At 39.8% G+C, this 57671-nt stretch carries 64 protein-coding genes, 1 rRNA gene and 2 riboswitches (1 of these 67 running past the window's edge); of the genes, 15 read left to right on the top strand and 50 right to left on the bottom strand.

What is annotated here, in order from left to right; translation table 11 throughout:
- The 3 genes from JI665_RS06070 to JI665_RS06080 form a co-directional block, all read right to left on the bottom strand.
- Positions 1–79, bottom strand: a 16S ribosomal RNA gene (locus JI665_RS06070); the annotation flags it as partial.
- A gap of 318 nt (positions 80–397) precedes the next feature.
- Entirely contained in the window at positions 398–1225 is an 828-nt protein-coding gene (locus JI665_RS06075) for a hypothetical protein (protein WP_206837734.1), read from the bottom strand.
- A 307-nt stretch (positions 1226–1532) separates the two neighbouring features.
- Positions 1533–1742 (bottom strand): cold-shock protein, encoded by a 210-nt coding sequence (locus JI665_RS06080; RefSeq protein ID WP_206837737.1) that lies wholly within the window; start codon positions 1740–1742, stop codon positions 1533–1535.
- Between the two features lie 239 nt (positions 1743–1981).
- Here JI665_RS06080 and JI665_RS06085 point away from each other — a divergent pair, with 239 nt between their 5' ends.
- Entirely contained in the window at positions 1982–2311 is a 330-nt protein-coding gene (locus tag JI665_RS06085; protein ID WP_244671116.1) for a DUF6509 family protein, read from the top strand.
- 28 nt (positions 2312–2339) lie between these two features.
- On the opposite strand, the gene JI665_RS06090 is transcribed toward JI665_RS06085, so the two are convergent.
- Positions 2340–2738 carry a cytosolic protein gene (locus JI665_RS06090; RefSeq protein ID WP_206837741.1) on the bottom strand — a complete coding sequence of 133 codons (399 nt, stop codon included), beginning with the start codon at positions 2736–2738 and terminating at the stop codon, positions 2340–2342.
- Positions 2739–2895: 157 nt separating this feature from the next.
- Here JI665_RS06090 and JI665_RS06095 point away from each other — a divergent pair, with 157 nt between their 5' ends.
- Entirely contained in the window at positions 2896–3741 is an 846-nt protein-coding gene (locus JI665_RS06095) for a GNAT family N-acetyltransferase (protein WP_206837745.1), read from the top strand.
- A gap of 7 nt (positions 3742–3748) precedes the next feature.
- Here the strand turns inward: JI665_RS06095 and JI665_RS06100 are convergent, their stop codons facing one another.
- From JI665_RS06100 to JI665_RS06160, 13 genes are all read right to left on the bottom strand, one after another.
- On the bottom strand, positions 3749–4255 hold the full coding sequence (locus JI665_RS06100; RefSeq protein WP_206837749.1) for a metallophosphoesterase family protein: 507 nt from the start codon (positions 4253–4255) through the stop codon (positions 3749–3751).
- A gap of 78 nt (positions 4256–4333) precedes the next feature.
- Positions 4334–4534, bottom strand: coding sequence for a cold-shock protein (locus tag JI665_RS06105; RefSeq protein ID WP_009332506.1), 201 nt, complete (start codon positions 4532–4534; stop codon positions 4334–4336).
- A 151-nt stretch (positions 4535–4685) separates the two neighbouring features.
- Complete coding sequence (locus JI665_RS06110; protein WP_206837752.1) at positions 4686–6137, bottom strand: DEAD/DEAH box helicase; 1452 nt, start codon at positions 6135–6137, stop codon at positions 4686–4688.
- A gap of 298 nt (positions 6138–6435) precedes the next feature.
- Positions 6436–6636: a cold-shock protein gene (locus JI665_RS06115; RefSeq protein ID WP_009332508.1), complete on the bottom strand. Its 201-nt coding sequence runs from the start codon at positions 6634–6636 to the stop codon at positions 6436–6438.
- 213 nt (positions 6637–6849) lie between these two features.
- The gene (locus JI665_RS06120; protein WP_206837755.1) at positions 6850–7728 is read right to left on the bottom strand and encodes a bifunctional 5,10-methylenetetrahydrofolate dehydrogenase/5,10-methenyltetrahydrofolate cyclohydrolase; all 879 of its coding nucleotides are present in this window, start codon (positions 7726–7728) and stop codon (positions 6850–6852) included.
- An 83-nt stretch (positions 7729–7811) separates the two neighbouring features.
- Positions 7812–7894: riboswitch (ZMP/ZTP riboswitch) on the bottom strand.
- 572 nt (positions 7895–8466) lie between these two features.
- Positions 8467–8955 carry a hypothetical protein gene (locus tag JI665_RS06125; protein WP_206837758.1) on the bottom strand — a complete coding sequence of 163 codons (489 nt, stop codon included), beginning with the start codon at positions 8953–8955 and terminating at the stop codon, positions 8467–8469.
- A gap of 176 nt (positions 8956–9131) precedes the next feature.
- Positions 9132–10091, bottom strand: a complete 960-nt coding sequence (locus tag JI665_RS06130; protein ID WP_206837761.1) for a nucleoside hydrolase — start codon at positions 10089–10091, stop codon at positions 9132–9134.
- A 102-nt stretch (positions 10092–10193) separates the two neighbouring features.
- A complete protein-coding gene (locus tag JI665_RS06135) occupies positions 10194–11858 on the bottom strand; it encodes a glycerol-3-phosphate dehydrogenase/oxidase (RefSeq protein WP_206837764.1) in 1665 nt (554 codons plus the stop codon).
- 193 nt (positions 11859–12051) lie between these two features.
- Positions 12052–13542: a glycerol kinase GlpK gene (gene glpK / locus JI665_RS06140; RefSeq protein ID WP_206837767.1), complete on the bottom strand. Its 1491-nt coding sequence runs from the start codon at positions 13540–13542 to the stop codon at positions 12052–12054.
- Positions 13543–13577: 35 nt separating this feature from the next.
- On the bottom strand, positions 13578–14402 hold the full coding sequence (locus JI665_RS06145; RefSeq protein ID WP_206837770.1) for an MIP/aquaporin family protein: 825 nt from the start codon (positions 14400–14402) through the stop codon (positions 13578–13580).
- 173 nt (positions 14403–14575) lie between these two features.
- The gene (locus JI665_RS06150; protein ID WP_211202475.1) at positions 14576–15121 is read right to left on the bottom strand and encodes a glycerol-3-phosphate responsive antiterminator; all 546 of its coding nucleotides are present in this window, start codon (positions 15119–15121) and stop codon (positions 14576–14578) included.
- Positions 15122–15186: 65 nt separating this feature from the next.
- Positions 15187–15846, bottom strand: coding sequence for a phosphatase PAP2 family protein (locus JI665_RS06155; protein ID WP_206837775.1), 660 nt, complete (start codon positions 15844–15846; stop codon positions 15187–15189).
- Positions 15847–15989: 143 nt separating this feature from the next.
- Positions 15990–16844: a Ku protein gene (locus JI665_RS06160; RefSeq protein WP_206837778.1), complete on the bottom strand. Its 855-nt coding sequence runs from the start codon at positions 16842–16844 to the stop codon at positions 15990–15992.
- Between the two features lie 146 nt (positions 16845–16990).
- Between JI665_RS06160 and JI665_RS06165 the strand changes: the two genes are divergently transcribed.
- Positions 16991–18829 (top strand): DNA ligase D, encoded by a 1839-nt coding sequence (locus tag JI665_RS06165; RefSeq protein ID WP_206837781.1) that lies wholly within the window; start codon positions 16991–16993, stop codon positions 18827–18829.
- Positions 18830–18844: 15 nt separating this feature from the next.
- Here the strand turns inward: JI665_RS06165 and dapF are convergent, their stop codons facing one another.
- Complete coding sequence (dapF, locus tag JI665_RS06170; RefSeq protein ID WP_206837783.1) at positions 18845–19828, bottom strand: diaminopimelate epimerase; 984 nt, start codon at positions 19826–19828, stop codon at positions 18845–18847.
- Positions 19829–19961: 133 nt separating this feature from the next.
- Between dapF and JI665_RS06175 the strand changes: the two genes are divergently transcribed.
- Positions 19962–20213, top strand: a complete 252-nt coding sequence (locus tag JI665_RS06175) for a hypothetical protein (protein WP_244671117.1) — start codon at positions 19962–19964, stop codon at positions 20211–20213.
- 41 nt (positions 20214–20254) lie between these two features.
- Here the strand turns inward: JI665_RS06175 and JI665_RS06180 are convergent, their stop codons facing one another.
- The 6 genes from JI665_RS06180 to ribD form a co-directional block, all read right to left on the bottom strand.
- Entirely contained in the window at positions 20255–21511 is a 1257-nt protein-coding gene (locus JI665_RS06180) for an EAL and HDOD domain-containing protein (protein WP_206837786.1), read from the bottom strand.
- A gap of 178 nt (positions 21512–21689) precedes the next feature.
- Entirely contained in the window at positions 21690–22988 is a 1299-nt protein-coding gene (locus JI665_RS06185) for an NCS2 family permease (protein ID WP_206837789.1), read from the bottom strand.
- A 281-nt stretch (positions 22989–23269) separates the two neighbouring features.
- Entirely contained in the window at positions 23270–23746 is a 477-nt protein-coding gene (gene ribE / locus JI665_RS06190) for a 6,7-dimethyl-8-ribityllumazine synthase (protein ID WP_206837792.1), read from the bottom strand.
- A gap of 14 nt (positions 23747–23760) precedes the next feature.
- On the bottom strand, positions 23761–24954 hold the full coding sequence (locus JI665_RS06195) for a bifunctional 3,4-dihydroxy-2-butanone-4-phosphate synthase/GTP cyclohydrolase II (protein ID WP_206837794.1): 1194 nt from the start codon (positions 24952–24954) through the stop codon (positions 23761–23763).
- A gap of 25 nt (positions 24955–24979) precedes the next feature.
- Complete coding sequence (gene ribE, locus JI665_RS06200; protein WP_206837797.1) at positions 24980–25633, bottom strand: riboflavin synthase; 654 nt, start codon at positions 25631–25633, stop codon at positions 24980–24982.
- Positions 25633–26730 (bottom strand): bifunctional diaminohydroxyphosphoribosylaminopyrimidine deaminase/5-amino-6-(5-phosphoribosylamino)uracil reductase RibD, encoded by a 1098-nt coding sequence (ribD, locus tag JI665_RS06205; protein ID WP_206837799.1) that lies wholly within the window; start codon positions 26728–26730, stop codon positions 25633–25635. Before ribD ends, ribE (JI665_RS06200) begins: the two co-directional genes overlap by 1 nt.
- 143 nt (positions 26731–26873) lie before the next feature.
- Positions 26874–27116, bottom strand: a riboswitch (FMN riboswitch).
- Between the two features lie 127 nt (positions 27117–27243).
- On the opposite strand from ribD, the gene JI665_RS06210 reads away from it, so the two are divergent.
- Complete coding sequence (locus JI665_RS06210) at positions 27244–28065, top strand: EcsC family protein (RefSeq protein ID WP_206837802.1); 822 nt, start codon at positions 27244–27246, stop codon at positions 28063–28065.
- A 20-nt stretch (positions 28066–28085) separates the two neighbouring features.
- On the opposite strand, the gene JI665_RS06215 is transcribed toward JI665_RS06210, so the two are convergent.
- The 9 genes from JI665_RS06215 to JI665_RS06255 form a co-directional block, all read right to left on the bottom strand.
- Positions 28086–28661 (bottom strand): TlpA disulfide reductase family protein, encoded by a 576-nt coding sequence (locus tag JI665_RS06215; protein ID WP_206837805.1) that lies wholly within the window; start codon positions 28659–28661, stop codon positions 28086–28088.
- A gap of 89 nt (positions 28662–28750) precedes the next feature.
- Positions 28751–29539, bottom strand: coding sequence for a hypothetical protein (locus tag JI665_RS06220; protein WP_206837808.1), 789 nt, complete (start codon positions 29537–29539; stop codon positions 28751–28753).
- A gap of 204 nt (positions 29540–29743) precedes the next feature.
- Positions 29744–31084, bottom strand: coding sequence for a S8 family peptidase (locus tag JI665_RS06225; RefSeq protein WP_206837812.1), 1341 nt, complete (start codon positions 31082–31084; stop codon positions 29744–29746).
- 261 nt (positions 31085–31345) lie between these two features.
- A complete protein-coding gene (locus JI665_RS06230; RefSeq protein WP_206837814.1) occupies positions 31346–32191 on the bottom strand; it encodes a patatin-like phospholipase family protein in 846 nt (281 codons plus the stop codon).
- 94 nt (positions 32192–32285) lie between these two features.
- On the bottom strand, positions 32286–33062 hold the full coding sequence (locus JI665_RS06235) for an ABC transporter permease (protein ID WP_206837818.1): 777 nt from the start codon (positions 33060–33062) through the stop codon (positions 32286–32288).
- Positions 33059–33964: an ABC transporter ATP-binding protein gene (locus JI665_RS06240; RefSeq protein WP_206837821.1), complete on the bottom strand. Its 906-nt coding sequence runs from the start codon at positions 33962–33964 to the stop codon at positions 33059–33061. The genes JI665_RS06235 and JI665_RS06240 overlap by 4 nt, the downstream gene beginning before the upstream one ends.
- A 2-nt stretch (positions 33965–33966) precedes the next feature.
- Positions 33967–34164 carry a PLD nuclease N-terminal domain-containing protein gene (locus JI665_RS06245; protein ID WP_206837822.1) on the bottom strand — a complete coding sequence of 66 codons (198 nt, stop codon included), beginning with the start codon at positions 34162–34164 and terminating at the stop codon, positions 33967–33969.
- Positions 34165–34303: 139 nt separating this feature from the next.
- The gene (locus tag JI665_RS06250) at positions 34304–35305 is read right to left on the bottom strand and encodes a helix-turn-helix transcriptional regulator (protein ID WP_206837826.1); all 1002 of its coding nucleotides are present in this window, start codon (positions 35303–35305) and stop codon (positions 34304–34306) included.
- Positions 35306–35398: 93 nt separating this feature from the next.
- Positions 35399–35737 carry a DUF4870 domain-containing protein gene (locus JI665_RS06255; RefSeq protein WP_206837827.1) on the bottom strand — a complete coding sequence of 113 codons (339 nt, stop codon included), beginning with the start codon at positions 35735–35737 and terminating at the stop codon, positions 35399–35401.
- 269 nt (positions 35738–36006) lie between these two features.
- On the opposite strand from JI665_RS06255, the gene JI665_RS06260 reads away from it, so the two are divergent.
- The 4 genes from JI665_RS06260 to JI665_RS06275 all read left to right on the top strand — a co-directional run bounded on the left by JI665_RS06260 (position 36007) and on the right by JI665_RS06275 (position 39535).
- Positions 36007–36786 (top strand): undecaprenyl-diphosphate phosphatase, encoded by a 780-nt coding sequence (locus JI665_RS06260; RefSeq protein WP_206839269.1) that lies wholly within the window; start codon positions 36007–36009, stop codon positions 36784–36786.
- Positions 36787–36809: 23 nt separating this feature from the next.
- Complete coding sequence (locus JI665_RS06265; protein WP_206837829.1) at positions 36810–37394, top strand: DedA family protein; 585 nt, start codon at positions 36810–36812, stop codon at positions 37392–37394.
- Positions 37395–37536: 142 nt separating this feature from the next.
- Positions 37537–38661, top strand: a complete 1125-nt coding sequence (locus JI665_RS06270) for an amidohydrolase (RefSeq protein ID WP_206837830.1) — start codon at positions 37537–37539, stop codon at positions 38659–38661.
- 313 nt (positions 38662–38974) lie between these two features.
- Entirely contained in the window at positions 38975–39535 is a 561-nt protein-coding gene (locus tag JI665_RS06275) for a GNAT family N-acetyltransferase (protein WP_206837833.1), read from the top strand.
- Positions 39536–39685: 150 nt separating this feature from the next.
- Here the strand turns inward: JI665_RS06275 and JI665_RS06280 are convergent, their stop codons facing one another.
- The gene (locus tag JI665_RS06280) at positions 39686–39844 is read right to left on the bottom strand and encodes a hypothetical protein (protein WP_206837837.1); all 159 of its coding nucleotides are present in this window, start codon (positions 39842–39844) and stop codon (positions 39686–39688) included.
- A 234-nt stretch (positions 39845–40078) separates the two neighbouring features.
- On the opposite strand from JI665_RS06280, the gene JI665_RS06285 reads away from it, so the two are divergent.
- Entirely contained in the window at positions 40079–41443 is a 1365-nt protein-coding gene (locus JI665_RS06285) for an MATE family efflux transporter (RefSeq protein WP_206837840.1), read from the top strand.
- Positions 41444–41485: 42 nt separating this feature from the next.
- Here JI665_RS06285 and JI665_RS06290 read toward each other — a convergent pair whose 3' ends face one another.
- Positions 41486–42259: an SDR family oxidoreductase gene (locus JI665_RS06290; protein ID WP_206837843.1), complete on the bottom strand. Its 774-nt coding sequence runs from the start codon at positions 42257–42259 to the stop codon at positions 41486–41488.
- A gap of 229 nt (positions 42260–42488) precedes the next feature.
- Here JI665_RS06290 and JI665_RS06295 point away from each other — a divergent pair, with 229 nt between their 5' ends.
- Positions 42489–42971 (top strand): Hsp20/alpha crystallin family protein, encoded by a 483-nt coding sequence (locus tag JI665_RS06295; protein WP_206837846.1) that lies wholly within the window; start codon positions 42489–42491, stop codon positions 42969–42971.
- 13 nt (positions 42972–42984) lie between these two features.
- Positions 42985–43473 (top strand): Hsp20/alpha crystallin family protein, encoded by a 489-nt coding sequence (locus tag JI665_RS06300; RefSeq protein ID WP_206837849.1) that lies wholly within the window; start codon positions 42985–42987, stop codon positions 43471–43473.
- Positions 43474–43479: 6 nt separating this feature from the next.
- On the opposite strand, the gene JI665_RS06305 is transcribed toward JI665_RS06300, so the two are convergent.
- The 7 genes from JI665_RS06305 to JI665_RS06335 form a co-directional block, all read right to left on the bottom strand.
- A complete protein-coding gene (locus JI665_RS06305; RefSeq protein ID WP_206837855.1) occupies positions 43480–43977 on the bottom strand; it encodes a GNAT family N-acetyltransferase in 498 nt (165 codons plus the stop codon).
- Positions 43978–44160: 183 nt separating this feature from the next.
- Positions 44161–44910, bottom strand: coding sequence for a CAP domain-containing protein (locus JI665_RS06310; RefSeq protein WP_206837858.1), 750 nt, complete (start codon positions 44908–44910; stop codon positions 44161–44163).
- Positions 44911–45360: 450 nt separating this feature from the next.
- Positions 45361–45822, bottom strand: a complete 462-nt coding sequence (locus tag JI665_RS06315) for a FixH family protein (RefSeq protein ID WP_206837860.1) — start codon at positions 45820–45822, stop codon at positions 45361–45363.
- Positions 45823–45838: 16 nt separating this feature from the next.
- Positions 45839–47242: a sensor histidine kinase gene (locus JI665_RS06320; RefSeq protein ID WP_206837863.1), complete on the bottom strand. Its 1404-nt coding sequence runs from the start codon at positions 47240–47242 to the stop codon at positions 45839–45841.
- Complete coding sequence (locus tag JI665_RS06325) at positions 47239–47913, bottom strand: response regulator transcription factor (RefSeq protein ID WP_206837864.1); 675 nt, start codon at positions 47911–47913, stop codon at positions 47239–47241. The genes JI665_RS06320 and JI665_RS06325 overlap by 4 nt, the downstream gene beginning before the upstream one ends.
- Before the next feature lies 1 nt (position 47914).
- Positions 47915–48895 carry a YncE family protein gene (locus JI665_RS06330; RefSeq protein ID WP_206837866.1) on the bottom strand — a complete coding sequence of 327 codons (981 nt, stop codon included), beginning with the start codon at positions 48893–48895 and terminating at the stop codon, positions 47915–47917.
- Between the two features lie 124 nt (positions 48896–49019).
- A complete protein-coding gene (locus JI665_RS06335) occupies positions 49020–49286 on the bottom strand; it encodes a hypothetical protein (RefSeq protein WP_206837868.1) in 267 nt (88 codons plus the stop codon).
- Between the two features lie 117 nt (positions 49287–49403).
- Here JI665_RS06335 and JI665_RS06340 point away from each other — a divergent pair, with 117 nt between their 5' ends.
- The gene (locus JI665_RS06340) at positions 49404–49646 is read left to right on the top strand and encodes a hypothetical protein (RefSeq protein WP_009332565.1); all 243 of its coding nucleotides are present in this window, start codon (positions 49404–49406) and stop codon (positions 49644–49646) included.
- 44 nt (positions 49647–49690) lie between these two features.
- On the opposite strand, the gene JI665_RS06345 is transcribed toward JI665_RS06340, so the two are convergent.
- From JI665_RS06345 to JI665_RS06355, 3 genes are all read right to left on the bottom strand, one after another.
- On the bottom strand, positions 49691–50524 hold the full coding sequence (locus tag JI665_RS06345; RefSeq protein ID WP_206837870.1) for a hypothetical protein: 834 nt from the start codon (positions 50522–50524) through the stop codon (positions 49691–49693).
- Positions 50525–50650: 126 nt separating this feature from the next.
- A complete protein-coding gene (locus JI665_RS06350) occupies positions 50651–51571 on the bottom strand; it encodes a CobW family GTP-binding protein (RefSeq protein WP_206837873.1) in 921 nt (306 codons plus the stop codon).
- A complete protein-coding gene (locus JI665_RS06355) occupies positions 51564–51965 on the bottom strand; it encodes a hypothetical protein (protein WP_206837876.1) in 402 nt (133 codons plus the stop codon). The genes JI665_RS06350 and JI665_RS06355 overlap by 8 nt, the downstream gene beginning before the upstream one ends.
- Before the next feature lie 113 nt (positions 51966–52078).
- On the opposite strand from JI665_RS06355, the gene JI665_RS06360 reads away from it, so the two are divergent.
- Positions 52079–52696 (top strand): class I SAM-dependent methyltransferase, encoded by a 618-nt coding sequence (locus tag JI665_RS06360; protein WP_206837879.1) that lies wholly within the window; start codon positions 52079–52081, stop codon positions 52694–52696.
- Between the two features lie 49 nt (positions 52697–52745).
- Here JI665_RS06360 and JI665_RS06365 read toward each other — a convergent pair whose 3' ends face one another.
- From JI665_RS06365 to JI665_RS06375, 3 genes are all read right to left on the bottom strand, one after another.
- Complete coding sequence (locus JI665_RS06365) at positions 52746–53675, bottom strand: LCP family protein (protein ID WP_414635264.1); 930 nt, start codon at positions 53673–53675, stop codon at positions 52746–52748.
- Positions 53676–53803: 128 nt separating this feature from the next.
- Complete coding sequence (locus JI665_RS06370) at positions 53804–55282, bottom strand: S41 family peptidase (RefSeq protein ID WP_280516069.1); 1479 nt, start codon at positions 55280–55282, stop codon at positions 53804–53806.
- Positions 55283–55432: 150 nt separating this feature from the next.
- Positions 55433–55639 carry a heavy-metal-associated domain-containing protein gene (locus JI665_RS06375; RefSeq protein ID WP_206837886.1) on the bottom strand — a complete coding sequence of 69 codons (207 nt, stop codon included), beginning with the start codon at positions 55637–55639 and terminating at the stop codon, positions 55433–55435.
- A 278-nt stretch (positions 55640–55917) separates the two neighbouring features.
- Between JI665_RS06375 and JI665_RS06380 the strand changes: the two genes are divergently transcribed.
- The gene (locus JI665_RS06380; protein ID WP_206837888.1) at positions 55918–56163 is read left to right on the top strand and encodes a hypothetical protein; all 246 of its coding nucleotides are present in this window, start codon (positions 55918–55920) and stop codon (positions 56161–56163) included.
- A gap of 19 nt (positions 56164–56182) precedes the next feature.
- Here the strand turns inward: JI665_RS06380 and JI665_RS06385 are convergent, their stop codons facing one another.
- The gene (locus JI665_RS06385; protein WP_206837890.1) at positions 56183–57055 is read right to left on the bottom strand and encodes a M15 family metallopeptidase; all 873 of its coding nucleotides are present in this window, start codon (positions 57053–57055) and stop codon (positions 56183–56185) included.
- Positions 57056–57313: 258 nt separating this feature from the next.
- On the bottom strand, positions 57314–57671 hold the 3' portion of the coding sequence (deoD, locus tag JI665_RS06390) for a purine-nucleoside phosphorylase (RefSeq protein ID WP_206837893.1). The gene runs 347 nt beyond the window's last position; 358 of the gene's 705 nt are visible here — the last part of the coding sequence; its start codon lies beyond the right edge, outside the window; the stop codon is at positions 57314–57316.

The raw sequence follows: 57671 nt of genomic DNA on the forward strand, positions 1-57671 counted from the left end.
TCCCATCTGTCCGCTCGACTTGCATGTATTAGGCACGCCGCCAGCGTTCGTCCTGAGCCAGGATCAAACTCTCCATATAAGAGTTGATTAAGCTCATAAGTTGTCTTTTCAAAAAAGACTAAAGAATTAACGTTGACGTTTATGTTCGTTCAGTTTTCAAAGATCAATCATATCAGTCGCTATCTTTCTAAGCAACTTTTATATTATACCAATTACAACCTTCAGTGTCAATAACTTTTTAGAAATATTTTCTCTCAGTTATGTTGTGAAAGCTGTTCTTAAATAATAGCATCGCCAGTGTTTCAGGTCAACGTTTTATTCGTGGTACTTTATTCCAGTTTGTTTTTATTTTTTTAAGTTTTCTTTAGACCATCATAACCTGTTGAAAGTATAAAATTCAGTTTGATGAGAACATATAATTATTTAATTTCCTGATTAATACCAGCAATAGCATAAGTATCACACTAAAGTAAAGAGGATTCCAAAAAGTGCTTATCTTTAAAATGTCCATTTTCACCATAAAGCAATGAAAAGCTAAATCGGCAAAAAATAATAAGACCATCCATATAAATCGATAAAACTTTATTATGATGATGGTCAGCAACAGGGCATAGATAATCCAAATAAGAACACTAAAAGCTATATGGTCCTGATAAGGCGATTCAAACCACCCGATCTTATACTGATGAGTTCCCAAGATAGCCGTTAAACCAAAAGATATCCCCTGGTAAATTGTGGTGCTGGCCATATATACAGTTATAAATTGAATAAATAAAGTAGGAGCTTCAACTCTACTTCTCCACCATTTAATAACAAAAACCGAAGCAAACAAGATGATCGGGGTAAACCAGGATTTCCACCAATTATGTTCATAGATGCCCAGCCAGAGAAACAGCTCTTCTATCCCGAAAATAGCGGCGATTATGAAAATTATCCATTTAAAGCGCATTCTAAAAGCAGCTATTGCCATTAATACACTCGGAATAAAAAAAGCCTGTGAAATACTGGAACCAAAAACATCATCATACCATTGAATTGAAAATAATTTCGGATAATAGGAATAGGCATCGCCTAAAATTAAAACGATGTACTCCATTAAAAAAGAAAGTCCCATAACGAAGAAATAAACCGCAAGATTATACCGGAATTCAGTTTTAATAAAAGTTATATAAATGAGGCCAATGCTAATGAGCACTAATCCAAGAAACCAAAGCAAATTTGACATTCTTCCACATCCAGTTTAGCACGTTTCCATTATTTTGTTCATCATGGACAAACATATACTTTACCTTTGAAGGAAGGGCAATTGAACTAAGGTTTCCCCTTTCTAATACTTATAAAGCTAAATAGGGTGAAATGTATGGATTTTGAAAGTCATTTTATGTTGCCCAGGCCCGAGGGAAAGGGGTAAACGCCGAGAAGAAGTCAGTGGAATATGAGATAATGCGCTAAGGGATTTTTTTGATGATGTGCTTACAAGCGCAATAGAAAAAATCAGCAAAAAACAAAGGGCGATGTCATCGCCCTTACAATTATTTAGAAAAGATGCTGTTATTGTTAACGACTTGCAATTCTTTAGTCGTTTCTTTCATTTCACTTTTGCAAATCGGACAAATAGGTACCTGGCTGCTTTTGAAATTGTCCCTTACCCAGCAGTTGCAAGACTCAGATGTACACTCCCAGATCTTTACTTCTTCAACCTTGATTTCTTCCAAATTTTTTCTGCCAAATCCCATTGCCATAATCAGGCACCTCCCAAAGAGTAAGACCCTTACCCAAAATAAAAATCACTTGCTATATAAAGTGACGAACCACTGGCTCTATATAACAAGTGTTTATGGGCAATATTATATTCTTTTAACTAAAATTAGTATAACATATTTTAAGGGTTCTGTCAAAAAGTTCTAAACTCACACAGCAGCCATAGAACCATGGCAAAAAATTGATAAATACTATTAAACCAATCTGGGAAAAGTGTATAATGACATGTACAGCAGCGAAAGAAAGGGTGAAGACCATGAACATTACAAGCTATACGGTTGAGTACATACAGGATCCGACCGGCATTTTAACGGGTGACCGCTATGAATACTTTTTAGATATCGACGTAGATGAAGACGATGATTTATATTCAGAGAATGACATTAAGTTAAGAGTGCTTTATTATAAAAATGGAGAAGATGAGAGGATTCTTAATTATCATTTTATTGAAAGTCATTCAGGAAACATTTTGGATTTCGCTTTAGATGAAGAGGAAGAAAAAACGGTTTCAGCTTTCTGCAGAGAGAACCTTTCTCAAGCACAAGATTAAGAGCAGGCCCCCCTGCTCTTTTATTTTATTACTGAATTTTTTTCCCCTCTTCAATAATGTGATACATTAAATGTGCCAAATGCTGTATCGGTGTATAAGCTTCTTCTTCCCTATCCACATTATTTCCTTCATTAAAGTCAAGATCATTCAGATAAAGAGCTGTGAATTGATAGAAATCCTTTAATTCAAAAGCAAAGCATGCACTGGGTTCTTCCGATTCTCCTTCATATTGGAGAACCAGATAAGACTCCTTACCTTCCTTATCGACAGCATCAAAAAATATAAAATATCCAACATTTGAGTTCAATTCAAATAAATGCCTTGTGCCGCCTTCCGTGTATAGTTCAAAGTCATTTTCATTTAGTTTTTGAACAGCCATCGGCTGTACATTGTCTTCCTTATGGAACATCACTGTGAATTTCTTCATTAATTCTCCCCCTTTTTCCATACAATCCTAACATATAGCTAAATTTATTTACATAATTTCAATTACAATGCAAATGGATTGAATTTTAGGACTATTCGTTTGATCCTTTTTCTTATATTATTGGTTTATCATTTCTTTTATACAGGAGGCCGCCTGAGTGCTGACAGAAAAACAATTATTCGAAATCCATTCTCTCCAGCATATATGCGAAGAGACCGAAAATATTAATTTAAAATTAAACTGGGATACCTTGAAGTCGAGACCTGCCGGTAATGAAAATGACTATTTCCAATATGATAACAGCGGGAATTTATTAGGTTACCTTGCTTTATATAATTTTGGAGGACCTGTCGAATTATGCGGAATGGTTCACCCTAATCATAGACGAAAGGGCATCTTCTCCAGCTTATTCAATCAGGCAGCAAAACAATTGGCCCTGGCACGCAAATTGCTTATTAATGCTCCAGCCTCTTCCCAATCAGCAAAAGGTTATTTAAAATCAATTCCCTGCATCTATTCATTCTCCGAGTATCAAATGAAACGCCATAAAAGTACAAAAATCGGAACAGCAAATCCTGAAGTAACTTTGCGGCAAGCAGTAGGCAGTGACCTTTCTTTCATTAATTATCTGGATACTGCATGCTTTGAAATCCCTAAAGATGAGGCAGAAGCTTTTAATAACAATATCTTTGATTGCGAAAATGAGAGGACTTTTATAATTGAATACAAAAGCGAAAAAGCCGGCAAAATCAGGATTCAAAGAGAAAAAGATGCTGCGTGGATTTACGGCTTTGCTGTCGATCCTTCATTTCAGGGAAAAGGAATCGGCAGGGGTGCTCTTACCAATGCTGTTAATCTGGAAAACAGCAAGGGAGTTAACTGGGTGCATCTTGAAGTAGCTGCAAAAAATGACCATGCACTGTCATTATACAAATCATGCGGTTTTGAACCATACGGCACACAAGATTATTATGAATATGATCTTAACACACTCAAGATTTGAAGCCATTTTATTCCTTTGAATCGAAGAAAACATGATTGAATGTCATTTCATTTGTAATTTTCAGGATGCCGAACGAATAGTTCGGCTGCCTGCGCTTGTCTGTGGGAGACCCGGGATTAAACAGGATTACTCCATTATAGAGTTTCTTTACAGGAATATGAGAATGCCCAAATATAATAGCATCAACATTTTCCTTATCAAAAGCTTCTATACTTCTTTTTTCAGTTGTTTTTCCCTCTCCATGTCCATGGACTACCCCTATTTTATAACCTTTTAGTTCAAGCAGTATTCTTTTCTTAAATATGGTGCAAAGTTCATCACTGTCGGTATTACCATATACCCCCTCAACAGGAGCATATTTTTTTAATTCATAATACAGATCAACGCTCTGCCAATCCCCAGCATGAATAATTAAATCACAGCTGAGAAGTTCATTCAGCAGAACACCAGGCAGTTGTTTTGACTTCTTTGGCATGTGGGTATCAGACAAGATAAGGGTTTTAATCACTATCATTCCTTTCCACTTACTTTTATTCCCTATTTTACCCCAAAATTAAAAGAGCCCCTTAAAAGGGACTCTCTTAACAATCAATTATAACTTTGTTACATTTACAGCTTGCGGTCCACGCTGGCCCTGCTCTATGTCAAAGTTAACTTCTTGGCCTTCATCAAGGGTTTTGAAACCTTCTGTTTGGATCGCAGAGTAATGAACAAATACATCTTCTCCGCCTTCAACTTCGATAAAGCCAAAACCTTTTTCTGAGTTAAACCATTTTACTTTGCCTGTTGCCATGTAAATTTCCTCCTAATATCTATAACTCACAGAGTGATTTTTTACCCTGCATTTACTAATATGGGTAAATTCCTCAAATTTTATAATAAAATGTTCAAAAAGTACCGGAAAAAAATCAATTTATCCATTTTCTCTCCGATATTAGTACGCATTATCCTTTATTGCTGCTGCTGCGGTTTTTACTGCGCCTGTCACGCCCGCCTTTAAAATCTCTTCTATCCCGGCCGCCGCCTCTTGACCTGTCGCTGAATCTTCTTCCTCCGCGGTCTCCTTTAGGTTTTCTCACACGGATCGGTTCCACAGCGGTTAGTTTAACCGGTGTTACATCAGGGCCCTTAGTCAGTAATTTAATGGCTGCAGCAAGCAATGTGACAGAATCTGTGTCTTCAAGTAGATTTTCAGCAACTCTTTTGAAGTCAGCATGTTCTTCTTTTTCAATGACTTCCATGAGTTTATTAATAGTCGCCTGCTGATTGCCTGCAACAACATCCTTAAAGGAAGGAACAGGCTTTTTCGCCATTTTGCTCTTTGTAACACTTTCAATTATTTTCAGGTGGTCAATTTCTCTTGGAGAAACGAACGTAATTGCCAGCCCTTTATTTCCGGCACGTCCAGTACGTCCAATCCGGTGAACGTAGCTTTCAGGATCCTGCGGAATATCAAAGTTATAAACATGGGATACGCCTGATATATCCAGACCCCTTGCAGCTACGTCAGTGGCTACCATTATATCGATTGTCTGCTCTTTAAATCGGCGGATAACCTGATCTCTTTTCGCCTGGGGAATATCACCATGAATCCCTTCAGCCGAATAGCCTCTCTTGATAAGGCCTTCTACCACTTCATCTACACGCTTCTTAGTCCTCCCAAACACAATAGCCAGTTCAGGTGACTGAATATCGAGCAGGTTGCAAAGTACATCAAATTTTTGTTTTTCATGCACTTCCATATAGTACTGTTCAATATTTTTAACAGTCATTTCTTTCGCTTTCACTTTAACCATTTCCGGTTCCTGCATGAATTTTTCTGCAAGAGACTGAATTCTTTTTGGCATTGTTGCAGAGAAAAGAAGGGTTTGGCGCTCACCTTTAATTTCACTTAAAATTCTTTCAATGTCCTCTATGAATCCCATATTAAGCATTTCATCCGCTTCATCCAGAACTACCATCTTGATGTTGCTTAAGCGGATTGTTTTTCTTTCAATATGATCAATTAATCTTCCCGGTGTAGCAGCAATAATATGCGGACGCTTTTTTAGCGCACGGATTTGGCGGGTGATATCCTGACCACCGTAAACAGGAAGTGTCCGGACTCCCTTTACCTGTCCTATACGGTTTAATTCTTCTGCCACCTGTACAGCAAGCTCCCGTGTTGGTGCAAGGACAAGACCTTGAATACCTTCGTTTAAATCAATCTGCTCTAACAGCGGCACACCGAAAGCAGTGGTTTTTCCAGTTCCAGTCTGCGCCTGGCCAATCATGTCCTTACCCTTCATTCCGATTGGAATTGCCTGTGCCTGAATTGGTGTTGGTTCCTCGAAGCCCATATTGGAAAGGGCTTTTACTATTTCATTACTTAAGCCAAAATCTGAAAAAGTTGTCAAAATATAAGTTCCTCCTTGAATTGCATATCTTATTAGGTACTGAAAGATTGTTTTTGTATAAAGACATGGACACTTTACTAGGCTTTCCAGTTTGTATCTCTTTTTTACATTTCCGTTTGCACTATTTTTAAACTTTTTGTAAGTGAAGTATTTTAATTGGGTGAAATGAAAAATACATATTCCTAAAAGCAGTTATTGCAGAAGATCTGTTTTGAGGAATGCTGAAGGCTACAAAGTGGATAAGCAAACATAAAAAGGTGATGCATGATTAGACATGCATCACCTCATTTTAAGCAAATTATGCTTTTGTTACGTTAGCAGCTTGAGGTCCACGGTTACCTTCAACGATTTCGAAAGTTACGTCTTGACCTTCTTCTAAAGTTTTGAAACCTTCAGTTTGGATAGCGGAGAAGTGTACGAATACATCTTGACCTTCTGAAGATTCGATGAATCCGAAACCTTTTTCTGCATTAAACCATTTAACTTTACCTGTGTTCATTTGTGTTGCCTCCCAATAAATTGTTTTTCACTATAATGTACCATATAAACTTAAACATAAAAAAGTCGCAGCTGCCAGAAATGAGGATGAACGATCGCCTACATTTCTTTGCAGCTACGACTACTTATCCAAAAAGTATATAACGAACTTTACAGCGTTAACCTAATAATAAACGACACCCAGTTATAAGTCAATCCTTTTAAAGATCAATTTTTATTTAGGGATAAATGAACTATTTATGCTTCCCTTGTATTTCAGCGATTTTTCCGCAGCATGAACAGTATGTTTCAAAAGCATGGAAATCGTAACAGGTCCAACTCCTCCAGGTACGGGGGTAATGGCAAACGCCTTTTCAAAACAGCTGTCATACTCTGCATCCCCAATATTTCCTTCATTATATCCGGCATCAAGGACAATAGCTCCTTCTTTAATCCATTCACCCTTGATGAAGTTAGGTTTTCCTACAGCTGCTACTACAATATCAGCTTGCTTTACAATTTGGGGCAGATTTTGGGTATATGAATGGCACGTAGTGACTGTTGCGTTTCGATTGAGTAAAAGGGCAGAGACCGGCTTGCCAAGGATCGGGCTTCTGCCTACGACTACTGCATGCATACCTTCAGCCTTCAAATTATAAAAATCCATAATTTCCAAAATAGCTGCAGGTGTACAAGACGGATATTCACCAAATCCGAATGCAGTCTGTCCATATCCAAGGCTTGTAACACCGTCTACGTCTTTTTCAATAGCAATTGCTTCAAAAGCTTTTCGTTCATCTATATGTCCAGGGACGGGATGCTGTAGAAGGATTCCATGTACAGAAGGATCATCGTTTAATTCTGCAATCTTCTCTAATAGTTCATGTGTTGTTGTATCCTTTGACATATGGATACGTTTTGATAAAATGCCAAGTTTTTCACAAGCATTTCCCTTCATCCTTACATACGTTTCAGAAGAAGGGTCATCTCCCACCAAAATAGTGGCCAAACAAGGGACGACATCCTTCCCCTTCAATTCTTCAATTCGATTTCTTAATTGGTCTTTCACATGTTTTGCCACAACAATTCCATCAAGAATAATCTTTTTTTCCATGCATATTCCTCCTATAGGAAAAGCACCTATTCGGCTGACGGGCTTTTCCATTTTGTTATGAAAAAAGAGACAAGGGTATCCCTTATCTCTGCCCAGACGACCGGCTATACATAGACGCAGCTCCCCTGCGGTTCATTCCGCATTGTCGTCAGTCACTGCGATTTTGTTAAGCTATTCTTATGTATACATCATACCACAAAAACACAAATGATTAAACTGAAACTTATTAAATCGTTCGTGTTTTTTGCAAAATAATAAAAAAGGACAGCAAACACTGTCCTTATAAATGATATATTTGAGTTATTTAATTATTACCTAAAACAATGAAAGCCCTTCCTCTCTTCCATCCTTGCGGCTCCTAGACCGCGCCAGTGGGAATCAGGTTGGCCGGAATCTTTTCCGACTCTTAGATGCTCTCTGAGATTTTAATATTAAATGGTAAGAAACTTACTGAAGTAAAAATACGGAGAAGTGTCTGGTTTATAGAAGATGATTAAGAAGAAAATTCAGCTTTAAGCTGTCCACACAAATTATTCTTAATTACAAACACATGCTTACTCTTTCAAAATCCTAAAGAGCATAAAACATAATAAAAAGCCGCAGTTTCACAAAAAAGAAGGTTCGGCTGCCGAACATTCCAAGTGAATTAACGACTTCAACAATATACCTCAAATACTTCAATCACTATGTTACCTTATTTACGGTAAGGTGTCAAGAAAAAAACTTGTCACTCGTTTATCAGCCTTCTCCCTTATACTCAGTTACATCAAAATAATCGGTTGTGTCTTTATAGTCATTAAAACCAATATCCAGATCATGAAAATATCGGTGCAATTTAATTAGAACATCCTTTTCCTTAGTGCCCGACTGCACAGTTTCTGCCAGCCGTGCTATTGTGCTCAGATCAGTCTGCAAATCCTCATTCTCCGCTGATATTTTCTTTAGTGAGTTTACGATTAAGTCAGCCTGCTCCCTTTGTTTAGTCCAGCTGACTTTACGGTCTCTCCCCCATCCAAGTGTTTCATTATAAAAAGTATGATTGGAGGCAATGAAGTCTCCTAAATCATCGTACATTAAATCCTGTTCGGATGTTTCCGCATTTGCCGAGGTTTTTTGCACCTTGGATTCACCCTTATTTAAAAAGACAAGTACACTATATGCTGCAGCGATGGCTATGACCATTCCCAGAATTGAAAGAGCCCTGTTTATTTTTTTGTTTTTTAGCAATTTGGAAGCCTCCATTTGATTTGATTAATGTATACTGAAACTTAATGGATTTGCTGCAATTTCCCTAAAGAAACTTTCCCTGACTTCAAATGTTTTCCACGTTAATACATTCTATGCAAACTTCCTATTCCCCTTCAACGCCAAATGAAAAAGCTTTTAACACTCTGTGTCAAAAGCTATTTCTGAACTTTCTGAGTGAGAAAAACTTCCATAAAATCAATGACAAACCGTTCCAGGTCAAGCTCCATCGCTATATTATCAAGTGTTTCCGGAGGATCATCTTCGGGCAATGGCCTGAAGTCAGCTATGCTTTTTCCCTTGGCCTTTCCAAACTGTTCAATTCTCACTCTTCTTTTTACATACTTGACAAGATCTGGATTTGTGAGAACACTTAATACCAGAACATCATGAAGAGGTGCACCTTTAATCCCCGGGACAAGCTTTTGATAAGCCTCGTAATAATAATCATAAGCAGGTTTGATTAAGTCTTTAAAAGGTGATTGGGTATTATTCGCTATAAAATTGATCGTTTCAGGCCGGATAATCGCTTTATTTGTTACATTTAGAGGGAAAATATAAATGTTTTTTGCTTTTTCAAGAACTGAATCCGCCGCAATCGGGTCAGCGTAAAAATTCGCCTCAGCCTCTGGTGTTACATTTCCCGGAACTAGAAACGCACCGCCCATTAAATAAAATGCATTTACATCTTTATATGCATCCTTTCCATACAGAATTAGCGGCAATGCCAAATCTGTCTGCCTCCCTACTCCAACGATCATCAGGTCATTTTTGTATTCATTTACAATTTCAATAATTTTATCTATATCATGTACCTTTATTTTGCTGCTGAAGTCCTCTGGAGGCTGAATGGGCCCAAGGCCTTCCTCCCCGTGTATTTCAGGATAAAAGACAGCGGTCTCACCGGATAACGGGCCGCTCGCCCCTGCAATAATGGGAATGTCCTCTCTGCCTGCAAGATTAAGCAAATAAGCAGTATTATTAATGGATTCTTCTTTTGTTATGTTGCCATAAGCGCTGACTACACCTACTAGATTAATCTCGGGATGCTGAAGGGCATACATTAGGGCAAGTGAATCATCAACTCCCGAGTCAACAAACATGAGAACATTGTACATAAGCCACCTCCGCTAGCTATTTAGTCTATATTATGCCTAAGGAATGTCCCTTTTGTTTATGAAAATACTCCTTAAAAAAGAAAACTCCCCAATTGGAGAGTTTTAATCCTGATCAGCCGGCTTTACCGCAAAGCTGAGTTCCTGGTTCAGCTGGTTTTCAAAATTACTTTCTGCAGCTGTGTCCCATTCAAATGCATCAGCCATATATGAAATTACTTGCTTTTGATAATTTTTTACCGTTTCAATATCAAAAAGAAGAGCTCCTGTTCTGCGGTTAAAAAAGTCAACAGGGGTGGCAGCCATTTCATGTTCAATTGCATATTTCAGCTTAGCCCATAATATAATCGGCAGGCCATAATTCTCAGCTTCATTCCTTTTCTTTTCAATCATATTAAAGATGATACCAACGTTAGACCCATACATTTTAACAAGGTGCCTGGACTGTTCAGCTGATAAACCGATACTTCTTCCTTTTTCAGTCTGGAACCCGATAAATTCCTGGAATTTGGATGATCCTCCTACATTTCCTCCTGAAATGGGCATTGTTTTTGTAATACTTCTGCTAAATGTTCTACTTGATTCATGTTTGAACTTTTCAGCAAGTACATCAACAATGGTTTCGGCCATTTTCCTGTACCCTGTCAGTTTCCCGCCTGCAATTGTCAGTAAACCAGTATCCGACTCCCAAATTTCATCTTTGCGTGATATTTCGGAAGGATCTTTTCCTTCTTCCCAAATAAGCGGACGAACACCAGCCCAGCTGGATTCAATATCATTCTCCTCTATCTTTACAGAAGGAAACATAAAGTTAACGGCGTTAATGATGTATGTTCTGTCACTTGCAGTCATCTTTGGATTTACGGGATTAGAATTATAGAAGGTATCTGTTGTTCCCACGTAGGTCTTTCCATCTCTCGGAATGGCAAATACCATCCTTTTGTCAGGAGTATCAAAGTACACAGCCTGCTTTAACGGAAACTTAGATTGGTCTATTACTAAATGAACCCCTTTAGTCAAACGCAGGGTCTTTCCTTTCTTTGATCCGTCTTTCTCGCGGATGGAATCAACCCAGGGACCTGCTGCGTTGATGACTTTTTTTGCTCTAACTTCATGAACCTTGCCTGTCAGCTGATCTGCAGCTGCAGCTCCGCACACTTTTCCTTGATCATCATATAAAAGTTTTTCGACCTTCAAATAGTTAACAGGCATAGCGCCTTTTTCTGCTGCAGCTTTCATTACCTCAACCGTAAGACGAGCATCATCTGTGCGGTATTCCACATAATAACCGCCGCCTTTCAGTCCATCTTTTTTTACAAGCGGTTCTTTTGATAGTGTTTCCCGGGCATTAAGCATACTTCTGCGTTCAGACTTTCTGACTCCTGCAAGAAAGTCATAAACTCTAAGTCCGATAGAAGTCGAGAATTTCCCAAACGTGCCTCCTTTATGCATTGGCAGCAGCATCCACTCCGGTGTAGTCACATGTGGTCCATTTTCATATACGATTGCCCGCTCCTTGCCGACTTCCGCTACCATTTTAACTTCAAATTGTTTAAGATATCTTAATCCGCCGTGAACCAGTTTTGTTGAACGGCTGGAAGTTCCGGCAGCAAAATCCTGCATCTCGACGAGTGCTGTTTTCATTCCCCGTGTTGCCGCATCCAGGGCAATTCCCGCTCCCGTTATGCCGCCGCCAATAATCAGAATATCAAATTCTTCCGTTGTCAGTGTTTCTATCATTTCAGTACGATTTAAATTAGAAAATGTCATTGCTGTCTCCTCCTTGTCGAAAAGGCCAGTAGTTGTAACTACCCTTTTAAGCAGGGAATAAAAAAGAGACCACAAAATACATTATCGAATACCCGATAATGATTTTGTGGTCTCTCCGCATCTCCTGCCGAACTATTAACTTAAGCTTATTATAACATAAAAGATATGATTTGTGTATAAAATCTGCTTCTGATTATTTAAATGCTATTGCAGCCTTTACAGCTTTTTTCCAGCCTTTATAAAGTTCTTCACGGACTTTTTCTTCCATTGATGGATGATATGATTGATCAATTGCCCACTGCTCAGCAATTTCCTCCTGTGATTTCCAGAACCCGACGGCCAATCCAGCAAGGTAAGCTGCCCCCAGCGCAGTAGTTTCATTGATTGTCGGTCTTTCAACCGGCACCTCTAAAATATCTGACTGGAACTCCATCAAGAAGTTATTTTTCACGGCACCCCCGTCAACCCTAAGCGTCTTAAGTTCAATGCCTGAGTCCGCTTCCATGGCAGATAAAACATCTTTTGTCTGATAAGCAAGTGACTCGAGTGTCGCACGGATAAAATGCTCTTTGGACGTTCCCCTGGTGACTCCGAATACTGCTCCCCTTACATCACTGTCCCAATATGGTGTCCCTAGACCTACAAATGCCGGAACTACATAAACTCCATCTGTCGAGTCCACTCTTTTTGCATAGCTTTCGCTGTCCTTTGCATCCTTGAGCATCCTCATTCCATCACGGAGCCATTGAATGGAAGAGCCCGCAACAAAAATGCTGCCCTCCAATGCATATTCAATTTTCCCCTCAAGCCCCCAGGCAATGGTGGTTAGAAGTCCATGTTCAGATTGGACGGCTTTTTCCCCTGTATTCATAAGCATGAAACAGCCGGTACCGTAAGTGTTCTTAGCCATTCCTTTCTCAAAGCATGCTTGTCCAAATAGCGCAGCCTGCTGATCACCCGCTGCTCCGGCGATGGGAATTTCCTTCCCGAAAAAGTGATAGTCAATAGTCTTAGCATACACTTCTGAAGATGGCTTCACTTCAGGCAGCATCGTTTCAGGAACTCCAAGAATGTTAAGCAGTTCTTCATCCCATTTAAGTTCGTGAATATTAAACATTAGTGTGCGGGAAGCATTCGAGTAATCGGTCACATGTGCTTTTCCTCCAGACAGCTTCCAGATTAGCCATGTATCGATGGTTCCAAATAATAATTTGCCCTGTTCAGCTTTTTCCCTTGCCCCTTCCACATGATCCAGTATCCACTTAACTTTTGTTCCTGAGAAGTATGCATCTATTAATAAACCGGTTCTTTCTCTGAATAGATCGTTATAGCCTTTTTCCTTCAATTCATCGCAAATTTCGCTTGTCTGCCTTGACTGCCAGACAATCGCATTATAAATTGGGGCTCCCGTTTCTTTATCCCAAACAACTGTTGTTTCCCTCTGATTTGTAATGCCAATGCCGGCAATTTGCTCAGGTTTTATGCCGGATTCCGAAAAAACACCTGCAATCACCGATAAAATTGAACCCCATATTTCATTAGCATTATGTTCAACCCAGCCAGGCTTTGGAAAATGCTGTGTGAACTCTTTTTGTGCTGTGTGCACAATTTCCCCTTTTTTATTAAATAGGATAGCACGCGAACTAGTAGTCCCCTGGTCTAATGATAAAATATATTTTTCCACAATTAACTCCTCCCAATCTTGTTCATTATTCTTATTTATGCAGCCACTTTAGAAGAATCAACTTCTCCTGGATGTTTTTTGCCAAAAATATATGAAAGAATTAATACTATTATATTAACACCCAGCACTGCCCATAACATACCTGAAGCTTTGCCATCGAACATCACTTGGTAGAAGCTAGAGCCCATTAATCCCCCTAGGATGGGACCCGCTACCGGTATCCATGCATACCCCCAGTTCGATTTCCCTTTTCCTGCAATGGGAAGAAGAAAATGTGCAATGCGCGGTCCCAGGTCTCGAGCCGGATTAATCGCATAGCCAGTTGTCCCTCCGAGCGACATTCCGATTACAACAATCAGAAGTCCTACAGCAATCGGATTTAAGCCTTCTGTAAATTGATTTGCTCCAATAAACATCAATCCCAGTACAAGAATAAACGTCCCAATTATTTCACTCAATAAATTTGAAAATGTATGGGAAATTGCAGGACTTGTTGAGAAAACAGCAAGCTTTGCACCCTGGTCTTCTGTTTCTTTCCAGTGAGGCAGATAGTGAAAGAATACAATAACCCCTCCCAAAAAACCTCCCAGGACTTGAGCCAGAATATAGCCAGGCACGTCTGCCCAAGGGAAATCCCCGCTAAGCGCAAATCCGATCGTTACAGCAGGATTCAAGTGTGCCCCGCTAATCGATCCTACAGCAAAAACCCCCATCGTTACAGCAAGTCCCCAGGCAATTGTGATAACAATCCATCCTCCATTAAAAGAGAAGGTCTTTTTTAAATTCGCCCCTGCAACAACGCCTCCTCCAAAAATAATCAAGATCATGGTTCCAATTATTTCTCCCATATAAGCAGACATCTGAAAAATCCCCTTTCCCATTTGGATGTTCGGAAACAAAAAAGGAGATTCACGACAGATTAAGCCTTCAAAGGCAAAACTGTGTGAATCTCCTAATCTCCGACACATAAATTAACTTGTTAAACCGAGTATACAAGTCTATGAAAACGTTGTCAAACGTTTCTTGAACATTTTTATGAAAACCTTTCCCATATTTCTATTTTTGATGTTGTAATGGCAGCTGCTCCTGCATCAAGCGCATTCTTCACTTCTTCTTCTGAGCGGATGAGTCCTCCAGCAAATATGGGGGTATTCAAACGTTCATTCACTTCTTTTATCATCCATGGCATGGCACCCGGCAACACTTCTATGTAGTCCGGCCTGGTTTTCTCGATTAATTTATAACTTTTTTCAAGTGCGTGCGAATCGATGAGGAAAATCCTCTGGACTGCGATCACACCTTTTTGCTTTGCTTTCAGGATGACGCTGGATTTCGTAGAAATTAGCCCGTAAGGCTTAAATTCCTGGCAAATATATTCTGCGGCATAGTCATCGCTTTTCAAGCCATGAATCAGATCAACATGATAAATCATTTTTTTGCTATGTGCTTTTGCCATCTGCGAAACATTCTTCAGCTGCGAAATGTGCATATCGAGAAATACACCAATTTCATAGGGACTTTCCAGGAACTTTTCAAATTCTTTCATGTTAGAAGATGCCGGCAAAATTTTTTGATTCATTCTTTCCACTCCTGTTTCTGTTATTTCCCTATGTTATAAAGAATGTGAGCATTTCTCAATACCCATTATACATTTTTGCGGTACTCATAATAGCGGAATCCAATTATCATTATTGTCAGCCAGGCACCTCCGGCTGCAAAACCGGCAATAACATCACTAGGAAAGTGTACGCCTAAATAGATGCGGCTTAATCCAATCATGATGATAAAGCAGCCAAGCATCAGGGACCATGCAGTCTTCCATCGTTTTCTTTTTGCCAAATGAATGATCATATAGGCCAGCGACCCATAAAAAATAAAAGACCCCATTGAATGTCCGCTCGGAAAACTGAACCCCTGCTCCTCGATCAGAGGTCTGATATCCGGTCGTTCTCTTTTGAAAATCCATTTCAGCAGCAGGTTAAAAAGTGCTCCAAGACCAGATGAAAGAACCATGAACCATGCAAGTGAAGTCTTTTTAAACAAAAACAAAAGTACAGCTGCCAAAAGTACAGAAAAAGCCAGCCATTTTACCGACCCTAAAAAAGTAATCACACTCATATACTCTGTAAGCCGGGGAGAAATAAATGCCTGTACATACTGAATGACAGCATCATCAAATCGAATTAGCTCATTTTCCTTCAATTCGTCCACTATTTCAATAAAAAGCAGCAAAAACCCCCCAAAAATCGCAGCTGCCAACGCTAAGTAGATGATATTTTTAAATGTTATATTCTTCCTGTTCATTTATCCAAATCCTTTTTATTTATAGGATTACCACTAACTTTGGTAAACGGAACATTTTTTGAGATTTTCTTCAGCTTTTCTTTAAAAATGAATAGTTTATCAGTAAAAAACCGAGTTTGCACCAGCAAATTCGGTTTTTTCTATTAAGCCTGCTTTTTTGCTTTTGTTTTTGCAGGAGCACGTTTCTTTTTAGCTGCCGGTTTTTTCTTTGTTTCTGTTTCAGCAGGCTTAGTTTTATCAATGGATGCCTGCAGGGCAGCCATAAGGTCGGTTACATTGGCTGCAGGTTCTTTTTCAACAGGTGTGACTATATCTTTGCCAGTACGTTTTGCTTCGATTAGCTCCAAAAGAGCTGTCCGGTAGTCATCATTATATTTCTCGGGCTTAAATTCAGTGGTTAATTGATCAATCAGCATGATGGCAGTATCGATTTCCTTATCAGTCACTTTGTCTTCTGCAGGTACATTTGGCACATCCGCAGCCTTTCGTACTTCATCGGGGTAATGAATCGTCTCCATCACAAGAGTGTTTTCATATACCCGGACCACAGCCAGCTGTTCTTTGGATCGAATAATGATTTTGGCCAAACCTACCTTTTCTGACGTCTCAAGAGCTTTTCTTAAAAGGGAATAGGCTTTCCCTCCTCCGTCCCCTGGAGACATATAATAAGTACGGTTATAATAAATCGGATCAATCTCCTGTATTTTTACAAAGTCCATAATCTCGACAGCTTTATCCTCATTTTCCTGTTTAAGCTTTTCTAAATCCTCATCCTCTAAAACCACAAATTTTCCTTTTGTGTATTCATAAGCTTTTACAATATCCTCATTTTTAATTTCTACTTCACAAACAGGACATGTCTTCTCATATTTAATTGGCGAATGACATTCTTTATGAAGGTTCCGCAGTTTTATATCCTTATCTTCTGTAGCCGAGTGCAGCTTAATTGGAATATTCACCAGCCCAAAACTGATGCTCCCTTTCCACATTGTATGCATAGTCAAACTCCCATTCCTATTAGATGTAGTAATCATAATTTGTGTATTAACTAAATCGGAGATACGCTAAAACATTTGGAAACTGAGTAGTTTTAGCGGCAATGGCCAAAACTAATATGACGATTGCAGAAGGGAGGCCAAATTGAATGAGACCTATGCTGCCTACACTAACTTTCGATGTTCCGGAAGAGAAGGAGTGGCTCTTTGAAGCAAAGTATGATGGTTTTAGAGCAATCCTGCACCTGGACAAAGAACCCAGACTGACAAGCAGAAACGATAAGCCCTTATTACATCTTTTCCCGGAAATTAAGGCATATTTGGAGCAAAACAAAGATAAATTCGAACCATACCTTCCACTAACATTAGATGGAGAATTAGTCTTTCTGGAGAATGCCTATAAAGCTCATTTTGGGTCCATCCAGGTGAGGGGCAGAATGAGGTCTGAAAAGAAAATTCAAGAGAAAGCAAAAACTGCCCCATGCCGTCTTCTCATTTTTGACATTTTGATGGTAAAAGGTAAAAAAATGACTGATAATGTATACGCTTCAAGAAAAGCGGAATTGGAAGCATTGTTTAAAGATTGTAATATGCCTTTAAAACCTGATGAGAAGGATCCGAGGCTGATACAATTAATCCCTCCATACCGCAGCTTTAATGAACTTTGGGAAAAAATTGTCCTGCATGATGGAGAAGGAATCGTGGCAAAGCAACTGAAGAATAAATGGGAAGAAGGAAAGAGATCATCTTTATGGCTAAAATTCAAGAATTGGAAATACGTTTCCTGCTTTATCACTGCATATGAAAAATCAAATGGCTACTTTTATGCTGGTGTGTACCAGGGGGATGCTGTCATTGCAATCGGACAGTTTCTTTTTGGGTTGAAGCCCGATGAAAAACAAGCCTTGTTCCAAATAATCAAAGATAATAAAACAGATGAAAACAGCCAATTTATTTATGTAGAACCAGCCATATGTGTGGAAGTTAAGTATCTGGAGATTTATGAGGATCAAATGCGCGAACCGCACTTTCACCAGTTTCGCTTCGATTTGAAGCCTGATGCCTGTACTTATGATAAATTTATACAACAGCAGAAAAACCTGCCTCCCGAAATAGAAATCACCCATCCAGATAAGCCATTATGGGAAACACCAGCTATTCAAAAGGTTGATTATATTCACTTTTTAAGAGAGATTGCTCCATATATGCTGCCATTTTTAAAAAACAGGCTTTTAACTGTAATCCGCTATCCGCATGGGATCTTTGCTGAACCATTCTATCAGAAAAATTGTCCGGATTACGCACCGGATTTTGTGGAAACCGAAATGTCAGAAGGCATTAACTATATTGTCTGCAATAATCTTCAAACGCTGCTCTGGCTTGGCAACCAGCTTGCATTTGAATATCATATCCCATTTAAGACTATTTACAGCAAGGGACCAAGCGAAATAGTGTTTGATTTAGATCCTCCTTCGAGGGACGCTTTTCATCTTGCCATTAAAGCTGCTCTATTGATTAAAGAGGTGCTTGATCAGCTGAAGTTAATCAGCTTTGTTAAAACATCCGGCAATAAGGGTCTGCAAATCTATATCCCGCTGCAGGAAAATACGTATAGTTTTGATGATACCCGGCTGTTCACCGAATTTATTGCCCAGTATCTAATTTCCAAAGACCCCGATTCTTTTACAACAGAAAGATTAAAGAAAAATCGGGGAGGCAGGCTTTATGTGGATTATATCCAGCATGCAGAAGGCAAGACAATCATCGCTCCTTATTCAGCAAGAGGAAATAAGGCAGCGACTGTTGCTTCTCCTCTGTTTTGGGATGAAGTCAACGAGAAATTAACAATGGAGCGGTTTCAGATAACCAACCTTATAAAAAGGGTAAACAGCGATGGAGATCCATTCAGTTCTTATTTTCAGACAAAGGAAATTCAGCCCTTTTCTCCGGTGCTCGATTTTTTAAAACAGCAAAACAAAAAAGGATAAGGCCAGTGCCTTATCCTACATCCATTCTTTAAGTATTGCTTGGGCATATTCCTGAAGTTTGGCATACTGCTTAATTTCTTCAGTATATTCCTCTTTCTGGGACAGGGTGAACTCCGCTGGTTTTTCCAAATTGATTTCCGCTTCACAGCGGTAAACATAGCTGGCATTCCCAATTAAATCAATGGACTGTCTGCCATTCTTCTCATGAACTACACAGCGAACTTTTCCGCCATTATTGTATACCTCAACAGGCTCTTCGATATTATTAAGCCCATTCATGCAAGTGACAAGTGTTGAAGCGGACATGGCAGTACCGCAGGCATTGGTAAATCCTACTCCCCGCTCAAATGTCCTTACATAAATATGCCCTTTTTTTAGTGGCTTTACAAAGCTGACATTTACTCCATCAGGAAAGAAATCATTCGGCCCGTTCAAATATTCGCTGATCTTTTTTTGCAGGTCAGATGTAATATGCTCTTTCTCCACAATGGAAACAAAATGGGGATTAGGGACTGCTAAGGCCGTAAAAGCTAATTCCTCTGAAATCCCGCTGACTTTTTCATTAATTAAAGTTTCTTTATCGAGAACCAAAGGAAGATCCTTCAAATCGAATGAAACAGGTGATATTTCAACAAGATAAGTTGGAATATCCTCAAAGATGTCCACTTGCTTTTTCACCTGCAAATCCGCTTTCATGGTTTCAATGATGGCTTCTTTTAGACCAAGAAGTTCACATACATAACGGGCAACGCATCTTAATCCATTTCCGCACATGGAGGCTTCTGATCCATCCGGATTAAAAACACGCATCCTGGCATCTGCTTTTTCGCTTTTTAACACGAAAAGAATTCCATCTGCTCCAAGTTCAGTGGTGCGGTCACATATTGCTTTGGCAAGCTCAGCACGATTCTCTTCTGTAAAATTATACGTACGGGAAATTTCGTCTATTATAAAGAAATCATTTCCTGATCCATGACATTTCAGCAGTTCAATGTTCATAGTAATACCTCCAAACCATTTGTAGCTCAACTTATAAATAAGAGTGCCATAAAAGTATGTATTATTCAATAATTGTTTTCTTTATTATATTATTAACTTATTAGAAAACTGATAAGTTCCGTCATTTAGGGAAGTGAACGATATTAATACTGATCTTTATACATTTAAATTTTTCATTCAGCGGATCGAAGAGTTTGGAAGCGTTATTAATGAAAAAAACGCCTTTGTAGAAACAACGGCATTTTTTAATAAAACAATTGTATATGAAGGGATTATCCGGGTGCGTTTTAATGACTATGGAATTTACCCCTTCCCCGAGGACCTTTCCCAGGCAGACATTCCATTGTCTGTTAAAAGGAAAATGGCCGCAGAATTGATATATTAAGCCGCAGAAAAGATATCTGTAATAGCACCGAGGCTAATATATTAGATCGGCTGTTTGCTGGTATGTTTTTCAGGATTCATAAGCTGGCTGGACCAGGCTAATGATTCTGAATAGATCTTAAAAATGGTTTTTTCATCAACATTCAGTTTCTCACACATTTCGCCGATCCTGCTCCATTGTGCTTTCTCTACCGCAAAAGCAAGATCGAGTATCTCTTTCAGCTTATTAGTTTTCCCTCGGAGTGCTTCACAAATATCATCCTGCAAAGGAAGTTCATCGAGAATTTGACTCATCGGGATATTCAGCAATGAATCCATTAATGAAAACATCCCTGTTATAAAATAACTGGCCGAAACACCTTTTCCGGTCCTGAGCCTCCCAATTTCCTCGCACATTTTGGCACGAGTCATTGACAATCTGATTGTCTCTTCAGCCAATTGGGAGTTTTGAATAATATTTTCCCTCACCGCCAATACATAGATCCACTTTTCAAGTTCTATCAATCCCAGCAGAACTATGGCCTGGCGGATTGAATTTATCTTTTGCTTTGGACGGTAAGCCGGGGAGTTTATTAGTTTCAGCAATTTATACGACAGTGATATGTCTCGTTCGATTAATTCAGTTATGCGGTCAAGACTTGGCTCCTCATTTGACAGGTTTTGAATCATCTCATAATATGATTGAAAATAGGACGGGACATCATGTGTAGACATAATGACAGGCTTCGCAAAAAAATAACCCTGAAAATAATCGTAACCCCTTCTTTTCGCTTCTTCGTAGCACTCTCTTGTCTCAACCTTTTCAGCAACTGTTTTAATTTTGAGCTGATTAACAAGCACTTCAATTCTTTCCCGCATATCTTTTGGTGTATTAAGAAAGTCCACCTTTATGATATCAGCGTATTTCAGCAATTGTCTTGCAAACGGATTGGTTTCATTGAATACATAATCATCAAGTGCTATCTGATAACCTAGTTCCTTCAAATCTTTGCAAATATTGACCAGTTCTGCACTAGGCTCAACAGTTTCAAGGATTTCGACAACGATTTCCCGAGGCCTAAAAAATGCAGGGAGCTTGAGCTTCAGCAATTTTTCCGTAAAATTAATAAAACATGGCTTTCCTTCAGAAAGACGGTCAATCCCTATATTTAAAAAACTATTAATAATAACCTCAGCTGTGGCCTGATCTTCATCTATTTCTGGGAAGGCATTCACCTGATTATTCCTATACAGAAGCTCATAAGCAAACACTTCTTCTTTAGAATTGAAAATCGGCTGCCTTGCTACAAACACTTCCATTGACATACCTCCGAAAACGCCATATTACTATAGACATATAGTAGCTCAATTCATTTATTGAGTATGTCGAAACTTGTTGAATAAATAGAAATTTTTATATTTTTATACAAAATTCCCCATTTTCCTTTGTTCAGTAAAAAAGAAAAAGGATGCCCCAATAGGCATCCTACTATCTATATTAACTAATGACATGAAAAACAAAGTTGAATAAAAATAAAGCAGCTATGACATACAATGCAAATGAAACTTCCCTTGCTTTGCCAATCGAGATCTTTAAGATTGGATAAAGAATAAATCCAATGGCAATGCCGTCCGCAATACTATACGTGAACGGGATCATCGCAATGATAAAGATAGCTGGAAAGCTTTCGCTCATATCCTTTAAGTCAAGGTTGCGGATGTTTTGAAGCATCAGTCCGCCAATAATGATAAGAATAGGTGCAATTGCACTGTTGGGAATCAATTTAATAACAGGAATAAAGAATGCTGATAGCATAAACAGCAATCCAGTTGTAACTGCTGTCAATCCTGTACGTCCGCCGGCAGCCATACTCGCTGCACTTTCAACCGTTGCTACAGTCGGGCTTGTCCCAAAAATACCTGACAATAATGCAGAAACTGAAGTTGCCTGAAAAGCACGCTTAAACTGTTCCGGCCTATTTATAAATCCAACATGACCGTGAACTAATCCGATATTTTCAAAGACAAGAACCATTGTTAATGAAAAAATGGCAATCCAAAAAGTGACGGAAAGCAAGTTATCAAATGACATCGCTCCAAAAACTTCCATATAATCGGAAAGAGCGAACGGCTTTTCATCGGTATTTTGCACATTAATCGGACCAAAAGCCCATGCTATCAATGTTCCTGCTGCAACAGTAATCAAAAAGTTGCCAGGCACATTGCGCATGAATAAAATGATGGCAAGCAAGAACGTTAAGATGGTCGCAAGCACTTGCGGGTCTCCAAGTTCACCCATAGCAATAATGGAGTTTGTCCCTTTTTCAACGATTCCGCCTTTTTCAAGTCCGATCAGCATCAAGAAAAGTCCGAGCCCCACTGTTATTGCTTCTTTAAGTGAGTGTGGAATCGATTCGCTCAATGTCTTTGCGAATCGCGAAAAAGCCACGAATACAAAGATCAGACCAGATATAAAGACAACAGCTAATGCTTCCTGCCAGGATAAGCCCATGGATTGGACCATTGTATAGGAAAATAAAGCGTTAATTCCCATTCCAGGCACAAGGAGAATCGGTACATTTGCCCAAAACCCCATAATCAAACAGCCGGCAATCGATGTTATAATGGTTGCAAAAATGGCTGCTTCCAGCGGAATTCCTGCTTCAGAGAGAATTAGAGAGTTAACTGCGATAATATAAACAATCGTAAAAAAGCCGATTGCCCCAGCCATAACCTCCCTTTTTACAGTTGTTCCACTTGAATCAAGCTGAAAAAGCTGGTTAAACCACTTATTCATATATACTACCTATCTATTCAATTAGCCCTCTCCCTACCCGCTCTCCCCGTATATATCCCTCAGTTAAGAGTGATCAGTTAAAAGAACGGGTGAGCCACAAGCTGTATTTTATCAAAAAAAAACCTTTCTGCCAATAGAAAGGTCAGACGTCTGCTCATATTTTTCTAAAAAAAAATCAGCGGATATTTCCCCGCTGATTTTTGATAGATATAGCAATAGGGCAAGACTGTTGCACTTGTAAGCATACACTTATTTTTTTCACGCTGTAAAAATGCGGAACCTTATTCACCGTCAGTTAATTGTCTATACAGATTGCCCATTTCAATAGCTCCAACAGCCGCTTCCCATCCTTTGTTTCCGGCTTTGGTGCCTGCACGCTCAATTGCCTGTTCAATCGTGTCAGTTGTAAGAACACCGAAGATTACAGGGACACCGCTCTGCAATGCAGTCGCTGAGACCCCTTTAGCCACTTCGCCGCTCACAAAATCAAAATGCGGTGTTGCTCCGCGGATCACTGTGCCAAGGGTGATGACTGCATCATATTTTCCGGATTGGGATAGCTTTTTAGCTGCCAGCGGGATTTCGAAAGCTCCAGGAACCCAAACAACAGTCACATCTTCTTCGCTTACTCCGTGGCGCTTAAGTGCATCTTCCGCTCCGCTTAAAAGCTTGCCTGTAATGAATTCATTAAAACGCGACACTACAATTGCCATTTTTAATCCTGTTCCTACTAAATGTCCTTCGATTACCTTTTTCATCTCTAATCGCTCCCTTAAAATTGTAATAAATGCCCAAGTTTTGTTTTCTTTGTTTTTAAGTAAATCTCATTTTCAGATTTGGCAGGCATTTGAAGAGGAACCCGTTCGGATACCTCCAGCCCATAGCCTCCCAGTCCAGCTATTTTGCGGGGATTATTGGTTAGCAGGCGCATTTTTTTTACCCCGAGATCTCTAAGGATTTGTGCACCTACCCCATAGTCGCGAAGATCGTCCTTAAATCCGAGCTTATGATTTGCTTCAACGGTATCGTAGCCCTCTTCCTGCAGCTTATAGGCTTTCAATTTATTGATCAGGCCGATGCCGCGCCCTTCCTGTCTCATATATAAAAGGATTCCCCGGCCTTCCTCTTCAATCTGCGATAATGCTGCCTCAAGCTGCGGCCCGCAGTCGCAGCGGTTAGACCCGAATACATCCCCGGTCAAACACTCCGAATGCACACGGAGCAATACGGGTTCGTTTTCATCGATTTCTCCCTTTACAAGAGCAACATGGTCTTTTCCATCGATTGTGTTTGTATAACCTACCGCTCTAAAATCTCCAAATTCTGTTGGAAGCTGTATCTCCACTTCCCTTTTTACAATGGAGTCATGCTTCAATCGATACTCTATCAATTGCTGAATAGTAATCATTTTTAAGTTAAACTTTTCAGCCACTTTTTCCAGGTCATCCACTCGAGCCATTGTTCCATCATCTTTCATAATTTCACAGATAATCCCGGCTGGTGCTGCACCGGCAAGACGTGCCAGATCGACCGCAGCCTCTGTATGGCCTGCACGCCTTAGGACTCCTCCTTTTTTGGCCACCAGCGGAAAAACATGTCCCGGCCGGGAAAAGTCTGCAGGTTTAGCGTCTTCCTCAAGCATTTCTTTAATAGTGAATGCACGCTCAAATGCGCTGATCCCTGTAGTGGTTTTCACATGGTCAATACTGATTGTGAAAGCTGTTCCATGACTGTCAGTGTTTACTTCTGCCATTGGATTCAGTTCCAGCTTTTCAGCCAGCTCCTCAGTGATAGGTGTACAAATCAGACCTCTGCCTTCTTTAGCCATAAAGTTGATCGTGTCGGGTTTCGCATATTCCGCAATTGCCAGAAAATCCCCTTCATTTTCCCTATCTTCATCATCACAGACAATGATGACTTTTCCTGCTTTTAAATCTTCTAATGCCTCATTTATTTCACTGAACATGGTTTATTGACCCTCCTTTTGCTAATTATAAGAAGCCGTTCTCCTTAAGGAATCGCTCTGAAATTGCTTCTTTAGGCGATGTGCTTTCCTGCTGCCTGTTCATGAAGGAATACAGATATTTGGCAAGCATGTCAAACTCAAGGTTAACGATGTCTCCCGCTGCTTTGAAGCCGAGTACCGTTTCACTTGCTGTGTGCGGAATGATCGAGACAGTAACGGTATTGTCTCCATTGCCGAAAACTGTCAGGGAAATCCCATCCACAGCGATTGATCCTTTCATGATAAGCAAATGGCTTAATGCACTCGGTACAGATATCTGTATATAAATGGCATTTTCACTCGCTGTTTTTTTTATGATTTGACCTGTTCCATCAACATGCCCTGTCACAAAATGCCCGCCAAATCGGCCATTTGCCGACATCGCCCTCTCCAGATTGACTTTTGTTCGCTCTTTAATGGCAGAAAGCGAAGTGCTTTTAAATGTTTCAGGCATGACATCTGCTGAAAATTCATTTCTCGCATATTCTGTAACCGTAAGGCATACGCCATTTACAGAAATGCTGTCTCCCAGTTGAACATCTGATAAAACTTTGGAGGCCTGAATCGTCAGTTTCATGGCCTTGCCTTGCTGAACTACTTTTTTTACTGTTCCCAATTCCTCAATAATCCCAGTAAACATTATTCCTTGGCCTCCCTCAGCGGTTTTGCGGTAATTCTAAGGTCGCCGCCAATCCTTTCAATTTCTGTGAATTCCAGTACAGGGGCATCTTTTACATAGTCGGCACCGTCTCCGCCAATAAATGGAATCGCCTCGCTGCCTCCAATAATTTTAGGAGCCATATAAAGGATTATCTGCTGAAAGAAACCGCTTTTTATTAATGAAGCATGAACCTCTGATCCGCCTTCAACAAATAAAGTCATGATATTTCTTTCACCTAAATTTTTTAAAACTTCTTTAATCGGCACCTCATTAGCAGGAAAAGAAAAAATTTCAGCACCATACTTCTTTATCTCTTCTGCCTTTGACCGATCTATTTCTCTGCCGGTAAAGATTATGGTCTTTACAGACTGATCTCGAATGACTTTTGCGTCAGCCGGAATTCTGAGATTTGTATCTAATATAACTCGAATGGGATTTTTTCCGCCTTGGGGCAGCCTGGCGGTTAAAAGAGGGTTATCGTGAATGATCGTATTTATACCTGTAAGTATCGCGTCATGTTCATGCCGTAGCCGATGTACATCCTGCCTGGATTCTGGAGAGGTAATCCATTTGCTGTCACCGGTTTTTGCAGCTGTTTTCCCATCAAACGATGAGGCTGCTTTAATGGTTACATATGGTGTCTTTGTTTTTATAAAATGAAAAAATGGTTCATTTAGGGCATCTGCTTCCTCCCTCAATATGCCGGTCACTACTTCAATCCCGGCATCCTGCATCCTTTCAATTCCTTTGCCGGAAACAAGAGGATTTGGATCCTCAGAAGCAATAAAAACCCTATTAATTCCTGAATTAATGATTAAGTCTGCGCATGGCGGAGTCCTTCCAAAATGGCTGCATGGCTCAAGAGTGACATAAATATCAGCGCCTTTAGCCTTATCGCCAGCTGCAGCAATCGCATGGACTTCAGCATGGGGAGTTCCTGCTTTCAGGTGAGCACCCATCCCCAGAATTTCACCATTTTTTACAACAACCGCACCCACCTGCGGGTTAGGGCTGGTTTGGCCTTTCGCGGCCGCTGCCAGACTGATGGCTAACTTCATATATTCCTGATGGTTCAAATTATCTGAATCCTCCTTCCCTTACTATTTCTCCAAATTAAGTATGAAACGGCAAAACCCCGTACACCAGCTAGGTGAAACGGGGCAAAATCACATGACGAAATAAGCGTTTAAAAAAATTTTTTTTGAACGCAGCACTATAATCATTCCTTCTCCCATCCAGACTTTCACTGTCGGCTTTGGAGTTTCACCAAATCCACCGTTTTCATAAGAAAAGCCGATGGCGCCTGGAGCTAGACACTTATCTAGCTTCAGAATTAATGCAAACTTATCTTTTTGAAAAGCGCATGCACCTTGCATCTCTACTTATAAAACCGGGTCACGGACTAAGAGGGCGTACCCTCATCACCGCCGGTTGGGAATTTCACCCTGCCCCGAAGGAAATCCTATTCTATTATAAGAATCTTACCATGAATAGTAGGAATATACAAAGAGAATTGTTTGTGAAAGAATTGAAACTTTTGCTTTAAACTGCCGTATAGTAATTATTGAAGAAGGAGAGGACTTTAAAATATGATTGAACCAAGAGAACATTTAATAAATGAATTAAGAAAATGTGAAGAATGGGAAAAAGACCAAGGTGATTTATGGTTTTGGGAGAAGCTGGGCAGACTCCCTTTTAAGCTTATTGATAGATTCACACCGGAGTTCATACAAAAAAAGGTTGGAGTGATTCTTGATGAGCTTGGCACATATATTCAATCAGGAGGAAGATATTTAAGCTCAGCTTCAGCGTTAAAGAATTATTATCCCGAACAAAATATTCATACACTGCAGGATGTAGTGGCCCTGCCCATATCAAAGATGGATGAAGCCGCCGAAAAGCTAAGCTCAAACCGAAAAAGAACCGCTGCATTGCAAGGTGCGAGTACTGGGGTCGGAGGGATTTTCACCCTGACCATTGATATCCCGCTTCTCCTTGGCATTCAACTAAAAACACTGCAGGATATCGCGATTTGCTATGGCTTTGATCCAGCTGATAAAAATGAAAGGATGTTCATCGTAAAAATTCTGCAATTTGTTTCCAGTGACATTGTAGGAAAAAAAGCCATTCTGCAGCAGCTATCCATGTTTGGATCTATAGAAGAAGGACCAAAAAGGGAAGTCGTTTCCGAGCTTCAGGGATGGAGAGAAGTTGTGTTTTCTTACAGGGACCAAATTGGCTGGAAAAAACTTTTCCAAATGATCCCGATAGCCGGACTGCTGTTTGGAGCTTTCATTAATCGCTCAGCCGTAAATGATATTGCAGAAGCAGGCATTATGCTATATCGAAAAAGAGTAATCGTTAATCGGCTGCACCAGAATATGATTAAAGAAATAAAACCGGAGAGCTAACAATGGCTCTCCGGTTTTATTTATGGAAGCTTTTTGATCTCCTTCTCCATATACTCTTCATTTAAAGCTCCCAAAACTTTTTCTCTAATAACACCATCTGAATCAATAAAATAGCTTGTAGGATAGGCCATTATATTATAGTCAGAACCTGCCTCGCCTTTTACATCCATAGGAATTGTAAAGGTCAGCCCCAGCTCTTTTACGAATTTATCTGCATCACCGCTATTCTTTTCTGTGTTTGTGAGATTGACAGCAAGAATAGTGAAATTTTCATCTTTATACTTGTTATACAGCTTCTCCATATGCGGCATTTCCGCACGGCAAGGAGGACACCAGCTTGCCCAGAAATTTAAAAGCACTGCTTTGCCCCTATAGTCGGAGAGTTTTACTGGGTTTCCTTCCATATCTGTCAGTTCAAATTCAGGAGCAAGATTTCCTTTCTCCAGACCAACAGGCAATTCTTCAGGATCTTCCATTTTATCGTATTTCTGCATTTGTCCGGCTTGCTCTACTACCCCTTTGTCCTTGAGAATGGTTTTGTCGACAATAAACAGCAAAAGGACAATAACTGCGGCTGCGAGTAGAAACTTTTTCATTCCAACACCTCTAAACTGATATCCCTATACTTTAACTGAACTTATCATACTATATGGGGAATATAGAATCTATAAATGTGCATACGGTTTTAGTGATTGCGGTAAAGAAAAAGCGTCGCAAAAATGGCATAAATTCTAAGCTTTTCTTTTGCTGTCAGACCCTCTTCAAAAGAAAGTACAGGTGTATTGGGGTCCCTAAACTGCTCCCCCCACTCAAGCAGCATCCATCCTTTGCGAAGGCGTGCAATTCTTTTTGATTTCTCATCAAGAATTTGAAAATCCGTATGGAAAAAGGTTTTAGCAATGGAATATCGGTCACAGCCATTCTCATATACCAGTTTGAATCCATCTTTTTTATTAATGATTGTTTCTTTGCAGGAATCTTTCGCAGACGAAATATCTATGCCTTTTCTATCAATTAGGATTGATGCCTCCAGATTTGCGCTATGATCATAGATTCCCAGCCTTCTTGGAAAAAGCCGATCCAAAAAATAAGGCAAGAACCATCGAAACTTCCACATTTTCATATCCCTGATTTCACCAACCTGCCTTCCTTCCGGGTCAAAAAGCACCATTCTAAGGGACGGTGCCGGCATAAAAACGATCATCAAATTTGACTGGCTTAACAATGAGAGACGGGCTTGTCTGCTTTTCTTGAACTTTCTCTCCACTATCTCGGCCGCCCTTTGCTTATTCAGCAAGTGAATTTGATAGCACAAAAAACTATATAAGATGAAAGGGATTAGAAAAAGGATTAAATAAGTCCTTGGAAATTTTTCTATTAAAACCAATAGAATGAAAAATGGAGGTACAAGTGCGGCAAGGCTTGCATTTATTGAGATGTCAGCTGTTTTCAGGTAATATTGCTGGATATTCATCAGAATGTCTCCTCCGCTATATTTATTTCTCTATAGTCTATTAATTACTTTCTATAAAAATGAATTTTGGCGGGATTTTATGAAGTTTACATAACGATGCATCTGCAGATAGTCTGTTTGAGTTTTTCCTTAACATCTTTATTCACTGATTATCCTTCAAATAAAAAAGCTGACGGACACTTTCCGCCAGCTTTTTTGATGGAATTACTTTAAAGCATTAACTGCATTAATTAGCCCATGGCCAGATTGTTCGTCGTATCCAGGCTTGAAGATATCCTCTGATGAAGATTGAATGATCTGCTTTACTTGTGCAGGAGAGATTTGGTCTTTCCCATGTTTTGCAATGATAACACCAGCCAGTGCAGCAACTTTCGGAGCGGCCATAGAAGTCCCGCCTTTATACCCATACCCGCCGCCAGGGATTGTTGCTAATGCCAAATAAGTATTGTCTCTGCCAGCTCCAGTATTTGGATCATAGTTTGGGCCCAAGTCTCCGCCAGGTGCCATAACATCAATTTTGCCGACACCGTAATTGGAATAGAAAGCAAGATTCTTTAAAGCTCCTCCCGCAGATACACGAATCATCAATTGACTGCTGGGGCTTCTGTGTGTTGCACCGTTATCAGAACCTGACAGCTGTCCCGGACTCTTTAAATCAACAGCGTTATTTCCTGCAGAACCAACTACAGTAACACCTTTTTGAATCGCATATTTAATGGCTCTGTTAAACATCTGCACGTCCGCTACAGTTTCCTTGGTTGTATACTCGGGATTCTGGAACCAGTCATAGCCGCCAAGAGACATGTTGACAACATCCACATTGTCATCCGCAGCTGTTATTAAAGCTTCTGCGATATGGGAAGTCGCTGCACCGCCTTCCGGGCCGAATACACGGTATGCTGCTACCTTTAAATCAGGTCCTACACCCATTGTTCTTCCTTTCGCTGCAATTGATCCTGCAACGTGGGTTCCATGGCTGTTTTCATCCATTGGATCCGGGTAGCCCGGAACAAAGGATTTACCATATGCGTAATTTTCTTTTAAATCTGGATGATTATAGTCAATACCTGTGTCGATTACACCAACAACGATATCTTTACCGTCAGCTGTCTTTCCAGTTCCTCCAGGAAGATTCCATGACGAACCATTATTTGTTACTTGTTTGATATCCCATTGAAGACTGTGATATAGATCAGCATTATCTAATGGAAGATCTGCATTTACTGCAGGAGCTTCGGGATAAATTACATTTTCAGCGCCAGCAGACAATACCAAGGAAGACTTCCGAATTTCATTAAGAAAATTAGGATTTGCTGATGAAACCTCAACAGCTCCTAATTTATCAAGCTTATTCTCTACTTGTCCTCCAGATTTTCTCACTAATTCTGTATAGCCTGCAGGAAGCTTTGCTTCATCTTTGAAAACAACTAAAAAACTCTTTTCAGCCGTTTGGGCTTGTCCAATGCTGACAGAACCCGCAAAAACAGCTGAGGCACATAATGCCAAACTTAATGTTCCCGTTACGATGCCCTTCTTGATATTCATTTTTTATTGAGACCCCCTTATATTTTCTAATTTTCATTATATTCTAAATAAAAGTCTCGACAATCTTTGTATTTCGACATACTTCTTCGTCACTTTTCAGGAAACAATACTTAGAACCCATTTGTCTTTTTACATTTTAAGTCTGCCTGGGTCTATTTACTTGATTCCCAATCAAAAACTTTGTTTGTTCATCTTCAGCCCTGTCGAAAAGACAAGACTATTTCCTTAAGAAAAAACCGCATCTTATTAGATGCGGCTTGGCTAAAATTGATTGATTCTATCAAAGGATGTTCTTGCATCCTCATATCCTTGCAGATATAACTTTTCCAGTTTTTGAGGATTCCGCTCCATCCGTCCCACTGTTAATGGCTCCTGCGGCTGGATGACAAGAACTGTCCCATTCTTCTCTTCCTGTTCAACATAGCGGAGGGTATCGTTATAGGTCCGGCAGCGTTCCGCCAGTGCTTTCTGCAGCCCGGTATAATGCGGATATTTCCTTTTGACCATAAAAGTAAATTTAGATGGCTTTTTGGAATATCCCCTGTTTCTTGTTAAAATCACTATATTTTTTTTGAATCCATCTTCCTGGGCTTTCTTGATTGGTATAGGGTCGCTGATTCCGCCATCAAGGAGGACCCGGCTATTAAAATCCACCTCCGGGGCAATAAAAGGCAAGGAACTTGAGGCTTTTAAAACCTTAAGCATATCTTTGCCATAATCTTTTTTACTGAAATACACCGGTTTGCCGGTATGGCAATCTGTTGTTCCAATGACAAATTCAGACTCATTTTTATAAAACTCATCATAGTGATATGGGACAAGTTTATTCGGTATTTCATCAAAAATAAAATCCATCCCGAATAATTGACGGGATTTAAAGTAATTCCGCCATGAGATATATCGGGGATCTGTGACATAATCCACATTCACAATTCTGTTCCTGCCCTTTTGCTTGGACAAGTAAGAAGCTGCATTGCAAGCCCCTGCAGAAACTCCAATTACATAAGGAAAGCAGAGGTCCTGTTCAAGAAAATACTCGAGAACTCCCGCTGTGTATACTCCCCGCATTCCTCCGCCTTCAAGCACCAGACCCGCTTCACTGATCACCGTTCATCTTCCTTTCACTCTTTTAAAGCTATACTACCAAAATATCAACCTTCCATATACAAATCTGCCCAAAAGGGAAGAACATGCCATGAAGTCAGGCAAGTTCCCTTCTTTTAAAGATAGCAATTGATGCCAGCATGGAAATAACAATAGTTATAACAGAAACAATAATACTCGGCAATAATTCATCCGGGAAATTACGGCCCAAAATGAAAGCATTCGTATAAGCAGATAGAAGGGCCGGACTCCACTCCAGCAGATGAGGAAGCGAACTGCTCAAGAGGCTTAATATGACTATGACGCCAATACTGATAAATCCAATAGTACCAGGCGATTTAATAAACGTATTGAACAGTATGACTATAGTTATAATAAGTGTAAGCCAGATACCATAAACAAAGAAGGATTGGAGAAAATCCGAAAAAGGAATAAATTCAAACAATACGCCTACATAGTACCAGGAGAGGAAGTAACCTAATAAATAAGAGAACCATATGAGAATCATAGAACCAGCCCACTTTGAAGTTACAAACCGAGCGTATGAAACAGGCTTCACCAGTATAAGCCCCGCCACACCGCTTTTCCTTTCCCCAGCAATAGTCCCCATTGTAATTAATACAATAATAAGCACACCAAACGTATTGAACTGGCTAAGACTTGCAGCGAGTGCTTCACCTGCAGATGGAACTGGAAGCTCGATGACTGCTCCTTCCGGCAGCCCGCCAAGAGAATCAATAATCTGAGGCATATAATATAATGTCAGCGGCTCCTTTACAGCTATCATAATAAAAGTAAGCGGAACCCATATCCATTTGAAATTTCTGGACATTTCAAGCATTTCTTTTTTAAATAAAGTCATCCATTGGTTCATTTTTGCACCACTTTCATGAATACATCCTCCAGCCTCGTTCTGCTGATTTCAAACTTAACCAGCGGCAAGTTCCGTTTCATAATCTCAGTTAAAAATAGTTTTCTGGCATATTCTATATCCTCTACCAAAAAGCTCGCATACTCTCCATCCAATTTCATTGAAGAAACAGGCTGAAGCAGAGCTAATTCTTCTGCATATTGCACTGTATTTTCTTTAAAAGCCAAGTCAATCTTTGCCTGCTGATGTTTAGTTCGCAGGCCTGCCAACGTCCCTGATTCAACTAGTTCACCATTATGGAGAAATAATATTTCATCACAAATCTCTTCTGCATCATTTAGTATATGAGTTGAAAATAGGATAGCTGATTCTTTTTTCAGCTTATCCATCAGCTCCAGCACTTCTCTGCGTCCAAATGGGTCGAGAGCAGAAACCGGTTCATCAAGCATGACGAGCTTCGGACGATGGATTATAGCCTGCGCAATGCCAAGCCGCTGCTTCATGCCTCCTGAATATTTTCCAATCCGCCGATTCTTAGCTTCAGCTATACCGGTAAGTTCAAGAAGCTCTTTTGCTCTGTCTTTGGCTTCTGATTTAGGAAGACCGGCAAGCTGGCCGGCATATTCGAGAAACTCGATGCCTGTCATCCATTCATAAAAAACGGGAAATTGAGGAAGATAACCTATTAATCTTCGGAAATCCGCTTTTTCTGCCCCTTCAAACACGATCGAACCGGAATCCGGCTTCACCAGCCCGGCAAGCATTTTTAATGTAGTTGTTTTTCCTGCCCCGTTTGCTCCCAGAAGGGCAATACATTTTCTTTCAGATAATTGGAAGTCCAGACCTTTTATTACTTCCTGGTCCTGGAATTGCTTTTTTAGGTTTATTATGCTTACAACTGGCATTATCAGGCTCTCCTTCCGAAAATAAAGTAAATAATTGGCCCCATCAGGTTTATAAATAAAATGATGAGAGCCCATACCCATTTTGGCCCATTTGCTTTTTCTATTTTTACCAGATCAATAATGGCAACGGCCATTAATATAAGCTGAATGATAACTATAGGTGCAAGAATTGCCCAATTAATACTTTCTAAAAACTCCATTATGCTGTCCTCCCTTATTTGTTATGTCATTCATATGACGTGCAAGTTCCTAAAACGTTCACTGGGAATTCAATAGTTTTTAAACAAAAAAACACCCCAATAATGGAGTGCATCAGAGTTTAATAGAATAAAGAAGGGGTTAATCTTTTTCTTTTTCATAAACAGACATCATATTGCGGATTTCGTTTGTTACTTGATCAATGAGCGAGGACGGCGAGAGTACCTTCGCCTGGTTACCCCAGTTGAGGAGCCATTTGACAAGACCCTCACTCACAATGGCTTTTGCTGTTAAAACGAAATGATTTTCATCAAGCTTTCTTATGTCTGCATCCCTCCCGAATTTATCAATTATCACGTTGATCAGATCGTTATGGAACCGGATTTTTATCCACTCTTCAGAGCCGGCATACATATGAAAGGTTGAGCTCACATACCTGGATACATCAAAAGGTTCATATGCGAACTGTTCTTCCGTTATATTTACATTGCGCAGACGGTCAATCCGATAATGGCGGATTTCTTCATTAGCAAAGTAATAGGCTATTAAATAATAAAAATCATTTACCCAGGTGAGCGCCAGCGGCTTGACCCTGTATTGCCCTCCATTGTGGCTTAAAGCAAATTCCTTGTTAAGATTATATCTTCCATATTGAAATGTGACGATTCTCCGCTCGGAAATGGCTTCATGCAAATCATTGATAGCCAGCCGAACCAGTTTGCTCTCACTTTTTACAGAGGAATCGATCATAATTTCATTATGCAGCTTTTTGGCATGATGAATGCTTGTCAGCTTTTTAATTTTCCGGATCAGCTGTTTCGTCTCATCTTTCGTGATAAAGCGTGCAGAAGCAACAGCATCAATCAGCATACGCAATTCATAAAGCTCGAATAGACGGTATTGATGGCTGTAGAACTTAGGCATCCCCTCTTTTTCCTGGTTGATGGTAATATCAAATTTTGCTTCAATCAGGTGCTCAATATCATCCCTCAGTGAGTTTTTGTTTAATTTCACATCCGGTCCATATTCCTTTTTAAAGCATTCAGTTATATCGTCCATTGTATATTCATTTTCTTCATCAGTCTGCTCTCTTAGAATCTCCATAAGCTTGAGCATCCTTTGTTTGTTATCAAGTCTATTCATTACTTCCCCCCGTGTACTGTATAACTAAAAGCTCTGCAGAATTAATTATCCATTAAAAAAAGCCCAGTGGCAACGGCCCTGGACTCTGTTAAATTACTTTAAAATCCTGAAAACTAAAGGTATTCTGTACTCCTTGCCCTCATACGCTTTGACTGCAGCTACTATCGTAAAAATAAAAGCAAGGATTCCCACGATCCAAATAGTTATCATCCCAATTAAGATGATCATAAGCACGACGCTGATGGCACTGTAAATCGTATAGGAAATTAAAAAATTCAGATATTCCTTGCCATGATAATCTACAAACTCAGAGTCATTCTTTTTTAAAAGCCAAATGATCAGCGGTCCAAAAAAAGCTGTAAAAAAGCTGGTTACATAGATAGCTGCAGCTAAAAGCCTTTCATCATTGGAAGGCATTTTATAATCATTCATTCTGTTTCCTCCTAATAATCCTCAATATATTTTATGATTTCTTCTATATTATTTACGTTATTCATTTTAAAAGGTTTCATGTATTTATTAATTTTTGCGCCCTTCCCCAAAATAATTAAAACCTTAATTTCAAGTTCTTGAATGGGACAACTTGAATACAAATGTTAAAGACAGGCATTGCGCCATGACTTTGCCAAATTCTAAAGACAGGCATTGCGCCATGACTTTGCCAAATTCTCATACCTGCTTAGGAAGGTGATATATAGATGATGTCAAAGCTGGAGGCATTCATTCTGGGGATCATCCAGGGACTTACCGAGTTCCTTCCTATATCCAGTACAGGACATTTATATCTGGGGAGACATCTATTTGGGCTAGATGAAGCTGGCCTCTTCCTTGATACAATGCTGCATATAGGAACTTTACTGGCAGTCCTTGTCGTTTACAAAAATGAATTGCTTCAAATTGTAAAGAAGCCATTCGGCAAGCTTTCGATGCTTCTGATAGTCGGGACGATTCCAGCCGTAATCGTCGGGCTCCTGCTGAGTGACATGTTCGATTCAATTTCAAAATCAGGTATTACAATCGGCTGGGAGTTTCTATTTACCGGGTTCATAATCTGGATTGCTGATGGTGTTAAGAAAGGCGCAAAAAAGATGGACCGCATCACTTATGGGGATGCCCTGTTTATCGGCACCTTTCAGGCAGCTGCCATCTTTCCGGCAGTCTCCAGATCCGGATTAACCATTGCAGCAGGACTCTTCAGAAAGCTTGACAGGGAAACAGCTGCTTATTTTTCCTTTCTGCTATCCATTCCGGTCATCGCAGGCGGCATTGTCATGCAATTTGGCGAATTGATGTCCGGTCACACAGAAGCCATAACCCTTGGCAGCATGTTAATGGCAACATTGTCATCAGCACTCTTTGGCTATGCAGCAGTCGTTTGGATGATTAATTTTCTAAAACGAAAATCCCTGAAGATTTTTGCTGTATACGTCTGGATATTAGGGTTCACCATTATACTCCTGCAAATGACCGGGATTTTTTAAATTTCTAATGGGGAGGTATCAGAATGGAAGAGATTATTGCCAGCATTTTTGAAATACTTTCCCAGCTGGGTTATGCCGGCATTGCACTTGGATTAATGGTTGAGGTGATACCAAGCGAAATCGTCTTGAGCTATGGCGGCTTTTTAGTCAGCACAGGAGACATCCATTTTACAGGTGCCCTGCTTGCGGGGATTGCAGGCGGAACATTAGCACAGCTGTTTCTTTACTGGCTTGGATCTTATGGAGGAAGGCCTGTTCTTGATAAATACGGGAAATATTTACTGATTCAAAAAAAACATTTGGATGCATCAGAGAAATGGTTTGAAAAGTATGGAACCGGAGTGATCTTTACGGCCAGATTTATTCCTGTAATACGGCATGCCATATCCATCCCTGCCGGAATAGCCAAAATGCCATTATCGGTCTTTACAGTATATACAATTGCAGCCATGGTGCCATGGACGGTTCTCTTTTTATTATTGGGAATGGAACTTGGTGACCATTGGAGAGACATCAAAGAATACGCAAAACCATTTATATTGCCGATCATAGTCATCGCGTCGGGATCGGGAGTTTTCTATTTTTTTTACAAAGTCCGGAAGAGTTAACATAACCTAAATCAGCTTATTACTCAAAAGTGTAGAATGATCATTTTACACTTTTTTTATTTGTTTAATCAGAAAATGTTCACCCTTTCTTTTCATTTTTGTAAAATAAAGCAAATACTACAGGATCAAAGGACGAGACCATGTGATGAAAATTTTATTAAAAAACGCATTCATTTACCCTATTGCTTCCCCTGCTTTTCATGGGGATGTCTTAGTTGAGAACGGAAAAATATTAAAGACAGGCAAGAATTTGAAGTCTGATTCTAATGTAAAAATTATTGACTGCCATAGCCACCACCTGCTTCCGGGCTTCATAGATGTTCATACTCATTTGGGACTGTATGATGAAGGCACCGGATGGGCAGGCAATGATGCCAACGAAACAATTGAACCGTTGAGCCCGCACATTCGAGCTATGGATGGAGTATATCCTCTTGATCCCGCATTTGCCGATGCTGTGAAATATGGCATAACAACTGCCCATATTATGCCAGGCAGTGCCAATGTAATTGGGGGAACTACTTCTGTTATTAAGACTGCAGGAAAAAATATCAGCAAAATGATTATCCAGGAAACAGCCGGACTTAAGATTGCCCTTGGAGAAAATCCAAAACGGATTCACAGCCATGGCAACAAGGATTCAATTACAAGAATGGGGATAATGGGTATGCTGCGGGAAGCCTTTTATGAAGCTTTACAGTGCGATAACCCTGACTCTTTTCGGTTTTCACCGCTTGTAAAAGCGCTTAAAAGAGAAATTCCCGTCAGGATTCACGCGCACAGGGCAGATGATATTATTTCTGCAATCCGCTTTGCAGAAGAATTCAACCTGGATCTTCGGATCGAACATTGTACAGAAGGCCATTTAATTGCGGACGAATTGGAAGGGTTGAATTTAAAGGTATCAGTCGGGCCCACTTTAACAAGAAGGTCCAAAGTGGAGTTGAAGAACAAAACCTGGAAAACGTACCAGCAGCTGACAGAGCATGGTGTTGAAGTTTCAATCACTACAGATCATCCCTACACACCTGTGCAGTATTTAAATATGTGTGCAGCTATTGCAGTCCGGGAAGGCCTTTCAGAACAAAAGGCCTTGGAAGGAATCACCATTCTGCCGGCAAAAAACCTAAGGATCGATAATCAGCTTGGGAGCATTGAGGAAGGAAAAGATGCCGATTTAGTTTTGTGGAACCATCACCCATTTCACTTTCTTTCCAAGCCGAAATGGACAATGATAGGCGGAAATTTTGTGTACAGGGAATCGTGAACCTGTGTCGAATATCGCTGGTGTAATTTGACATAAAATCGCAAAAAAAATAATCAAAAAACCTATTTCCTTTTTGATTTTTTTTTAGTATTATACCTAAAGTGAAGTGAAAATTTTGCTTCTTTATGACAGACAATCTAATATCGGAAACGATAGTAATAGGGAAGGCAAATGGTGCGCCACCAGTTATCTGGTTCTAGTGGGTTCGATTCCCACCCCGAAATTTTTTAGCAGCATAATAAAAAATTTCGAGGGTGGACCGAAGGCTCTATTTGGCATGGAGTAGGACTGCCCTCAATTGGAGGGATATCCTATGCTCAAGAAACGTGATCTTCACGACTGCCATGCTTTATTTGATTTAATGACGCACCCTGATGTCTTCCCTTTTGTTCGCCAAAAAGCCAATTGTTATGATGAGTTTATGTTTATTACAAAGCAGACAATCGAAGCAGAAGAACGCGGTGAATTGATTTCACGCACAATTCTTGATGAATGGGGCGCTCCGATTGGGACGATCAATTTGTATGACATCCAGGAAAATGCCGGTTTCTTAGGCACATGGCTTGGCAAGCCCTATCATGGGAAGGGCTATAACAAATTAGCAAAAGATGCTTTCTTTGAAGAGCTCTTTTTTGAAGCCGGCATTGAAACAATCTTTATGCGGATCCGTAAAGAAAATATCCGCTCGCAAAAAGCTGCAGAAAAGCTTCCTTATGTCATTCTTGCAAATGAAACAAGAAAGTCTGTTTATGACCAGCTGAATGCAACTGAAAAGATTTACAATTTATATGAGATCCCAAAAGATCTATATACTCTTCATGTAATGCGTCATGGAGCAGCAGTCCAAGAATCGTCCCAATTATTGGAGGCTTAAAAGAAAACGGAAGGGCCTTGCCCACCCCAGACACCTCGAGGGGGGGCTAGGCGCTGGAGCTAGACAGCTCTCGAAGTACAAAGATATATACTCTATAAATAATAAAAACGCAAAGCACTTGCATAGAAGCAAGTGCTTTTTATTATTCTTTCAATTGATAATATTGGATTCCGGTTCATCTGTTTTTTCTCTTATACCGTAATGGGCCAGCAATTCTTCCAGCTCTTCATTTGTAAGTGTTTCAAAACGTCCGTCCACAAATGAAACTTGAGTCTGATTTGGATTAATCCTATTTATATTGAAGCTCATCTTTCTGCCTCCTTCAAGTCAAGTTTTGGAAATGGCTGCTTTTAATATTTATACTCGCCGATTGAAAGATTTTTATTCCCATTATTAAAAAGTTCACATAATTTAAACTTTTTTAATTTATCAATTGCCTATTCTACTATAGCTGTTTTCCCTGGATAAAAGGCCTGGATTTGAGCCGGCTTCTCTTTAGTATGATATAATTCTCTAGTTACTTTATAGAAAGAGGAAAGATTCATGAATCAGACATACAGCAAAAAACAAAAACTGCATCAGCTGCTGGTGATTTTAGTTCCAATACTAGTAACCCAGCTGGCGATGTACTCCATGACATTTATTGATACTTTAATGACCGGCCGCTATCATTCACAGGACCTGGCAGGTGTAGCGATTGGATCCTCACTTTGGGTCCCTGTGTTCACCGGTCTGAGCGGCATACTTCTTGCAGTTACACCGATCGTATCCCACTTGGTGGGAGCAAAGAAACAGAGTGAGGAAGTTGCTTTTTCTGTCATTCAGGGTGTTTATCTTTCCATCATTATGGCCGTCCTTGTATTCGCCGGTGGAGCACTCTCCTTAAATCCAATCTTAAGTGGAATGAATCTCGAAAACAGGGTCCATGACACAGCTTTCAACTACCTTGCAGCCTTAAGCACAGGATTGATTCCCCTGTTTGTCTACAATGTATTAAGATCGTTTATTGACGCTCTTGGAAAAACCAGGGTCAGTATGATCATTACTCTTCTTTCACTGCCGATAAATGCTGTGTTTAACTATATGCTTATATACGGCAAGTGGGGATTTCCAGAACTCGGAGGAGCAGGTGCTGGTTATGCTTCTTCTGTTACTTACTGGCTGATCATGCTCATTTCATTTTTTATTATTCATAAAAATTCGCCATTCTCGAATTATGGAGTTTTCAGGAATTTGCATGCTGTTTCAATCAGCAAATGGAAAGAAATTCTAATGATTGGCATCCCAATTGGCTTATCGATTTTTTTCGAAACAAGCATTTTCTCAGCAGTTACTTTATTAATGAGCACATTCGAAACTGCGGTTATCGCCGCTCATCAGATTGCCCTTAATTTTGCATCGCTTCTTTATATGATACCGCTCAGCATCTCAATGGCATTAACAATAGTTGTAGGATTTGAAGCAGGGGCTGCACGATTTAGGGATGCTAAAGAGTACAGCTGGATCGGGGTAGGCATTGCCGTAATCATGGCATTAATTTGTGCAGTCATCCTTTTGGCTTTCCCAAAAGAAGTTGCATCTATTTATACAAAAGACGGCGATGTATTAAAATTAACGGCCCATTTTTTAATCTATGCCATGTTCTTTCAGCTTTCAGATGCCATTCAGGCACCTGTTCAGGGAGCATTAAGAGGGTATAAGGACGTAAACGTAACCTTTATTATGTCACTTATTTCTTATTGGGTCATCGGTCTGCCATTTGGTTATTATCTTGCCAATTATACAAACTGGGGGGCATATGGTTATTGGATCGGCTTAATTACAGGACTTGCAGCTGGCGCCATTACTTTAACAAGCCGGCTGATTTTTCTTCAAAACAAAAAATATCCAGCATCCATGAAAGTTTAAAAAAAGGCAGAAGAATTCAGTTCTTCTGCCTTTTTTATAAGTTTACCCCTGATAAATTTTACCAAGTACGTCTTTTCCCCCTGTAACCGGGATAATGCTGCCTGTAATAAAATCGGATTTTTCATCTGTCAGAAAGCTGATTACACGGGCAATATCCTCACCTGTTCCCGGTCTTCCAACTGGTGATGCATTTTCCTGAACCTCAGCAGCTTCTTCAATTTTTTTTTCTTTCCATTCCCCGACAATATCTCCTGGACAAACCATATTTGCGGTTATTCCATTCCCTGCCTCTTCAAGTGCAATAGATTTCGTCAAAGACGCAGCTCCTGTTTTTGCAGCCGCAAAAGCGGAACGATAGATCCAGCCCGAAGCTGATTCTACTCGATCAAATCCAATTGTAATAATCCTTCCCCATCCAATTTCCCTCATTTTCGGGATAAATAATTTGGATAAATAAAATACCGCATTTAAATTCCCATTAATCAGATAATTCCATTGTTCGAAGGTATAATCCAGCATCTCTTTTCTTTCATGTACGTAAGGGCCTGCATTATGAATGACTATATCGATGACTGGGAATTCATAAAAAGCAGCTTCTGACATTTTTACACATTCGGCTGGTATAGAAATATCTCCCTGCAGAGCAATATTTTTAGTTCCATATTTTTTGGTCAGTTCCCGGCATAATGAGACAGCTTCCTTTTGACTGCTACGGTAATTGATCACCAGATCGATGCCTTTTGCGCCAAGCACATGCGCCGTTCTTTTCCCGATTCCTGTTGCTCCTCCCGTGATTAAAGCTGCTTTATTTCTCACAAAATTACCCCTCAGTATTTAATAAATTTTATATACATCAATACCAATATACTAGTAATTACAGTGTATTAATGCAAATAATAAGAAGTTTTTTTCACTTTCAGCAACAGGGGCTTTGCAAAACTTAAAAATCCATTATTAACGGTTAGGCGTTTCTCCGCATAGAATATATGGCATAGTGATGAATCATTAGCCTAGCCGGCAGCTTAGCATGGAAAGGATGAGAAGGATGTTTCCATGGAACCTTTTTCCATTTAATAAAGATATGAAAAGTCCTCCCCATCAAATGAAACCGGAGGATATTGATAAATATGTTCGAAATATCATGGGGCAAATGTTTCCTCAAAATATGCAGGAAATGAACGGAACACCAGATTTTATGAAGGGCTTTAATACAGCAGCACCTGGAGCTAATCACCAGCCAAATTCTGCACCACTGAATGCTTCCGTCTTTGAAACACATGATTATGTTTTTGTCAGATTCCCCATCAAAAACGAGGACTGGTTAAAAAAAATGAAACTTTACCACACATCCAACCAAATGATTATTGAACATATTCCTGAGAAAGACGATAAGCACATCATTACTCTCCCTGCTATTGTCAGGAAAAAAGGATCATCAGCCAGCTGCAAAGAGGGGTATATGGAGATAAAAATACCTAAAAACGTCGATATGCAATTTTCGGAAATTGATGTAACGGAAATTTTATAAAGGGGGCATCTTTATGGAACTGGAAAAATGGAAAGAACTAATAAAAATGTCCTCCCAATATCAAAATCAGGATTTCTGGGAAACCTTTATATCGCCTGAGAATCCCGGTCACAATAAAAAACATTCTTTTTCAGGACTGGAACAGGAAAAAATCAATCGTTTCCTATCAAATCAGGATATTTATCCGCGATGTGACATGTATGAGTACGATGGGAATATCAAAATTGAAGCAGAGCTCTCCGGTGTATGCATCAATGACATTAAAGTATCTCTCGTACAAAATGAACTAATTATTAAAGGAAAATGTTCATCATTTCATCAGCATTTGCGCTATTATCTGAAGGAAAGACATAGCAGATCCTTTGAAAAAGTGCTGACCCTCCCTATGCCCGTTGATAAATATTCAATAGAAACGTCATTCGAAAATGGGATACTTTCCATTACTCTTCCCATCTCATTCCAAGAGGAAGAAGTAATACCCATTTTTGTAAAAAGTGAATAAAAAAACCTAATCAAGCAGTTTATCATAACAATAAAAAGGGTTCTCCCGATCCATGAAGATTGTACCTGCATTGACATATCCGTTTTTTTCAAATAATCTTTGAGCCTTTTTATTAAGCGAGTATGTATCGGTTCTCATATACGGTATCCCTTTACTGACAGCATGTTCTTCAGCATAATTAATTAACTTGCTCGCAATTCCCTCACCTCTGATCTCTGGATCTACTGCCAGACGGTGGAAAACAAAACACGGCTCATCTTTTCTCCACGAGGCATTTTTATATTCCTCTGCCTGGATTTGATCAACAGTAATGGAACCTGCGACTTTTCCTTCATAGATGAAAGTGTACAAATTGCCCGTTTCAACATCAGCTAAAAAATCCTGATCCTGGGGATAAGTCCGATTCCACTGGTCATTCCCCTCGGATTCCATAATGGCAACAGTTTTCTTAACGATGTCCATAATTTTGTTCAAATCGTCTTTTGTTCCTTTTCTAATATCCATGTAAATCACCTGTTGATTCAGATTTTAGTGTCTTTTACTAATGTCCCATTGAATGATTGAATACATACATAGAGCCGCAGTAAATACTATATTGAATCATAAAGTAAAAGAAGGGATCCAGGCGACAGCGCAAAAACACATAAAAAGACAGCCTTAAGAGGCTGCCTTTCACTCAAGCATATATTATTTTCCAATGAACATTTGAGTCCAGTAGTTACCGTCAGCAACATGGCCAACACCAAGGTGCGTGAAGTTTGCATTCATGATGTTTTTACGGTGGCCTTCACTATTCATCCAAGCTTGTACAACTTCTTCAGGAGACTGCTGGCCCATAGCAATGTTTTCGCCTGCTGTAGTGTATGAGATGCCGAATTGCTTCATCATATCAAATGGTGAACCGTAAGTTGGGCTGTTATGATCAAAATATCCTTTAGACTGCATATCACGTGATTTTTCACGAGCAACTTTGCTTAATTCAACATCTAATTGAAGTGCAGGCACTCCTGCTTTTGCACGTTCCTGGTTAGTTAATTCAAGTACTTTCTTCTCGTAAGCACTTACTTCAGAAGTTGCAGGTGCTGCTTCTTTTGTCTGTTCAGCAGGTGTTTGCTGCTGTGCAGGCTGCTGTGCCGGAGCTTTTGCTGTTTCTTGTGCTTTTGCAGGCTGTGCTGCTGGAGCTGCCGGAGCTGCCGGCTTCTGAGCTTCCTGTTTATTTACTTGAACATTTCCCCAATTAATATTGTAGTTTTTAAGGTATTTTTGAAGAATGTTATTGATTTGTTCCTGGCTTAGGTTGCCAGATTGAGAAACTGCGATTTTTTTAGCTTGCTCAGGAGTAGGACAATTTGAAGCTGCGTCCGCCTGGTTAGCTCCTGGTGCTGATACTAGTAATGCTGCTGCCGCTGCTACTGAGTAAATAACTTTCTTATTCATGTATATAAATCCTCCCTGTGTTTGTTTTCTTTGTTGTGTGGTGCTGTGTGACTTGCACAATCATCATATCACAGGGTTTTTCGTAATAATTTTGGACAGATTTGACAAATACCTGATTTCGGCACCCCTACGAGACTTTTAAACTAGTCAAATTAGGGCTGCAACTTTTCATAAATCCTTATATTAATAGGTTTAGGGATATTCATAAATGGGTAATTGTAGGATTGGATTTTTTTCTCTTTAGTGGAAGCGGCTCTGAACAAATACCATTTATATACTAAAAGATCACTATTGACAGGTTTTTAGTCTGACATTATTCTTTACTTTTATTACACCATTGTAACAAATGTTGTGGGTATATGTGCCCGGATTTGGGTATTTATCCCCCTAAAGGAAAGCTATTGCAGAGTAACAAGACCCAAAACAAAAAGCAGCAGATGCTGCTGCTTTTTAATGGCTGCCATGACCACTCTCATCTATATTTTCCATGTTCGGGCTGCCTGATTCTTCTTCAGGTTCACTAGGCTGGCCGATAACAAATTCTTTTTTAGGCATATTATGCATCCTGCGTGCCGTTACGTGTGAGTATATATAGTAGGTTCCTTCTTCCTCGAAGGTTTTCTCGAGACGATAAATCCCATTTTCAGCATGTTCAACAAGAATTTTTTCGTGTTCCTCCGCATTTGCTCTCCAGATTTCAAACTTTACCTCGTCTGCATCCGTGACCTCTTCTTCCCCATATGTAACGTTTGCTTCAAAAACCACCGGCTCATTTACTTGTCCTTTTTCAGGATTAATCGATAACTCGACTTCCAGAAATTGCGGTTCTTCCTCAGCTGCATTATTATTGCTGCAGGCTGTCAGGATTACCATGAGCATCACTGGGAGCCAGATATTTACTAGCTTCTTCATCATAAATCTCCTTATCTTACCTTATTTCGAACAGCGGCATCACAATCCTAACCGTCGTTCCTTTATTTAATTCACTTAAAACAGTAAGCTCACCTTGATGGAGCTTAACTAGCTTTTCTGCAATTGCAAGACCAAGACCTGTACCGCCATCAGATCTCGTTCTGCCTTTATTTACTCTATAAAACCTTTGTTTAATCTTGCTTAAATGTTCTTCAGAAATCCCTATCCCTGTATCCTCTATTTCAATTATGCATTTATCTATCTCTTGAGATAAACGGATCATGATTCTGCCTTCGGCTGTATACCGAATAGAATTGTCCATTATGTTTTGGATAATCTGCTCAATCCTGCCTTCATCCCCGTTGATGATTACTTCAGGATCCAGGCAGTATTGTAAATCCAAATTTTTATCACGGAGGATAGGCTTGTATTTTTCAATAGCATCCTCTATAAGCTGTCCCAAAGGGAGCGGCATTTTTTCGAGTTTGTATTCGTCGGATTCAAGCTTAGATAAATCAAGCAGATCTCCCACCAAACGTTCCATCCTTTTTGACTCTCTAAGTATCAGCTGCAAATATCTTTGCCTGTCCTCCTCAGATTCTGCCATCTCGGAAATGAGTGCTTCACTGTAGCCCTTTACATAGCTAATAGGGGTTCTTAACTCATGCGATACGTTTGCCAGGAAGTCCTTTTTCTTTTCATCTTCTTTTTGTATAGATGAGGACATATGATTAAATGCATTTGCCAGCTGGCCAATTTCGTCCTTTGAATCAATTTCTAAATGAATATCATAGTACCCCTTTGAAACATGGTCAGCTGCATCCTTCATATCCAATAGGGGCTTTGTCAGTTTTTTAACCAGCATGGTTCCTAAAATGATGCTGATAACTGTAAAAATCATCGCGGCTGCAAACCAAAGATACGCAAAATCCTGGGTAATCTCAGAAATTTTTGCCAGGGGAACATATAAATATATTATGCCCTGGAGCCGATTATCATCGAGAAGCGGAATAATGACACCCATAATTTTTCGGTCAAACCTTTTTTCATAGCCCAATTTTTCAACTGTGCTGCCTTTTAGCAGCTCTTCACGTTCTTCTTCACTAATTAGTGTCTGATAGTCAATTTCAAAAGGCAGACAGGCACTAAGCTCTCTAGGATTACTGACAATAAAAACCTCTGTTTCTGATTTTGCATTATACCAATCGATTTTTTCCCTGAGATCCTCTGTCAAAGGACCCCCCTTGTATTCTGACGACAGGCTCCTCCCTTCAGTAAGCAGGGATTCCCTGACATTTTCCACATAGATTTTTTCATAAAATAAATAAGATAAAAAGTAGGAATATAAGATCGTTATGATAATTGCGGCTGTCACGGTCAGCCACATTTTTTTTGCCAGGCTATTCGTCAGGAATTTCATTCACTCGGCACCTCGAATTTATAGCCTACTCCCCAGACTGTTTGGATATAGTCCCCAACCCCAAGCTTCATTCTCAGCGTTTTTATATGAGTATCCACTGTTCGTAAACTTCCTGTATAATCCATGCCCCATATATATTCTAGCAGCTGCTCCCTGCTTAATGCCTGGCTTTTATGTTCGATAAAAAATAGAAGCAGTTCATATTCTTTAAGAGTAAGCGTGACCTGCTTACCCGCAACTGAGACTTTCCTTGCTTTTTTGTCAATTGTGATCTTTCCAATCTGAATAGAATCCATGTCACTTTTTAATCCGCCGGTTCTTCGGAGAACTGCATTCATTCTGGCAATAAGTTCTCCAGGACTGAAGGGTTTGACAATATAGTCGTCCCCCCCTAACTGCAGGGCTTTCACTTTATCCCATTCCTCTCCCTTTGCAGAGAGAAATATAATTGGTACATTTGATTTTTTCCTGATTCGAGAACATACTTCAAATCCATCTTCACCCGGCATCATTATATCCAGAATAACTAAGTCCATCACATTATTTTCAAGTATGCCATATGCTTCAAAGCTGCTTTCTGCTGAAAAGCATGTAAATCCTGAGTTCCCCAGGTACATTTCAATCAAATGCCTCATATCTGCTTCATCATCTATAATCAGGATATTCAGCATGTCATTTTACACTCTCCCTAATGACTATTTTAAAAGGGCCTTCTCCAACCTTAATATTATTAAGCGTTTTTAAATTTTTTGGATCTAGTATATGTAAATCATTGCTGTCATAACCGGCGACCAAAAGTATATCTTTTGCAAAAGCCATTTCAAAAGGATTTGCTGCAACCGAGACAGAGGCAGCCTCTTCCCCTGATTCATTAATTTTATATAACATATTTGATCCATGGCTTAAGACATAAACATGATTTTCATGTCCAAGAAAATTAATCGGCATATAAGCAGCTGGAATTTGCTTTATCAACTCCCCGGTTTCAGTGTCATACACATGGATATTTTGTTCAATCTCAACTCCTTCTCCATGTCCGCCAATCCAGATTTCACCGCTTTTCTCATTAAGCCAGGCACCGGCTGCTGAAGGATGGATTGTAAATTCCCCGCTTTTTGCTTTTGATTCAAGATCGATAATTCCCAGTTTTTCATGATTGAAGCTTAGGACAAATAACTTATTCTCTTCACCATATTCTAGGAGGGTAAGCGGATCTCTTTCCGTCTCGACCTGTTTTTCCTCTTCTCCATTTAAATTAAAGAACCTAATTTTGTTTAAGTTTTGATCTGCAAAAGCTATTTCATTAGTATCAAGCAGGATGCCATTGACGATACCTTCTCCTGTCTCCCAGCTATCAATCAGTTTTCCCTCCTTTAAGGAGTATTGATCTGCCGTTTCAAGCTGTTTTCCATAAAGTAGAATGGAATCATTGTCCGGGAGAATTAGTGCCCCTGTATAAGGTTTCTCCATGATCCACTCTGCCGCCAGCTCCTTCTTAGCCAAATCCACAAAAGATAAGGTCATATCCTTGATATTCACTGTAGCAGCAAAAGTTATATCTTCAGGAATTGAAGGCTGTCTCTTTTCTGAGCAGGAAGTAAGGAATGCGGTTAATATCAATAATAATAAAAACCAATAATTTTTTTTAAACATACCATTTCTCCTTATGACTATCTTATCTTCATCTTACCTTAATATTGTGAGATAAATGTGAAAGGATCTTGAAACCTATAGAAAACCTGCTGAATTCAAAAAAAAAATAGGAAGCTTACCCTTCCTATTTCAAACATTCAAATTCATTGATATGCATTTGGATAAGTGCGTTTTTTGATGTTTCATCCAACTCTGAGTGTGTTATCCTCTTAACCGCCAGGTAAAATTTTTCATAGATCGTCTTACGGACTCTAGGATGTGAATTTTCATCCTTTAGTTCCCTGGAGATCGCTTCTTTCAATATAATTTCAGCATTATGATTCTCTTCGAGTTTCCGGTTATTCCAAAGCTTCCGGTATTCATTCAAAAGCTTTTCATAGTCTGCACTCATTACTGCCACTTCCCTTCCAAAACAGGAAACCATTATATTTCCTTAGATGTATTTTTACATAAATAATTTTATAAATGCAAAAAATATAGCTAATATGCCAGAAAGGAGAATGAGTTAATGAATTCACCTTATCGGTGCCCAAACTGTAAAACCAACAGAAGCCGATTCAATATTATTCAGCAGGTGCCTCAATCCATCAAAATGGATCCCCAGACAGGGAATGTATTGGAAGAGTACAGCAGTGAACAGCTGTCCCCATTCCATATGCCTTATAAAGGCCCTGACAAGAGAGTGCAGTGTGCGGCCTGCGGGCTTGTGGAAGACGAACGCACATTCATCAAATTTGGCGAAAAACAGTAGTTTTGCTAAAACGAATAAAAGCTTGAGATTTTATTCTCAAGCTTTTATTCGTTCACTAACTTATTCTCCTTAAGGAATCTTTTATTGTCCACTTTCCATGGGTCCGCTTGTGAATAGCGAACAAGATAGATGCAGCCTCGAAAATGCACTCTGCCGCGGTTTTTTATAAACCAGTCTGCTTCCACCGGCACTTCCAGGCTCAGCTCGTCTGTCAAATCCTCAGCAGGAAGGACAGGCATCGCACTTAGCCTTGCATTTTCTATGCTGGGCAGGATTTTATTCCAGGCTAAGGGCTGGAGGGAAATGGGCTGTACTATCTTGGCATCCTGCTGTTTTAATCCAGCCATGAATGCACTGATTACTTCATATGGATTTGCATTATAGAGATATTCATCAAGTTTTCCTGCTGCTTTTAATATCATCAGCTTATGTGATAAATCCATGTAATTGGTACGATGTGTGGTACTGCCATAAAAATGAATACAGAAGTGCCCAGGAAAGTTGTTTTTCAGTGCTCCGCCTCCATGGGGCATTCCATGCATAGAAGCGGCAATCCACTGATTTCCATTAATAACAATTATTGCCCTCCTCTTCCAGCTCCATTTTCCCCCATAAATGCTTTTCATCATTTTTGTCTCTTCAGCATTTAATGGCTGAACATCAGCATGATGGCTGCCGGCTCGTCTTTGAACTTTAAACTTCTTGCCTGTTTCAACATCCAGAACAGTAAATTTACTGTATTTAGGCAATATGCCATTCACTTTTTCCCAAGGAATCATATCAATTTGCCAGCTTATCCCCTCTTCCGCTGCAGTAGTATGTGTGCCTCCCGCAGCAAGAAGAACAATAATAATCATGATTGCATGTATTGTTTTCATAAGTTCCACTCATTTTTTATGTTTTTTTCGGTACAGCATTATATATTGAGTTTCCCAAAAACAGGTTTTTTTCATTCATCTGAAGGAATAAAAAAATCGCACAATTTGAGTGCGATTTTTCTAATCTTAATTAATGCCTTCTAAGGTTTTTAACCTTTTTTCAATTTCTTCCCAGTCAAGATTTTCTCCTATAAAAACCATATTCAATGGCATATTTATGTTTTCGTGCATATACAGCGGCATTCCATAAGAAAACTGAAAAAGAAACGGGTACTGTGAGGAATTCAGTTTCAAATATCCTTTTATTCTGTAAACAGTATCAGGGAGGCCTCTTAGAAAGTCCTCAAATTCAGGCTGATTGACAGGTTTTTGAAACTTATATACAAAAGTGCTCAAGCGCAGATCAGAAAAAACATGTGACCGGGATGCGGGGCTCTTATTCCCGGAAGACATGCCTCTTACCTCTTTCACAGCGATCTTTGAGTACGATGTTAAGATGCTGAAAGCCTGGCTGTTTAGACCCTGAATTTCCATCGTAAGCCGCGCCTGTTCCGCTTCGGTTAGTTCATCTGCTTTATTTAAAATTATTAAATCCGCATGCCGCACCTGCTCAAGTAAGAGCTGCTGAATCTGCGGGCTTAACTGCTTTCGATTAAGCCATCTGGGACCGTCAACAACTGAAAGAACCCCTTTTACCAGCATGCGATCTGCAAAGAGGGGGGAAAGGATGCTATCCAGAACTTCAATGGGATGAGCAGCGCCTGTTGTTTCAATATAGATCGCTTCCGGTTTATCAACCACCAATAATTCTTGAAGCTGAGCTTCCAGCTTATCTGAGATTGTACAGCATATGCATCCATCAAGCAGCTCCTTTAAAGGTACATCCTCATCGACCACGTCTGAGTCAATTGATACTTTCCCGAGCTCGTTCATCATAACTGCCACTTTCCTGCCTTGCTTTTTTTCATCCTGGAGCAGGTGCTTTAGAAGTGTTGTTTTCCCGCTCCCTAGAAAGCCTGATAATATATATATTTCTGTGTTATTCATATTTTTCCCCTTCTTCACGGTCTGCAAGCATTTCTTCAATCAATATCATCATTTTCTTTTCTATTGAATCAATATCCAGATTTGTTAAATAACCAACGGAATGAAACATTTCCTGTTTGCATTTCCAGATGGGAATATATGCATTTGGAAAAAAATCATCTTCCGTTTCAATTCCCAATTCCAAAATGGACTCATAATCAACTTTAAAAACATCATTATCAGATGCTCTGCGGCCTTTAATGGTTCTGATCAGGTCCACTACCAGATATTCCCCGCCGGCATGAAAGACTGATTTATACTTATTAAGAAGTTTTTCTGCAAGCTTTTCGCATTTTTGTTCTATATCTGAAATTTGATTGCGGGTCTGCTCATTAAGTTCCACTATCTGCTTCAAAGGATCACCTCTTTATAGCTATCCTGTCTAATGACACATTGTATATGATTTTAACAGTCCATACAAACCATAAGACATATTTGCTATAATCTCTAATAAGGATGGTGGAGTTAATGCTCGAAAATACCGGAGAAAGAATCATACCGGAGGAAATGCCGATTACAAATGGAATGCTACTGGAACATTTGGCGCGTTACTATTTTGCCCTTTATTATGCCAGAGGAAGAGTCCTTGATATTGCCTGCGGAACGGGGTACGGCTCAAAAATTATGGCAAAATCCAAGAAAAAAGAAATAAATGAAATTATCGCTGTGGACATGGATGAAGAGACACTGAAATATGCCAGGCAGCACCATTATCATCCTCTTGTACAATATGTAAAAGCCAATGCAGAAGAAGAAACCCTCCCTGAACAATTAGGATTCTTTGATGTAATTACGAGCTTTGAAACGCTTGAACACCTGGCATCAGAAGAAATATTTCTTAACAGCCTTTATAAGATGCTAAAGCCTGGAGGGACTCTCATTTTATCCACTCCATTCGGCGCTGGAAGGGGAAAACCAACGAGAGAGCCTTTCCACTATCACCAGCTGACTGAAGATGAATTCATCGACCTGTTTAAGTCATACGGAGAGACGGAATTTTATTATCAGAGAAGTGTTCTTATTGAACCGAAAAGAGAAGGCAAGCATTATCCCTTTGGGATTGCGGTCTGCAGAAAAAATAAATGAGGAGCCCCACTGGCTCCTCATTTTAATAGCGCTATGGCTCTTATCTGCGCTATTCTTTTTCAGCCTTCAAAAACTGCTTAAGTGCTTCTGAGTTTTCTTCAAAATCCAGCTGGAGAACCGATCCGGCATGCTCATACGTTTTATTTTCAAAACTGTCTGTAATGGGCACTCTCAGCGTTTCAATATCAGTAACAGGGTCCATTAAAAATGATACACCTAAAGCTATTGCTTCCTCAATCTTCAAGTCAGTTTCAACGTATTTCAATGCCTGGCTTATCACTTCCGGAAACCTTGCCAAACCAGCGGGTGAAGAGAATTGATTCATCACTTCATCTTTAAGTTCTATCAAAATTTCCTGCTGCCTGTCCACTCTCCCAAAATCACTTTGTCCATCATGGCGAAATCTCACATACGATAAAAGGTCGCTCCCCTTAAGTTTTTGCTTCCCGGCCTCCAAATCCAAGCCCATATCTTCAATCATTGCAGAACTGACTTCCACTTCAATTCCATCAGGGGCAATGGCATCAAGCATTTTTGTAAATCCCTTAAAATCGATAATTGCAGTATGATCGATTTGGACTCCAAAGTTCTGTTCTATTGTTTCCTTTAATAAATCCTTGCCGCCTATATAATAAGCATGATTCAGTTTACTGTACATATATTCATAATCTGGAATTTTAACATAGCTATCCCTCATTAAAGAGACCAATTTAATCGAATCTCCAGAGGGTACATAACTGGCTAGAAGAATAGCATCAGAACGTGAATCCTCTTCTCCCCTGCTATCAACACCAATCAGCAAAAAGTTTTTCGTACCATTTCCAATAGCTGATGGCTCTTTATCCTCCTTTTCAGTCTCATCAGCTGCAGTATCCCGCCTTACCTCATTGCGATCTTCTTTTTGCTGAAAGGAAGTACAGCCCGACAGGATGGCTGCAGCCAATAAAAAAACAATTATTATATTCTTCAAGCGAATCACTCCTGCGCTGCATATAGTAAAGTTTACTATCATTGTGGGAAAGATGAATGCTTTATATACCCATTTTCTATAACAGGAATACATGTATCCATAGAAAAAAGCTCTCCAAAAAATGGAGAGCTTTTGACTTAAGATTCTATTTGATCTTTCAGCACTTCAGCTGCTTTTTGAATTTGCGTATCATTTTGATCAATTTTTTCACGGAGTTTTTCCATTAGTCTAAGGGTAGACTGCCCTGATAATACTCCATTTTGCTCAAGCTTTTCAGCAGCCTGAAATTCCTTGACAGCCTGTTCTGTTTTTTCATCAAAGAAACCGTCTTCTCTTCCAGGATCATATCCAAGTGCTTTCAGCATTTGCTGAGCACCTTTTACCTGTGCTGAAGAAGCAGAAAGCTTTAATTCAGCGTCAGGATTAATAAATGGCAGTGTAGCATAATCAGGCAAGGCCACTTTGTGGTCTGGTGTTATTCCCTTTTTATGAATCCAATTTCCATCCGGAGTCAGCCATTTTTCAGTTGTGAATTTCATGTTTGATCCATCAGAGAAGTCCTGTGCACGCTGCACTGTGCCTTTTCCAAACGACTTTTCACCGACAAGCGGGACATCTGCAGACTCATGTACTGCCGCGGCCAAAATTTCTGATGCACTTGCGCTTCCTTTATCAATTACAACTACTAAAGGAATATTCGGGTTTTCTTCCTTCGTTGATTTAACTTCTTCCCTGTTTCCATTGCGGTCTTCAATTTGGAATAAAATCTCGCCATCCGGGACAAACAGGCTGGAAATTTTCACTGCCTGATCCAGAAGGCCCCCAGGATTCTGGCGAAGATCAAGGATTAATCCTTTCATGCCCTGCTCCTGCAGCTCATTCAAAGTTTCCACCAGCTCTTTAGAAGTATTTTCCGAAAAGGTAGTAATCTGCACTTTTGCAATACCATCTTCAAGCATTTCCCCATAGACAGTTTCAAGGGGGATGGTATCGCGGGTAATGGAAATATTCATAGGCTCATTCCCGCCAGGGCGCTGAACTGAAAGTTCTACCTTAGTGCCTTTTTCACCTCTGATCAGCATAACGGCTTCTGTAGAACTCATCCCCTGAAGGCTTTTTCCATCAACGGACAGGACCTTGTCGTTCGGTTTAAGCCCTGCTTTTTCAGCAGGTGAACCTTTTAATGGTGAAACAATTACAATATAGCCTTCCTGTTCCTGGATTTCAGCTCCGATTCCTTCAAATGAGGATGAAATACTCTGATGGAAGCTTTTGGCTTCTTCCTCGTTCATATAGTCTGAGTATGGATCATCCAACGCTTCAAGCATACCATTAATAGCGCCATTTATAAGGTTATCCTGGTCAACTTTCTGGAAATAGTTTGTTTTAAGGGTATCATAAGCTGTATACAGCTTATCAAATTCCCTTCTTTCGCCTGTTCCAACATCTACTGCTTTTTCATCACCAAAAGCCAGTGCAAAGGTAGTAATCCCAGCTGAAAGGAAAACAATAAAAAACAGCAGCATGACAAAATGAAACTTTTTCATGCGGATAAAACCTGAATGGTTATTATCTGGTGTTTCGGAAGTTCCTTTGTTTAGGTCTTCATTCTGCAAACTCTTCACCACTTTCGTTACCGTAAAATAACTATGTACAATCCTTAATGATTAGAATAACATTTTTATCGAAAAAATAACAAAGAAAAATGCATATGTGTAAAATTTGAAAGAGCGCCAGCGAAATATGCTAAAGCGCTCCTTTTTAAGTTAGGCTACCCCATAGCCTTGATCTTCTATCACCTTTATTAGTTTTTCCTTATCAGCTTTTTTCGGATCATACTCGATTTCTATGTGTTCGTCGTGAAAGGCAATTGCAACGCTTGCCACGCCATCAATGGAGAGAAGGGCATTTTTTACCGCCTCTTCGCAGTGGCTGCAGGTCATGCCCACAACTTTAAGTGAAAATTTTTCCAATGTCTGTGCCTCCTTTTTCCATGTAAAACCTTCGTTTATTAATACCTCATTTAAGGATGTTAATAAACATCGGGTAAACAGCAGACGGCTTGATATATGCCCACTCAGGAATCATACTTCCCCCTCAATATGGACAACAAGAAAATAAAAGATTAATGTTTTGCCAGTACAGACCATATTTTATTATATAGTCTCATATTTAATACCCGCATCCATCCTCCTATCCTTTTCACCAGAATGACCTTAAGCCTACCATCACTTTTTAAGGGGTGAATATTATGATAAGCGCAGTATTATGGCTTAGTTTCGCACTTTCATTGATCAGCCTTATTGCCGGAGTCATGAATCAGTCATGGAAACTTGCATTTTTAAGCTTCCTTCTTCTGCTTCCCTTAGGCTATTATTTATCAGGTGCAGAAAACACTCTCCGTTTCCTGTCAGCACTTCCCGCTGTTCCCCTCATATTAGCTGTTATATTCTATTTTCAATCAGGGAAAAGCAGTCTCAAGCAAAAAGAAAAATAAAAGAGGCCATTATGGCCTCTTAGATTTTTTTAACAATATCGAAGTATTCTTCCAACGTCCATTTCTTTTCATAAATGACTTTTGCAGCCTCTGTACCCACATATCGGAAATGCCAAGGCTCAAATTTATAACCTGTGATGGCTTCTTTTCCTTTTGGATAGCGGAGAATAAAACCGTAGCGATGTGCATTTTCAGCAAGCCACTTTCCTTCCTTTGTTTCCCCGAATTCTTCTGAAAGCTCAAGGTTTGCACTTCTGCTTGAGATATCCATTGAAAGGCCTGTCTGATGCTCACTGCTGCCTGGAATGGCAACAGCCAGAACTGCTTTTTCTTTTCCTACTCTGTTTACCTCTGCATCAAAAACCTGTGATTGCCGTGTAAATGAACGATAACCGGAAACTGCAAACAATTCAACACCTTCATTTAACGCTCCGGTAAATAACTTTTCCAAAGCAAGTGCAGCGTCCTGCCGCATATAGCTTTTTTCCAAATCTAATTTCCCATAAGAAAATGCAACTTCAGGGATGATTAACTTGGAAGGTTCATAGCCATCCGGAAGGCTGAATTGTTTATTCACAAGGGCCATTACATTTTCAGGATTCTGAATTATATTTCTGCCATTGACAACTTTAACATCATTAAAATATGTTGCTTCCAATGAAAGAGGATCATCTTTAATTTCTTCTTTGTCCACATTGCCCGCTTTCTCAGCACTGTTTTCTTGCTCTTTTGAGGTTTCATCTTCTTGAGGAGGCTCCTCTAGACTTTTTTCTCCCCCCAGGAATGGAATTTTTTCAATAAGCGGCTGGACCTTATCTAAATATGGATCAAGCTGGCTGCAGCCTGTAAGCATGAGACTAAGTATCCCTGCCATAATTATGGTTTTCTTCATTCAATTTCACCTGACTTTTTTGTATAGCTACAGCGCCTCCCCCCCCCCGAGGTGCAGGGGTGCAAGGCGCTTCCGCTTTTCTTTTTCTTTGTAACATTACTATTTTAACACTTCATGTCAACTAGTCCATAATTGTGTGAAAAACAGGACAAACGGCACAAATTGCTTTTTGCGTATTTTTAAATTTTTTTAATTTTTGACATCAAAAAAAAAAAATAAAACTGGCTCTTAATGAACCAGTTTCCATATCCTTTTCCTTTATTCCTGAACAGCAGCCTCAAGTGCAACTTCAATCATTTCATTGAAGGTAGTTTGTCTTTCTTCAGAAGATGTTTCCTCACCTGTGAGGATGTGGTCGCTGACTGTTAAGACAGAAAGCGCCTTACGGCCAAACTTCGCTGCAAGTGTATATAGCGCAGCCGTTTCCATCTCAATCGCCAAAATCTGATATTGTGCCCATTTTTCGTGGTCAGCATTGTCATTATAGAACATATCAGCTGTGAATACATTTCCGACTTTAAGGTTTAATCCTTTTTCGACACCTGCATCATAAGCTTTTTTCAAAAGATCGAAGTTAGCTGTCGGCGCAAAGTCCACTCCTCCGAAAGTAAGCCTG

It is taken from the genome of Bacillus sp. NTK034 (assembly GCF_017303275.1).
Taxonomy (GTDB): domain Bacteria; phylum Bacillota; class Bacilli; order Bacillales; family Cytobacillaceae; genus Cytobacillus.

Coding starts and splice junctions, on each gene's coding strand:
- JI665_RS06075 (WP_206837734.1), bottom strand. CDS start 1,225: ATGTCAAATTTGCTTTGGTTTCTTGGATTAGTGCTCATTAGCATTGGC.
- JI665_RS06080 (WP_206837737.1), bottom strand. CDS start 1,742: ATGGCAATGGGATTTGGCAGAAAAAATTTGGAAGAAATCAAGGTTGAA.
- JI665_RS06085 (WP_244671116.1), top strand. CDS start 1,982: ATGACATGTACAGCAGCGAAAGAAAGGGTGAAGACCATGAACATTACA.
- JI665_RS06090 (WP_206837741.1), bottom strand. CDS start 2,738: ATGAAGAAATTCACAGTGATGTTCCATAAGGAAGACAATGTACAGCCG.
- JI665_RS06100 (WP_206837749.1), bottom strand. CDS start 4,255: ATGATAGTGATTAAAACCCTTATCTTGTCTGATACCCACATGCCAAAG.
- JI665_RS06105 (WP_009332506.1), bottom strand. CDS start 4,534: ATGGCAACAGGCAAAGTAAAATGGTTTAACTCAGAAAAAGGTTTTGGC.
- JI665_RS06115 (WP_009332508.1), bottom strand. CDS start 6,636: ATGAACACAGGTAAAGTTAAATGGTTTAATGCAGAAAAAGGTTTCGGA.
- JI665_RS06120 (WP_206837755.1), bottom strand. CDS start 7,728: ATGGAAAAAAAGATTATTCTTGATGGAATTGTTGTGGCAAAACATGTG.
- JI665_RS06130 (WP_206837761.1), bottom strand. CDS start 10,091: ATGTACAATGTTCTCATGTTTGTTGACTCGGGAGTTGATGATTCACTT.
- JI665_RS06135 (WP_206837764.1), bottom strand. CDS start 11,858: ATGACATTTTCTAATTTAAATCGTACTGAAATGATAGAAACACTGACA.
- JI665_RS06145 (WP_206837770.1), bottom strand. CDS start 14,402: ATGTCTGCTTATATGGGAGAAATAATTGGAACCATGATCTTGATTATT.
- JI665_RS06150 (WP_211202475.1), bottom strand. CDS start 15,121: ATGAATCAAAAAATTTTGCCGGCATCTTCTAACATGAAAGAATTTGAA.
- JI665_RS06155 (WP_206837775.1), bottom strand. CDS start 15,846: ATGAACAGGAAGAATATAACATTTAAAAATATCATCTACTTAGCGTTG.
- JI665_RS06160 (WP_206837778.1), bottom strand. CDS start 16,844: ATGCATACAATGTGGAAAGGGAGCATCAGTTTTGGGCTGGTGAATATT.
- JI665_RS06165 (WP_206837781.1), top strand. CDS start 16,991: ATGAGACCTATGCTGCCTACACTAACTTTCGATGTTCCGGAAGAGAAG.
- dapF (WP_206837783.1), bottom strand. CDS start 19,828: ATGAACATTGAACTGCTGAAATGTCATGGATCAGGAAATGATTTCTTT.
- JI665_RS06180 (WP_206837786.1), bottom strand. CDS start 21,511: ATGGAAGTGTTTGTAGCAAGGCAGCCGATTTTCAATTCTAAAGAAGAA.
- JI665_RS06185 (WP_206837789.1), bottom strand. CDS start 22,988: ATGAATAAGTGGTTTAACCAGCTTTTTCAGCTTGATTCAAGTGGAACA.
- ribE (WP_206837792.1), bottom strand. CDS start 23,746: ATGAAAAAGGTAATCGAAGGACATTTAGTAGGAACAGGATTAAAAATG.
- JI665_RS06195 (WP_206837794.1), bottom strand. CDS start 24,954: ATGTTCAGTGAAATAAATGAGGCATTAGAAGATTTAAAAGCAGGAAAA.
- ribE (WP_206837797.1), bottom strand. CDS start 25,633: ATGTTTACTGGGATTATTGAGGAATTGGGAACAGTAAAAAAAGTAGTT.
- JI665_RS06210 (WP_206837802.1), top strand. CDS start 27,244: ATGATTGAACCAAGAGAACATTTAATAAATGAATTAAGAAAATGTGAA.
- JI665_RS06215 (WP_206837805.1), bottom strand. CDS start 28,661: ATGAAAAAGTTTCTACTCGCAGCCGCAGTTATTGTCCTTTTGCTGTTT.
- JI665_RS06220 (WP_206837808.1), bottom strand. CDS start 29,539: ATGAATATCCAGCAATATTACCTGAAAACAGCTGACATCTCAATAAAT.
- JI665_RS06225 (WP_206837812.1), bottom strand. CDS start 31,084: ATGAATATCAAGAAGGGCATCGTAACGGGAACATTAAGTTTGGCATTA.
- JI665_RS06235 (WP_206837818.1), bottom strand. CDS start 33,062: ATGAACCAATGGATGACTTTATTTAAAAAAGAAATGCTTGAAATGTCC.
- JI665_RS06240 (WP_206837821.1), bottom strand. CDS start 33,964: ATGCCAGTTGTAAGCATAATAAACCTAAAAAAGCAATTCCAGGACCAG.
- JI665_RS06245 (WP_206837822.1), bottom strand. CDS start 34,164: ATGGAGTTTTTAGAAAGTATTAATTGGGCAATTCTTGCACCTATAGTT.
- JI665_RS06250 (WP_206837826.1), bottom strand. CDS start 35,305: ATGAATAGACTTGATAACAAACAAAGGATGCTCAAGCTTATGGAGATT.
- JI665_RS06255 (WP_206837827.1), bottom strand. CDS start 35,737: ATGAATGATTATAAAATGCCTTCCAATGATGAAAGGCTTTTAGCTGCA.
- JI665_RS06260 (WP_206839269.1), top strand. CDS start 36,007: ATGTCAAAGCTGGAGGCATTCATTCTGGGGATCATCCAGGGACTTACC.
- JI665_RS06265 (WP_206837829.1), top strand. CDS start 36,810: ATGGAAGAGATTATTGCCAGCATTTTTGAAATACTTTCCCAGCTGGGT.
- JI665_RS06275 (WP_206837833.1), top strand. CDS start 38,975: ATGCTCAAGAAACGTGATCTTCACGACTGCCATGCTTTATTTGATTTA.
- JI665_RS06280 (WP_206837837.1), bottom strand. CDS start 39,844: ATGAGCTTCAATATAAATAGGATTAATCCAAATCAGACTCAAGTTTCA.
- JI665_RS06285 (WP_206837840.1), top strand. CDS start 40,079: ATGAATCAGACATACAGCAAAAAACAAAAACTGCATCAGCTGCTGGTG.
- JI665_RS06295 (WP_206837846.1), top strand. CDS start 42,489: ATGTTTCCATGGAACCTTTTTCCATTTAATAAAGATATGAAAAGTCCT.
- JI665_RS06300 (WP_206837849.1), top strand. CDS start 42,985: ATGGAACTGGAAAAATGGAAAGAACTAATAAAAATGTCCTCCCAATAT.
- JI665_RS06305 (WP_206837855.1), bottom strand. CDS start 43,977: ATGGATATTAGAAAAGGAACAAAAGACGATTTGAACAAAATTATGGAC.
- JI665_RS06310 (WP_206837858.1), bottom strand. CDS start 44,910: ATGAATAAGAAAGTTATTTACTCAGTAGCAGCGGCAGCAGCATTACTA.
- JI665_RS06315 (WP_206837860.1), bottom strand. CDS start 45,822: ATGAAGAAGCTAGTAAATATCTGGCTCCCAGTGATGCTCATGGTAATC.
- JI665_RS06320 (WP_206837863.1), bottom strand. CDS start 47,242: ATGAAATTCCTGACGAATAGCCTGGCAAAAAAAATGTGGCTGACCGTG.
- JI665_RS06325 (WP_206837864.1), bottom strand. CDS start 47,913: ATGCTGAATATCCTGATTATAGATGATGAAGCAGATATGAGGCATTTG.
- JI665_RS06330 (WP_206837866.1), bottom strand. CDS start 48,895: ATGTTTAAAAAAAATTATTGGTTTTTATTATTATTGATATTAACCGCA.
- JI665_RS06335 (WP_206837868.1), bottom strand. CDS start 49,286: ATGAGTGCAGACTATGAAAAGCTTTTGAATGAATACCGGAAGCTTTGG.
- JI665_RS06340 (WP_009332565.1), top strand. CDS start 49,404: ATGAATTCACCTTATCGGTGCCCAAACTGTAAAACCAACAGAAGCCGA.
- JI665_RS06345 (WP_206837870.1), bottom strand. CDS start 50,524: ATGAAAACAATACATGCAATCATGATTATTATTGTTCTTCTTGCTGCG.
- JI665_RS06350 (WP_206837873.1), bottom strand. CDS start 51,571: ATGAATAACACAGAAATATATATATTATCAGGCTTTCTAGGGAGCGGG.
- JI665_RS06360 (WP_206837879.1), top strand. CDS start 52,079: ATGCTCGAAAATACCGGAGAAAGAATCATACCGGAGGAAATGCCGATT.
- JI665_RS06380 (WP_206837888.1), top strand. CDS start 55,918: ATGATAAGCGCAGTATTATGGCTTAGTTTCGCACTTTCATTGATCAGC.
- JI665_RS06385 (WP_206837890.1), bottom strand. CDS start 57,055: ATGAAGAAAACCATAATTATGGCAGGGATACTTAGTCTCATGCTTACA.